Genomic DNA, 57,671 nt, shown 5'->3' with positions numbered 1-57,671 from the left:
CATACTTTACTCCATCCTATGATAATAGTAAAGTATTTTAAAGAGGACAATATTTTGAAGATTAAATTAGAACAAAAAAATTATAAAGAAGTAGCGGAAATACCCGCTTACAAGAATAAAACTCCAAGAAAACAGCGTGCGATCTGGCGCAAACTCATGAAGGTTTTGTCGGCAAAAGACCTTAAGGACTGCCGGTTCACCTATGAGTTTAAGGACATGGAAAAGCTCAGCCCTGATGAGCCCTGTCTTTTTCTCATGAATCACTCGTCATTTACGGATCTTGAGATCTTTTCCACGCTCTTTTCAGACAGGCAGTATCACATCGTGATGACTCTTGACGGTTTCGTCGGCAAGGAGTGGCTCATGCGTAGCCTCGGCTGCATCCCCGCAAGGAAATTCATCACAGACATGCCTCTGGTAAAAGATATTGTGCATTGCCTTAAGGACCTCGGCAGCTCGGTGCTCATGTACCCGGAAGCAAGCTACAGCTTCGACGGAACGGCAACTAGCCTTCCTTCAAGTGTAGGCAAATGCTTAAAGCTCTTCAATGTGCCCGTCGTGATGATCACAACCGAGGGCGCTTTCCACAGAGATCCGCTCTACAACGGCCTTAGAAAGCGTGATGTCGCTGTGAAGGCTACGGTCAAGTATCTTTTGTCAGCCGAGGATATCAAGTCTAAAAGCGTAAAAGAGCTTAATGAGATCCTTAAACAGGAATTCTCTTTTGACCACTGGAGATGGCAGCGCGAAAACGGAATCAAAGTCACAGAGCCGTTTAGAGCCGAAGGGCTTGAGCGCGTTTTATACAAATGTCCTGTCTGCGGAAAAGAAAGAACTATGCATTCCACAGACTCTGCTCTCACCTGCAAAAGCTGCGGTGCCACCTGGGAACTCACCGAAGACGGCGCTATGGTGCGTAAGGACGCGGTTGCAGACGGCGACGGCGCTATGGTTCGGAAGGATGCGGCTGCAGGCGGCGACGGCGTCGCGGTTTCTAATGCCGACACCGCTGATGGCGAGATTGCGGCTTCCAAAGCAGGCGCCGCCGGGAACGCGGCGCGTTCCTACGACTTCAGCTATGTCTCTGACTGGTATCGCTGGGAGCGCGACATGGTGAAGAAGGAAATCGCCGAAGGAAAGTACTATCTCGATATCCCCGTCGATATCGTGGTTGTAAAGGATACCAAAGCCGCTTATCAGGTCGGCGAAGGCCGCCTTGTTCACTCTTTAAACGGCTTCGAACTTACGGGATGCGGCGGCGAGCTTGAATATCACCAGTCCGCCAAGAATTCCTATTCGCTCTACGCCGATTATTTCTGGTACGAGATCGGTGACATGGTAAGCATCGGTACAATTGATGTCCAGTACTACTGCTTCCCTAAAGACAAGAGCGTGAATGTCGCAAAGGTAAGACTCGCGACAGAAGAAATGTACAAGCTTAGTATCCCTGAAAGACTCAGAGCTTCTGAAGAGGCGATGTGATATTAGATATAAAAGAGTGGTAATCATTTCAAGGCGCCCCGCCTGCGGCGGTGCTTCACAGCCTTGACATTATTACCACTCTTTTATTATTGGTGATCAACCGTATGTAAGCCGGCTAGCGCCGTTTACATACGGCGATCATAAAACCGCTTCCACTTTCTTTTTTATAGCTTCGAGATTGAGCGGACTTTCTGCGCTTTCTGCAGATAATAACAATGTGTCCCCAAGTATGAGGCCACTCTTTTCATAATCAATAAGCTTCTTTATGTTCTTGATTGCATATTCGGGATTATCAACAAGGCCAAGATGTTCCCAATAGACTGTCTTGTCTTTCCTTACGCTATACAAAGCAAAGTCAGGGTATACCACTCTTCCGTCATGCAGCATAAAGCTTGATTCATAAGCATAGGGAATCTTGAGATTATAGAAGTAATCAGCAAGTATCTTCTCTGATTTTGATCTGACCATTTCGCCTTTGTTGGTCTTATACAAAGGTGCAGCGCTGATTGTGTTCTTCTGCCCCTGATGTTCATCCAGCCATTTATTCACTCTCATCTCCTGTGTTGGCTTAACCGGCGTCACCAGCTCTTTTCTGCCGGCGCACATATTTTCGTATATGCTGTCGATTCTGGCGATGTCATGGTTCTTAAGGAATCTTTCCAGTCTTTTTTCTTGCTTATATAGCTCTTTAATAAGCTTTTCATCATATTCTCGCTGAAGCATGAGCCTTACTTGTTCTTTGTTTTGTGAGGAGATGTACTCTTCCTTATTCGACCCAAGGTTTCTTAAGTAATATTGTTTTACGCCACGACACGATGTAACGCGAATACTACCCTTGGGAAGCTTATTGTATTCTTGCTTTCTCTTCTCAACTCTTTTTATCAAATCTCGTAAATCATTCAATTGAGCTGACAACTCTTTCATATAATCTATCATTATTATTCTCCTTAATTCTGTAGTATAACCGGCATACGCACCGCCGCAGCGAAAGTTTTCTTCTGCAAGCGGTACGGACGCTTTGTTTTGCACCGCTGCTGCGCTTGTTTTTCTCTGTAGGCGGTGCGAGCACTTGTTTTGGCACCGCTGCTGCGCTTGTTTTTCTCTGCAAGCGGTACGGACGCTTTGTTTTGCACCGCTGCTGCGCTTGTTTTTCTCTGTAGGCGGTGCGAGCACTTGTTTTGGCACCGCTGCTGCGCTTGTTTTTCTCTGCAAGCGGTACGGACGCTTTGTTTTGCACCGCTGCTGCGCTTGTTTTTCTCTGTAGGCGGTGCGAGCACTTGTTTTGGCACCGCCCACGCGCAACTTACCCTCCACAAGCGGTGTGGGCGCATAATAATCCCCATTCAATCAATAAATCCATTACAAAAATAATCAAAACAGCGAAATAGTCGGCGAATTGCCAACAGATAAATAGAATTCACATAGCCACAGAAGGGCTTTGTGATATGAATAGTCATGATTTTAACCATGCCTAATTCATGATATAAAAAAAATCAGCTCAACTGAGCTGATTTTCGTGCGGAAGATGGGACTTGAACCCACACGACATAAACAGTCACAAGATCCTTAGTCTTGCTCGTCTGCCAATTCCGACACTTCCGCAAACCGTCGTCATCTCTCTCGTGGCGACTTGTTTATAATAGCAAAGTCTATGCCTTTCGTCAACAACAATTTTCAATTTTTTTAAAAAAAAATAAAGGCCTGCGGAATCGTCATTCCACAGGCCTTTATTCGGTAATAATATTTCAAAAAGGAAGATTATAGCGGTCTACTTTTTTGGATTACTCCTTAACACCACCGAGTGTAAGTCCGCTTACGAAGTACTGCTGTAAGAAAGGATAAATACATACGATAGGAAGCATTGTAACGATAGTTGCTGCCGCACGCATTGAAACGGGTGTGATGGAGCTTGTTGAGTTCTTCATTGACTGAGCTGATGTACTCTGGCTGGTAACCGAAGCAAGGAGTTTCATAAGCTCGTACTGAAGAGTTGTAAGTTTGCTGCTCATTCTGTTGTAGAGCATAACGTCGAACCAAGAGTTCCACTGATATACTGCTACGAAAAGAGCTATTGTAGCGTAAACAGGCTTACAAAGAGGTGAAATGATCTTAAGGAAGATCGTCGTATAGCCTGCGCCGTCAAGCTGTGCCGACTCTTCGAAACTGTCGGGGATACCGTTCATATATGTTCTGATAACGAGCATATTGAAAGCGGATACCATTCCGGGGATAACGTATACCCAGAATGTATTGGTAAGGTGAAGTCCCTTGTACAAAAGGAAGATCGGGATCATACCACCGTTAACGTACATTGTGATAACCCAGAACAGTGAAAGGTGTCTTGCAAAAAGGAAGTTCTTACGGCTTACGATAAATGCAAGAATAGCGCAGGTAACAAGTGAAAGAAGTGTTCCCACTATCGTTCTTGCTACAGAGATGTAAGCACCTACAAGAAGGTCATCCTTCTTCAAAACAGTTACGTAACTCTTGATACTGAACTTTCTCGGAATGAGGTAGATTCCACCTCTTAACGCATCAAGACCGTCGTTAAATGAAATTGCAAGTGTATTCAAAACGGGATAAAGCGTTACGATAACGAATACCGTCATGAATATCGTATTAAATGTGTAGAAAGCGATATCCGCAGTGGATAGCTTCATTTTCTTTCTTGTAGTTATTTCTGATTTACTCATTGCGGACCTCCCTTAGAACAATCTTTCTTCGCCATGACGCTTAGCGACTTCATTACAGATCAATATCAAAACGATACTAACTGCGCTCTTAAAGATACCCGCAGCCGTTCCAAGTGAATAGTCCATCTGGCTGATACCCCATTTAAGAACGTAGATATCAATTGTCTGGGATACTCGCTGTACAAGTCCGTTACCAAGGAGGTACTGAATCTCAAATCCGGCGTTAAGTACGTTACCAACATTCATGATAAGAAGAATAATGATGGTTGACTTGATTCCGGGAATTGTAACGTATTTGATCTTCTGCCATCTTCCGGCACCGTCAATTGCTGCCGCCTCATACAAAGAGGGATCGATAGCTGTGATTGCTGCCAAATATATAATTGCATTCCAACCGGTTTCCTTCCAAACATTGGCAAAGGCAACGATCGGCCAGAAATATTCTTCGTGTGCAAAAAAGTTAATGGCTTGAGGAACGATATGAAATTTAAGTAAAAGCTCATTAACTATACCTGATCCCGAAAGAGCATCATGAAGGATACCCGTAACGATGATCCATGATAAAAAGTGAGGAAGGTATGAAATAGTCTGAACAACCTTCTTTTTCTTAACTCCTACAATCTCGTTCAAAAGAATGGCAAAAAGGATTGCCATGATAGTTGTTGCTATAAGATTGATAACACCCATAGCAAGTGTGTTTCTGATTACTCCGAGATAAGTTGCATCGGAAAAAAGTGACTTGAACTTCGCAAGTCCGATCCATTTGGAATGTAAAATTCCGTCCTTAGGCTTATACTGCTGGAAGCCCATAAGCCATCCTACAAGCGGTGCATAGTAAAACAGAAGTCCGTATGCGACAAAGAAAATTGACCATACGATAAGAACCCACTGTCTTTTTAACTGTTTAACCAGTTCTGCCTTCGGTATGTTGGAAAGCTTTTCTTTTTTCTGCTGAGCCATAAAACTTACTCCTTTAAATATTATTACGCTTAAATTTCAAAAAAATAGCGGGCATTCTTTAGAATACCAAGAAGGCCCGCTATATATTATTTTAATTAGTTCTCGTACTTAGCTGCTTCTGCAACTCTTCTGTCGAGCTCTGTCTGCATCTCTGAAAGGAAATCTTCAGGTTTGCATGCATTGTATGCATCCATATATTCCTTCCATCCTGCCTCAAAGTCGTCAGCCATAACAACCTTAGGAAGATACTGGTGCTTGCAATCTTCCATGCTTCTCCAAGCTGTACCACCGGGTGTAGCTGTTGTCATAGTCTGTGAGAATGTGTACATAGGATACCAAGGTCCAGGAGCAGGTGTTGTTCCGAGCATCTCAACGTATGTCTTAACACCGTATGCATTGAAGCACTCCTTGAGGTCATCAGAAAGTCCATCATAGAACTCTGTTTCCTGCTGCTCAGGCTTCATAGCATTCTTGCCGTCTCTGCTTGTTCCTTCCCACTGAGGGAAATATGCATACTCACACTTGTGAGAAGCCTTGTATGCTGTATCAGCGTCGTTGTCTCTCATTTCCTGAGTCTTGGAATACATTCCGTCTTCGCCAACCTGATAGTCAACATCCTTAACGCCCCAGAATCTGAGATCCATGATCTCCTGGCTAAGAAGGTCATCTACGAACTTAAGAGCGCCTTCAACGTCCTTACAGCTTGTTGTAATAGCAAGACCTGAACTTGTATGAACGATTCCGCCTGAATTGTGCCACTGGTTCTTCATTCCCTTATCGATTGTGATCGGAAGAGGAACATACTGGCAACCCTTCTTATCAAGGCCTGCTGCCTTAAGAGCATCACCTGCTGTGTATGCGAAATCCCACCACTGATCGATCATACCAAGTACGCAACCTGTTGAAAGCTTAGCGATGTACTCGTCATATGTCTGTGTGAATGACTCTTTATCAACGATACCCTTCTTGTACTCCTCGTTGAGCTTCTTGAAGTACTTAACAGCTGTTTCTGTTGTATTGTAGTCAACGATCTTCATTGTATTTGTATCAACGATTACAGAACCATCATTCGGATATCCGTCAAGGAACTGAGGTGCGTTCTCAAGACAGAAATATCTCCAGTCCTCACAAAGGATTGTGTAAGGAATGATAGGAGTTCCGTCTTCCATTGTAGGATGCTTCTCATAATAATCTTCGATAAGAGCGAAGTACTCATCCATTGTTTCTACCTTAGGATAGCCTGCTTCTTTAAGAACTCTTGTCTGGATCCAGAAAGCCTCGTCATTGTGTGCGCAGACTCTCTCTTCACCATAGATGTTAGAGAACTGAGGAATCCAATAAATCTTTCCGTCGCTCTGACGAAGTGAATCCCACTCCTGATCTGTAAAGAATTCTTTGATGTTAGGATAATTGCCTGAATCGAGGTAATCATCAAGAGCTACAAGTGCTCCTGCCTCATACATCTGTACGGATCCGTCTCCTGCATCTACGAAATCAGGATACTCACCGCCGGCGATAAGTGTACCAACTGCCTCTTCTGCAGTCTGACCTGTAAGCCAAGTCTCTTTTACCTTAGCTCCTGTCTTCTCGGCAATGATCTGCTGAATCTCATTGTCGTCATTGATCTCAGCGTGAGGAACTGAAAAGAATGCTGTGAACTCTTTTACTTTTCCGTCACCTGCTGATCCGCCATCTTCGGATGCAGTAGCGCCCCCACCGGCATTACCTTTGCTGCATCCAGCAAGCGCTCCACCAACCATGAGCGTTGCAAGCAACATGCTAATCACTCTCTTTTTCATAAAAAAGAATCCTCCTTGTTTTGATATGACCATTGTATTAAAAATCGTCAATCAAAACATGGGAGGAAATATATAAAAAAGTAGGTCAAATTATAGAATCCTGAAAAAGTATAGTTTATAAATTTTTCGGGGTTATGATTCCTGTTTTCTGTACTTGGCGGGAGTGCAGCCCTTAGCCTCAATGAACTTGTTTACAAAGTAGTCAACGTCCTTGTAGCCTACCTTTTCGGCTATAATATATATCTTTTCATCGGTCTTTCTAAGGAGCATCGCAGCCTCATCAAGTCTGTGTCTGTTGAGGTAATCTTTAAATGTGCATCCGTGTCTTTTTCTGAAAAGCTGTCCGAGGTAAGCGCTGTTTACATAGTACTTTTCGCTGAGCTCTTTGAGAGTTATGTTGCTTGCGTAGTTGTTTTTTACCTCTTCTTCAACCTTGGCAAGAACGCCCTTGGACTCCTTCTTGCGAAGCTGCGCAAGATACTCGCCGTACTCACAAGCCATTCTGTAAAGGTGCGTCTTGGAGCCTCTCTTAATGCCCTGCTCATAGGCATTTTCGGAAATAAGTCGCAGGATTTCTTCCTGGTTAACTTCACTGTCCTGCTCAGTCGCGATATGAATAAGCTGGAACAAAAGATAATTGATATTGAGATTCATAGTCTTTCCGGTAATTCCGGTTTTTTTCATCTCGTTGTGGAACTCATCGACCTTCTGTTTGATCTTGACCTGCTCATTGAGCTCAATTGCCGAGATCAGCTCGTCGAGCTTGTTCTTACATAAAAGAATTCCCTTATCGGTGATCTGGTATTCTTCTTCATAGAAATAAATATCTTTTTTCTCTCTGAATCCGTGAAGCGAATGAAGCATGCTCACGCTGGTAAAAGACTTTGAGATAGCCTCTACGCCGTTTACGGTCCTTCCGACAAGCATAACTATTGGAAGTCCGCTTACTCTTTTTATATGAGCAATCATATCTTTAAGATATTCTTCGTCACTCTTTTGCTGCTCTTTGGCAAGGAAGTTAAGATACAAAAAACCTATGTCATAAACGTTCTCATCGCCGAATCCGTCTCTTACAAGAAGGTAAGAATAATCATCAAGATACTCCGATGCAATATCATAGAGCTTGGTAATGTAGTTGTTCTTTTCATCGCCGAAATAATCGCCGTCGTCCTCGCTAAAATCAAGCTCGATTCCGACATAGCGCATCTGTCCGTTATCCGGGAGCTTGTCTGTGAGATATTCGATGTGATCTTCGCTGTGCTTTCCTCTGAAAGCCGCGCGTAAGTTCTGTTCAAAAAAGGCTTTGACAAGCTTATTGTTTCTGCTAGCCTCGATCTCTTTATCCTTATTTTTTTCTATAACTTTTTTAAGCACGCCCTCAAGACTTTCTTTTTCAACAGGCTTAAGAATGTAGGCGTTGCAATGATATCTGAGCGCTTCCTGCGCATAAGAAAACTCGGCATATCCGCTTAAGATAACGTAAAAGACATCGTTTCCGCTCTCACGTACTTTCTTAAGAAGCTCAATTCCGTTCATCCCGGGCATCTTGATGTCCGCGATCACAAGATCTATTTTTTCCTTCTCAAGTACTTCAAGCGCGCTAACGCCATCTAGTGCGGTATAAACTTCGAAGCCTTCCTCTTCCCAATTCAGAAGGACCTTAAGTCCCTGCAAAATAAAAGGCTCATCATCAACAAGTAAAACTTTCAGCATTATTTATACAATTCCTTTCAAACTCTCGATCGGTATTTTGATCGTAACGATCGTTCCGATGCCTTCTTCCGAATCAATGTCGAAAACAGTCCTATTGCCTGTCACCATCTTAAGTCTGAGTGATGCGTTGATAACACCGACTCTTCCCTTTTGCTGGAGCATATCTATACTTGCATTTCTCATTGAATCCAAAAGCTTCGTAGCTTCTTCCTCGGGCATTCCGTTTCCTGTGTCCTCAACTTCGATATTCAGCATATCCTCTTTTTTATATATCCTAAGGAAGATCCAGCCGTTCGTGATCTTACTTTCTATTCCGTGAACGCAGGCATTCTCGACAAACGTAACGAGTGTCAATTTGGGAACATTGTATTCCAAGCACTCTTCGTCTGCTTCTATATTATACGAAAGTCTGTCACCGAATCTGTACTTCTGAAGCTCCAGATAATTCTCTACAAACTCAAGTTCCTGCTTGATAGCAACATTGTCGTGATCCCACTCTGTGTACTGGCGCTGGAGTTTCGCAAGCTTCTCGACCATGTAAGCGGTCTCAGACTCTTTTTTTATAATGCTATGCATTCTTATACTCTCAAGCGCATTAAAAAGAAAATGCGGATTGATCTGACTGTGAAGCGCATGAAGCTCAGCGTGCTGTCTTGTAAGCACCATCTCCTGCTCTCTTAACTTGTAACTGTAAGCGATCCTGTTGATCCTGAGCATGAGCGCTGCGGGAAGGATTACATTTATAAGTCCCAAAACAATCAACTGCCAGCCCCAATTCTTGAGCCAGCCCGCTCTGTTAAGCCCATTGTTTATGACATGAATCTTGAGCTGCTGATTATATATCTGCATATCCGCAGTATATCCGATGTTAGCAAGCTCCGTCACTCTCCTGAACGGCTGCGCTACATTCGAATCTTTTTTATTGGAAAAAAGAATTCTGTCATTATCGCACACATATGCGGCCATGTCATAGTTCATGTTCGAAAGAAGCGTATTGCACTTGGTGTAATCAAGGCTGATCAAAAGAATACTGTTGGAATTGTGATCAAAATAGTCCAGCTTTTTTATAAAGTAAACTCTTCTGGCACTCTCCGTTGTTCCTGCGCTGTTCCTACCGTAGAAAAAGTAAAGGCCCATATCCAAGCCGGTATTTTGAGTATATATATACCAAGGTTGCCTCTTACATCTATCGATCCTCTGGAACTGAGATCCGTTAACGATCGTATCGTTGTCCGTGTAGATAACGTATTCAACGTTACTCTGTCCTGCGACAACATTAATAAGAGTATCGTCAAAAAAATCTCTGTACGCATCGTAGTACTCAAGAGGTGACGAATACTCTCTGTTCATGTAGTTGTATATGTACCTACTGGTATAGATGCTTCTTGCAAGTCTGGCAGCTGTCTCAACCTCTTCCTGACAGGTGTATTTGACAGCGTCGGCTACACTTTCCATTTCATGCATGGTCTTGGTGTTTTCGGTACGCAAAATACCGCCGAGCACGACCGCATCCATTATTACCAGTGGAATTATTGCAAAAAACATGTATAGTATAATTAGTTTCTTTTTCATAGAGACTATTTTATCACATGAAATTTACAGCGTATATTCAAGGAGGTGAATGATTTGGAAAAAAGATTCAGAGACTACATAAGACACTTTGAAAAGCTTGATTTTGACGTTCTATCCGAGGAAGAAGTTGACCAGGAAAAAGAAGAAATCGGCCTTCATGTAGATATACTCCAGCATGAGATGCTCAGAAAGATCATTGTGACCATGGGAATCTTTGTATGTGCATGCGTTATTTTCGCAGCGGGAATCATCGCAAATGTGCTTTTCGTCGACATAATCGGAATCGCTATTTTTATCGGTGGAATCGTTATGGCGTTCAGCTACAAAGAAAGCAAGGATGTTATGGGTAAACTGTGCGTCTTTGTTGATAAGTTGACGATGCTGTAAACAGCATGGTATTCGGGACGATAACGGAATTTGCTTCGCAAGATCGTCCCTCACCCTTGAATCACTTTCTCACGACATGCGCAGCGTAGTGCGCATGTCTGATCAGACGCTTTCAAACCTCTTGACAGCGCCCGAAAAAGTGGGTATCATTAACTACGTTGCTTGCAGGAGTGGCGGAATGGCAGACGCGCATGGTTCAGGTCCATGTGTTGGCAACAACATGAGGGTTCAAGTCCCTTCTCCTGCACTGGAGCTTTCCGGTGCAATGGTGAAGTTCATAAGCCCTTTCGGGGCGCATATATGCGGAAGTGTCGGAATTGGCAGACGAGCAAGACTAAGGATCTTGTGACTGTTTATGTCGTGTGGGTTCAAGTCCCATCTTCCGCACTAAACAAAAGGAATCGGTTCATTGAACCGGTTCCTTTTTGGTTTAGTGCGGAAGGGGACTCTCTCCCAGCAGCTTCGCTGCGTGGGTTCTGGGATTCACACTAAACTCGCATAAAAGCTCGTTAAGTGTTCACCCATGGCTCGCACTAGGCTCTCACTTCGCCTGCGGCTCGTGCTCGCCAAGTGCTCTGCTCAAAGTCCCATTACTTACTGTTTTTTATAAGCGTTCATTACTTCACAATAACTACTTCATATTACAAATTGAAGGCATTTTGGATGGTGGTCATAACACATTGGTATTTGGACTTTTTATTCTTAAACTAGACAAGCCATTTCCCCAACGATCGATTTGCTCTATCAGCCAAAATCCCTGTTGCACATTTTGTACTTAGAATGTATGATACTTTACATAATCTAAAAGAAAGCGAGGTGTTCAATTATGACAAACAAGAGAATCATTACAAAATCTGAATATCTATTGAAGACCTCGGTTATGTCGTAAATAAAGTTCTTAGTTGCCGCGGTTTATTGACCGCGGCATTTTTATGTTATTAGGATATTTCTTTATAATTTTTATATCATAAAAAGCGTTCCGTTGTGGATGCGCCTCATTTCCCATTCCCGATTCTTCATAGATGTTCATACAAGGCTATTTCTTACACAGTAAACACATTTATGGAGGATTTTATGATTAATCTAAGAAAAATAACTGAAGAAAACTTTATTGATGCATTTAATCTTAAGCTTGGCGAAGGTCAGGATAAGTTCGTTTCGCATCCTATCCGGAGTCTTGCTCAGGCTTATGTGTATCGGGAGCAGTGCCAGCCTTTCGGTATATACACCGATGATAAAATGGTTGGTTATGTTATGGTGATCTATGACTATGATATTCCGGAATATGATATCTGGCACATGATGATAGATACTGACGATCAAGGGAAAGGTTATGGAAGAGCTGCCCTAAGGAAGGTAATTGACTATATCAGATCCAAACCGTTTGGGGATTCCGACAGGGTTGCGCTTACCTGTAATAAGGATAATACTGCTGCTTTGAAGCTATATCACGCTGCAAACTTTAAAGAAACCGGCGTCGAAGATGAAGAAGAGCTGGAACTATCGATGTCATTAACCTAAGCCGAGTTTTTGTTAACACTTTGTTGCAGCGATTTGCATTAATATGTGCTTATTTAGTATAATGGTGTGGGGATTATATATTATCGGAAGGAGAATTGATTAACGCTTAAGTAATAAATGGAGGGAAAGAGATGTTTAATTACTATAAGTACAAGAGGTATGCAAAATACCTCGTTCAGTACCTTGGGGAAAGAATAAGAGGTATTGATTTTACCATGCGTGACTTATCACTCATAGAGGAATCCGGGGGTGTTCTTCACGGTTATTCCAAGACTGATGATAAGCATGCGGAAGAGATTTTGGATTGTTTGGACGTTGATTGCAGCAAGAAATTGCTCGATATCGGATGCGGAAAAGGCGCATTTCTAAGAGATGCAAGTTACTTCCCGTTTGGAGAGATCGCAGGACTTGAGTATTCATCGGATCTTGCCAAGATTGCCGAGAAGAACATGAAAAAGCTCAATCTCCAACGAAGAGTCAAAGTCATCAGGGGCGATGCCTGCAGATACAACGGATACGAGAATTTCAATGTATTTTACTTCTTTAACCCTTTCAACAAAGAGGTAATGAACAGGGTTCTCAGAAGGATACTGTACAGAAGGTCCGATCCTTTCTGGATCATTCTTCACAACCCGGTATGCGCCGACGAAGTCCTTGAACACGGACTCGTAGAAAAAGAAAGACTTTTTGATGATGTAAAACAGTATGAGACTGTTATTTATAAATGGGAACATGCGTAATATACAAGCGGCAGGCTGAACAAATCACAGCCTGCCGCTTTTTTAATTAAGAATTTCAAGCACTTTTTGATTAAACTCATCATTCCCGGCTATCGCCGCTCCGACGTCGATACCTTCCTGATCGGGGGCGCATTCTCCGCAGATATCGATTCCGATAAGCTTTCTTTCGGGATCTGAAGCCAGCTCACGGATACTTCCAAGTAGATCATCAGCGTTCATCTCGCCCTGATCCCAGTTGGTTATGAGTTCTTCTCTTTTTACTACATCTTTATCTACAGAGAGATAAACAGGATACTCGGTCTTTGGAAGTCCTGTTTTTATATCATCGAGAGTATAAAAAGAAACTCTGGCTCTATCTTCCTTAGGAAGATCTGAAATAAGCTTTTTATCGGCGCCTATAATATGTACGTCTCTCACATTGGGATTATCCTGCAAGACCTTAAGCACCCATCCTCCGCAAGATAAGATATCGCCGAACTTAGGCGGCTGCATATCGGGGTGATGGTCAAAGACAACCAGAGAAAAAGGCTCTTTTACCATAGATAAAATAATGTAAGACATATAGTGATAGTTACCTGAATCTATGAAATGTATGCCATGCAAGAAATCTCGAAGTGCCGCGGAATCAGTCTCTTTTTCCACGTTCAATCCTTCATTATTGGCGCAGCAATTCACAGCAATCCTCTCTTTTATCTCAGCAACTGCAATATCGTCGCACATGCAATTGGTACCGGGGATATCCTTCATATCAAGAAGGAGCGCCTCTTTGCCGCCGCCACAAAAACAAGAGCTTTTATCGCCTTGATAAAAGCTCTCTTCTTCATAAACACTTGAAAAATTAAATACAGTAATCTTGCCGTTCATCATGTCATTATCTTGTAAGGTCTGCCAAGTGCACGATCGCATCACTATCTATGATCTTCTCGCCCTGTTCCTCAATAAACATTGCTTCGGGAGCATTTACAAGAAGGATCTCAGAGTACTCAACTCCCGCTCTTCTCATGTCATAGATAATCTCTTCCCTGGCGGACATAAGTCCTGCCATAAGGTAATACATTCCGCCGTACTTGTACAGAACAGAGTCAACAATCGGAAGTTTCTGAACAACCTTGGAGAATCTCTCTGCATCCTCAAGATTGTCAAATTCCATCATATATTTAGCATATTCGGAAAGAGGCTGATAGCTTGCCTCAGGTTCCGCATTCTCTTCAAGAGCATTCTCCTGATCACGACCGTATATCTTGCTGATCGTATCCGAAACCTTGGTAATTACCTCATTAAAAGCAACGCCCTTATCTCTGCCCGTCTTAGCCAAAATATCCTCAATCTTCTCTTTGGTCAGAGTATTAAGAACCGTAAGTGCCGCTCCGCGAATCCTCTCGGAAGCTTTCTTAATATCCTCGTTGGTCATCTTAACGGCGAAAATGCGCACACTTCCATCCATCATGATATTCTTGCTCATCATCATAACTTCCGTCTCGGGATTGTAGTCGAGCTGCTGTCCGACCTCTTTTCCAAGCTGAGCAAAGAAAGATGTTGTGTTCTCCGCACCATTGATAACCGCCTCGGGTGTAAGACCTATCTCATGAAGTTCTGATGCGGCAATGCTGCATTCAACTGTTGTGTCATTCATTTTTACTATAATCACTACGCATCATCTCCTTTCATGATTCTTTCTGTACTGTAATTATAGTTTAAAACATTAGCACTGTCCACATAAGAGTGCTAACTATTCTATAAAAAAACAATAAAGGATTTTATATATAAATATATCGGCTTTTATGAGACCTCCGATAACTCAGATAATCCCGAAAAAGCCGATTTAATAAGTTCTTTATTTTTTCCTTATATGTTTACTCTTTTCAGCCGCATCAAGCACATCGGGAACAGTTCCCGTCTCCGATGTCTTCCCCGTCGATTCGCAGCGCACCGTAACACGGTTCGCACCGCCTATCGTACATGTAAAAAGAGTCAGATCCCATTCTCCCGCTTCCATCTCTTCAATATCATAAGATCCAAGCGTTTCAAGATTGGTAACTTCAAAATAAAAGCTCTTTCCGTTCATATCGGTCACTATTATCTCATCACCCGTCGCAAGGTTTTTAAGATTGCCGAAATGCTCAACATAGTTATGCCCCGCAATTATAAGATTATTCTCATAAACAGAGCCCTTATATCTGCACACTGATACTTTGGCATTTTCATTTGCCCATTCACTCTGGATCGGAAGCAAAAGCCCAAGGCTCGGTACCTCAACCGTTCCGATAAAGCTCCTGCCGTCCACATCAACAACAGGCATATCGCCCGATTCATCATTATCAACAACCATTCCGGGCATCTGCTCAACAACTCCCTCAAGAAATTCATCCGAAGCATCTCCCGCCTCGGCACTCTCATTAAAGTTGTGCCTTACCAAAAAAGCTGCCGCACATATAAAGATTACTCCTATAACTATGTAAATGTATCCGGAATATTTCTTCATAAATTTTTCCTCTGTATATTTTAGTATACCCCATGAGCCTTGATACTCATGGGGTAAAAAATCAAGCTTTTTTATGATTTTTCCTTATTCCTTTGACTATGAAAAAGATACCCACGATCAAAAGAATCGGAAGCGGCCACCAGAGCTGTCCTGTCTGAGGAAGTCTCCTTGCACCCAAAACCGCGGGGAGTTCTCTTATCGCTCCGAGAACGTCAGGGAACTGCGGTGGTCCGGGAGGAGTATTCGGAGGTCCTCCGGGAGGAGTTCCGGGTGGTCCCGGTGGTGGCGGAGTCGTATTGGTATACGTATTGGTCATGGTATAAACAACCATAAGTCCGTCATCATCTTCATTCTTGTTTACAGAAACCGTATAAGGGTTGTTACCCTCTATAGTTTCTTCAAAATCCCAAATATATCCGGGCTTATCCTTCCATGAATAAGACCAACCGTTACCACTGTTCAGAGTTACTCTCTTATATTCTTCGCCGTTTCTTTTTATAAGTACCGAAATGGATGTAGGTCTTACATTCTCATTACCGGAATCATTCCATCTCTTGTGAAGTTCAAACTCCACTTCTCGATTTATATCAAATTTTTCACATTTAGCTGTAGCTTCCGCAATATACTGAGCACCATCATAAATCCATTCATCATCATCCCCAAGCTGCGGAACAGTTATCAAAAACGATGAAAAGACATATCTACAATCATCCTTAATAACATCCTCGGTCTCTATCAAATACAAGCCCAACTGAACGCCTGCAAACACAGCCTTTCCGTTCTGTGAAACCGCAGTGTATGAAGGCTGATGATTTAAAACAGCCGTCGGTCTTACATCATCAAGAACCTGTTTCCACTGTCCCTGGTCCTTAATGGAATTGATAGAAATAGATGTTAATCCGGCATAATCAGGATCCAATGCAAACTCACCGATCTCTGTTACGCTTCCTATCTTGTAAATATGAGATTGTACGCCATCAAACAGCATGTCGTCGCCGAATTTGTAAGTTACGGAAAGCGAACCTTTTTTGGTAAGGTCCACAGCATTTCTGGCGTACGACTTAACGGAAAACAACCCCAATGAAGCCGTAAGCACCATAACCGCGATCAATATTCGGCTAAAGATACTCTTTACCTTATTCATATAAACAATCCCTCTGAGAGCATTTATCAAACTTTTGCTCCCTTTGCCTTCTTAGGCCTTCTTGTCCTAATTAAAAAGACTATAAATGCAACTAACAATATCGGTGCACCTATAAACGGTGCAACAACCATATTACTGTATCTGGTAGCGTCCGCAGGTACTATAAGCCTGCTCTCTTCGTTATAATCAACACGTCTTGCCCTTACAAGCAGCCTATGAGTATTGATACCATAAGGTGTGCAAGTTACAAGCGTGACGTATTCCTCTCCATCGACAATTGCCAGGTCATTGGTCTCCTCTGGGAGAACAATGTTGATCTTATCAACCTGATATGCAAAAGTCTGATCCAATATGTGTAAAAGAAATGTATCACCAACGATCATCTGATCGAGGTCTGAAAAAAGCTTCGAGGACGGAAGCCCTCTGTGTCCCGAAAGTACAGCATGTGTACTCTTGGTTCCCGTCGGAAAAGATGTTCCTTCCAAGTGTCCTATTCCGACCTGCAATACTGATTCTTCCGTACTGTGATATATAGGAAGATTAACCCCAATATTCTCAATCTCTATATATCCCATAATACCCGATCCGGTGACATTCAAAACGCTGTTGTATTTATCCAGATCTTCACCTTCAAGGTTAAAATTCAGAGGCTTTTTGGCAAGTTCTTCATTATATGCATATGCCTCTTGCCACATCTTTGTATAATCCTCTTTGGGGATATTGTGAACAATATCCTCGTAGTTGGATATCGCGCGGCTCTGGTTTTTTGAATTGATATAGTTACTGACAGACGGATAAAGAAAAATCACGATTCCTACGACAAATATCAGTCCAAATATTAAGTTGGGTAAGATTCTTTTTAGTCCTTTCTTCATCTGACAGTTCTAACTTCTTCACCTTATTGTATTTTCGAATCTTATATATTCTTCGGGGGAACCCCATTCCCCCGAAGAATAATGTTATTCAACAAGATTCAAATTATATTATTATTTTTTTCATACCGATTATAAGAATTATTCAGCGTCAGCCTTTCTGCGAACGATGAAATATGCAATACCTGCAACGATGAGGATACCGCCAACAATGTAGAAGATTGTTGTTCCGATTCCACCTGTTGAAGGAAGTGTAAGGCCTGTTCCATCCTCAACCTTCTCAACCTGAACAGCTTCAACTGTAGAGCTCTTGTTTACTACTACTTCCTGAGCGTGCTCATAAGTTGTTCCGCCAACAGTAACCTTGCCTTCAAGAAGATTGTATCCCTTAGGAGCCTGTGTCTCTACGAGAACATACTTCTCAGGTGCAAGACCTGTGATAAGAATGTTATCAGCCTCAACAGTTGTGAACTCTGTTACTGATCCGTTAGGATCAACCTTGTACTCGGTATCTGAAACCTTTGCAAGTTTAACCTGTGAGTTATCAAACTCTCTGAAAATCTGGAACTTAGCATCCTTAAGAAGCTTCTCTTCAGGATCGCCCTTTGCAGTCTTTCTGATTGCTACAGGATATGTGAAATCGTGTGTTTCAATAACTGTTCCTTTTCTACCATATGTAAGGAAAGCTTCGTTGATGTTAGGTGAAGGATTGATAACAGCGTCCTCATTTAAAACTGCTGTATAAGTAACTGTTACAACAGTATCCTTATTGGGCTCGCCGTCAAATTTAATCTCAAAGCCCTTTCTTCCGTTATCGGGATTTTCATATGAATTATCAATTGTCCATGTAAGTCCTGCATCATCGGGAGCAAATGAAATATTTGTATCTGTGATCTCGTTAAGAGTAAGTCCTTCAGTTACATCATCATAGATAGCGTATCCCTTACCGCCAACCTTAAGCTCAGCAGTAATTGTATACTCAATAGTATCACCGATCTGGTGATCACCACCTGTAAGGTCTGTAAATACAAGTGCATCGTTTGTTGCACCGGTCTCTTCCTTGTTAAGATTAGGAATCTTGTTCTTTTCCTGAACCTCAACGTTAGGAGTTGTTGTGTCAACCGCTACAGCAGTACCAAGTGAAGAATTGATTACATAGTAACCAAACTCGGGAACACTGATTGTTGCATCACCGTCTGCAGTTGCAGTTGTTGATCCGTCAGCTGAAATACCGTTTGCAAGCGCATAAGCAACAGCTGCTCTACCAAAAATAGCTGCATCGGCATCTGCCTTAAGTCCGATAGGATCAATGATATCATTGTCACCGATCTTAAAGAAATCAGCCATATTTGCGGTCTGTGCATTATTGTTTTCATCCGTGTAATTAAATACATATGTCTCGAATCCGGCAAATGCAGGATTAAGCTTGTAGACACCACCCGCATCGGCGTTACTCTCATCTGCGGGCACATAGTCAAATACGCGATATGCATCGTATTCCTGTTTTTCCTTAGCCCCTTTTACTGTAATAGTTCCGGCAGCTGCAAAAGCAGTAACCCCCATTCCAAGTACCATAATCGATACGAGGAGGCCCATTATGAGTTTTCTTAGTGTTTTCATATTCCTCTCCTTCTTTTGAACCTTGTAAATGTGTAATGTTGATAGTGTATCCGGTGCAAATGAGCACCTGTTTTAAAGCTTCCCTGCTTTAAATCCTTTCCTTCGAAGATGAATCTTACTCTTCATCCTCCTTCTTGCGTCTCTTTCCGAGGAGGCACGCACCTGCTCCCACAAGAGACATCACTGTTGCTCCCGCTCCCGCAACCACATACGGAAGTTCTCCGATTCCTCCTGATTTAGGAAGAACATTGCCGCTTCTTTCGTTGGATACTTCAAGCATTGTATTGATACCTTCTGCATAGACATTTTCCCAGTTGGTATCCATAGCAGTCTGCTGATCCTTGAAGAATGCGTAGTATGTAATCTTAGGTGCATTTCTGTATTCGTTCTGACCTGTGGAATCACACTCTACGATGTGATACTTCACTCTGTCAGGTACGGCTACTTCTGCGGTCCATTCATTTCCGGGACTAAGTGCTATAGGTCCCTTAAAGAACTCAAGTGAACCGTCATCATATGACTTGTACAGGTTTACAAATACCGTTCCGAATTCCGTTGTTTCTGCCGGAGGTATAGGATTTCCATCAAGTGTCCATACCTTTTTGAGCTTAATGTAAGGTGTATTTGTAAGTGTGATCGTTGTGCTTCCGTCAGCTCCGATATCCGTTCTGTTCTCGCTATTCTTATAACCGTTAACGATTCCTACGGAATCTTCGCTTGCAGAAGATTCGTTTATCACATTTCCTGACGCATCATATACGACATATTTAAGAGGATTGAGCTGTACAAGCTCGCTTCCGTTGTCGTAATACTCATCGGCTGCATATTCATATGCATTGCCGTTTTCATCAAAGGCTTCGAGATCTTCGAAGTTGTATGCCTTGGATGTTGCCATTCCGCCACTCATGTAGTAGTCGGAAGCAGGTATCACAAATCTCTCAACTTCTTCGAATTCACCGCCTGAAACTCTTCTCTTAAGTACTACAGTGATATCCCAGATATCGTCTGTACTGTTCTGATTCCAGTTCTTGATTACTGAAATCTTGGTAGGTGTCTTGTTATAGAAACCTGCGTTTACAGGATCTATATAATTGGCATCGGTGCAATAATCAACAACGCTTGCGTTATTTGCAATGATAGTATCAATAGCATCCTGATCGGCAATCCTGTAATATGTACGAACCACATTGGTCTGATCGACATAGTAGTCGACTTTGACTGCCATTATCGCCTTATCGATAGTTGTCTGAACACGGTTGCCATTATCGGCATTGCCTTCCACAAACATGAAGTAGTAGGTCTTTCCAACTTCCATGTTCCAAGCATTGGCCCTTGTATCTACCGTATACTTGATACTGCTGCCTACGTTTGTGATATAGTTAGGCACCTTACCCGCGCCTGTACCGAATATTCTTCTGTCTGTACCGATAACATTTCTGTTCCCATCGACCATCCTGATCCAGAAATTGAACTTAAGAGTGTTATCGCTAAGAAGACTTCCGTTCAGGTACTTGAACATCTCGATATCAAAAGGCTTACGTGACTTGTTGTAGAATCCTACAAGTTCTCTGATTCTGTGAGCGTCATTGTAGTAGCCCTTACTGAAGCTCGATAATATGCTCTGAACTTCCTGTTCATTTATTCTGTAATAACATATCTCATTTATAGCTTGTCCGTTCTTGCCGGGATAATACTTAACCTTAGCAAGAAGTCCGCTCTTATCCTTAAGATAATCGCCTGTTGTATCATTCTCGGTCATCATGAAGTAATAGGTATTCTCACCGCCATACTCCATGCCGTAATCCGCAGGATTATTAAAGCTGTATTTGATCTGCCACTCGTTATTGGTTATGTTATTATCGATAACCTTCCATGAGCCCTGCTTCTCATCAAACATGCGAAGAGTAAATTTAAACTTACCGCTCTCTGTAGGTCCTGCATAATACTGATCTACGTATTTTTCAAACTCAAGATCAAAAGGAACAACCGTATCGTCTACGTTACAAACTGTGGTTGAAGCAGAATCTTTAAGATATTTTCTTAAAACAATCTTATGAATCTCACAATCTTTTACAACCTTTTGGGCAATAACGGTACCACTGTATGAACTTGACAGCATAACATTTGCAGCCGGTGCAACTAGTGCTCCGGACATACAATCCACATGGAGCGTTCCTGTATACGGTTCAAACTCACCGTTACCGCCTTTCCTCTGCACAGGATTTATAATAATTCTGTTGGCAAGATCACTCCAATCGCCGGTTCCTTTTCCCTCAATAGTAATTTTGTCTATTAAATAATCACTTCTTCCTGTCAGATCAATATTGAGAAGAAGGAATTTTCCGCCGATATCAATTCCTCTACCGTTTACCGCAGCATTATCCTGATTACTCTTCATATAACGTTTAGTCAGATCGTTTACAAGAGAAGGATCGCCGTTATTCTGGCTATTTTCAGCTCCCGGTACCAAATTGATAACTTCAATTCCATTACGTTTACAAGCTTCTTTATTGGCGTAGGCCAGTTTATTAGAAGCAGCTGCCGCAATATCAAGCATTGTCTGAACACTTATCGGGAACGGTTCATTATATTTTTCTTTATGGTATTCTTTTCCATTATGTCCCGGCGTACTAGCATATGCATGATCATAAGTCACGCTCTCATAGGTATTATCACCCGTCTTATAATAAATAGTTGCGCCGTCAACCTTCTGAAGCACCTGTTCACCGGTATATTCACCCATGTCCTCAACATAGCTGTCTGTAAATAAGCTGATGCTGTCATGAATTCCCTTTATACCGTTTTGCTCATATTGAACAGTATATTTTCCATTCTTTCCTCCGTTAGGTATAGGTCGATCATTGGCATCAAGTTCAAATACATAGAACTTGGAATAAACTCTATTGCTTTGAAGCTCCGCAAAATCAAACGTAAATGATCCCACTCCTGTTGCATCTGTAGTAATGTAGAATCTATGACAAGGAATCTCAACCTTTCCTTCCGGATCTGAGAAAAGAGCAAACTTAAATGTTCCCCTCTTATTAGGTCCCTTTACAACCTTCTTAATTGTAATATTGTAATTATTGACATATTGGTAAACCAGCTCAGAATTTCCTATAGTATAATCCTGAATTTTTGAAATCTTACCAACTGCAATATTGGCTTCACTATGCTGGCCTTGTCCGTAATGCTCTCCGCCGCCTTCATATTCCTTTGCAACCGCACCGAAATATGTTGCATCGCCAAGAAGTCCAACAGCATCTTCAGGTGTAAAGGACAATCCTCCATCCCATGTATATCCATCCTTGGAATATGTTATCGCACTGTATACTGAGAAGGATGATGTCGTAAAGCTGATGACATCGGCATCTTCACCAAGGCTTACTTCGCTCTCGGTAAGGATATCTACATTGATATCGTCTGCGGAAATGCCTGTTGCATCACTTGTTGATGCATAGCCTTCCTTAACCGCATCCTTAATAGGAAGATGAAGAACAGCTACGTCTTCCTCTTTCTCTGTTTCCATTTCGGAAGAGAGCTGGCTGTCATCGAATGAAACAGATACGGAAACCGTTCCTTCCTTAGGCTCATACTCGATTTCATCAAGTACGAATGCTATATCAAAGAGTATTGTGTTACTCTCATCATATTCAATTGCTTCTTCTTTGCCGGCTGCCTCTGCAATTGCCTGTGCATTTGCATTAAGGGCATCCATATATGCATCGTAGTTGTATCCGCTTGTGAACTTATCAAGAGGAGTAACGTTGAGCTCGATTCCCTTAGGGAATTCTTCGGGCTTGGACAAAATAACCGTTACAGTCATTCCGTCTACAGAAACAACAAACTTCTCCTGAGTGTTGACTTCGTCGTATACAAGCTTAAGATCTGTATCCTCGGTAATCTCGATCTCTTCGCCTTCTTCAGTCACTGCTTCATAATATACATACTTAAGAACTTCATCCTCAACCTCTGCAAGTGAAGCTGCACTGTCTTCGTTCTCTTCTTTTTCTACGGATACTTCCTTAGTCTTCTTATTTATAGAAACAATCTCTGTTTCTTCATCACCAAGAAGTGCCTTCTTATATATATAACCGTCAAATTTCTTTGCATCTTCTTTTATGTCAAAAGAATCTTCTATAGAAAGTTCTTTTGCCTCAGAGAACTCTGTTCCCTCGGCATCAACATAATAGACTGTGATAACAACATCCTTAAGCTCTTCGAGTTCCTTTTCATCCAAAGAAACTTCGCTGGAAGCCTCAAGTGATATCTCGCTTGATTCAAGGCTTGATGCATCATCTGCAGCTGCAGTTGTAGCCTCGCTTGAAGCATCAGATGCGGATTCGGAAGAATCTTCGCTTGAAGCTTCATCGCTTACTCCTTCACCGAGCGTAGCCTTTTTAGCTGCCTCATCATCTTCTTCAGAAGAAGCAGGATCATCATCTCCTGACTCATTTTCTTTATTCATATCATCGGGATTGCTTTCATTAGCGTCGTCGCTGTTGTCATCCCCATTTTCATCGTCACTTTCATCGTCACTTTCATCATCGCTTTCATCGTCCGGATTGCCTGACTCTACGTCCCCATTGTCATTGCCTCCGGCCACTTCATCCCCATCATCGCCGTTTTCGTCATCGTCATTATTGTACATTTCTTCGATGAGTCTCTGCTCATCCTCATCACTTGCGGTATCAATAATTCCCATTGACCCAAACGCATCCTCGGTCATGGCCGTAGCCGGCTTATTAAGGCCATACAAAGTTACCGTTCCGGTAAGCATTGCAATGCACAGTGCAAAAGCTAACCATTTCCTGTAGTTGCGATGTCTCTTGATGTAGTTTTCTGCGCGATTTTCAACACTCTTGCGCATATTCTGGTCCTCTTACCTGTAAAAAACGTTTCGCGGTTACATTATGACTGACTAAAGCTGTTATAGACCTCCCGATACATCGAACGGGAAGACTCTGAAGATCACTTTGCCGATGAGCTGTTCTTTTGTAACACAGCCAACGACACTGCTCCTTGAATCTATAGAAGCACTCCTGTGATCACCTAAAACAAAGTATCTGTTTTCAGGTACCTGGTATGGAAATTTAATATCTGTTGGATCAAAACTTTTTTCAGCGTACGGCTCTTCAAGCTGTTCCCCATTTACCGAGACGTTGCCGTCGGCGTCGATATTTATCCAATCACCGGGCGATCCTACAACTCTTTTTACCAAAACCTTATTATTATAGTAAAAAGCAATAAGTTCTCCGGGTTCAAACGTTGAACTGTTCTGCGCTACCACGATCTGTCCGGTTTCAAGAGTCGGCGTCATGCTGTCTCCCGTAACCCTAAGTACCGTGATGTAAAAGCTTGATATCAGGACAGCCAGTGCTGCCACGATAACTACCACAAACAATGTTCTTTTGAGTACGTTCTTATATTCTCTTTTGCTGTTCTCCCTCTTAAGCTCTTTCTTAAGATCTCCGATCGAGGGTTTTAATACTTTCTCTTCACTCATCTACTTTGTCACTTTTTTTCTTTCTGCCTTGTACGGACGATTTTTTGTTAGTATTCTTGGATTCGCACGCTTTGAGAATCTCCTGCTCTTTCTCAAGCATATGTTTCTTGGCTAGTGCGAGTTCTTTCATAAATTCCTCGTACTCTGCTTCAGCTCTCTTCTGAAGAGTCTCAACATATAAATCTGCCGATTTCTGAGCGGCTTCCATAATTCCGCCGAGCTGGATTGAAGCTTCTGCAAGAGACTGTGAATTCTCAATCTTAAACATTGCATCGTCAACTTGCTTCTGAAGTTCTTCTTTCTCTCTTGTGAGTCTGGCCTTAAGTCCGTTTATGTCTTTTTCAAACTTAGCCTGCATCTCAGCCTTCTGCTCGTTGAACTTGGTTCTCATCTGATGCTTCTCTTCATCAAAGCTCTTGAGCATTGCGGCTCTTTCTTCAGCCATTTCCTTGAGCAATTGTTGCTTCTCTTTTTCGAGCTCTTCCTTAAGTTCTTCTTCGTGTTTCTTAGCTTCCTCGGCCTCCTCCGAAAATGTGATCATCATCTCCAGAAGTTCCGATCTGCTAAGTTTTTTTAGATTTACCTCAGCCATAGTCCGTCCTTGTCAGTAGTAATAAAAAAAGTACATGCATTTGGCCTTTCGGCTTTGCATGTACCTTAAGTAAATCTTGTTGTCAGCGACATCGCAAAGTTTCTGTGGCCAGTTGCTCTGTGGAATTACTATCCATGTACTTCCGGTTTCCCGGTTGTTCATCCATGAACTTATTTCGTACCGTAATTGTAAAAAATAAGACCGTCTGCTAGTACAGTCCGGTCACCTTCATGGTGCCAACGAACTAGCACCAGCAACTGGCTGTCTTTCACGTATGTGATTAAGACCCTTTAGCTTTGCGTCACCATCTTTCAATGGCTTTGCCCTTTAAACGCTTAGTTTTCCCGTGGAACAATTAGTGTAAAAAAAGTTTATGTGTGTTGTGATTATCAATATAAACCATTGGACACAAAAAAACAACCACTTTTTCACAAAAAGTTCACAGTTTCCATCCACGTATTTCTCAAGTCCAGTAAATATCAGCGATTCAAAGTTTCGCTTTTACGAAAAAAATATTTCAGTTTCCGTTATTTTTCATCAACATTACAATTTTAAGCTGTCTAAAAAGGTGAGTCATTATGTAGTTGTGCAGTTATTATACAGCATGCGAATACAAAAAAACACTGGGATAGCACTAAAAAACAGCCATTTCGGAAACTTAGTTTCAAAATGGCTGTCATGATTTTAAATTAATATTTCTAAGTGTTTATCTCTTTAATCCGTGCAAGATCTGAAGCATTTCATCGGATGTTGTGATCACGCGGCTGTTAGCCTGGAAACCTCTCTGTGTTGTGATCATGTCCGTGAACTCTTTTGCCAAGTCGACATTACTTGATTCCAAAACTCCCGCAGTCATGTATCCGCCGTCATAGGTGATATCCATGATCATTGCTTCTCCGGAGTTAAGTGACTGAGCATAGAGGTTATCTCCTATCATCTCAAGTCCCATCGCATTATTGAACTCAGCTACCGCGATCTGTGCGATCTTTACAGTCTGACCGTTTGAATACTTGGCAAATATCGAGCCGTTGTCGGTTACCGAAAGACCTGTCATAGTGCCGTTTGCATAACCCTGATTAAGTCCCTGCGTATCGCCTCTGTATCCGTAGAACGAAGAAGAATGCTTGCCGTTGATGCTTGCATAGTTCGATGTATTGGAAAAATCAATGTCAATCGGTCCTATCATGGAAGCCTGTCCGCCAAACTCCATATGAACCATTCCGTTAGTCGCACCGTTTGCACTTACAAGTCTTCCGTTGTTCTTGCTGTAAACAAGGTCAACATTTGCATTTGTCGTATTTGTTATAAGATCTCCATTGGAGTTCTGAATTGACTTAAGTGAAAGCTTAAATGTGTTGTCAGCCTCATCTTGTCCGTCTGTAAGACCATACTTAAGAGTATAGATTTCGCCGTCTCTTCCGAAAACTTCGATTCTCAATGTCTTTCCGTCTTCGGTTTCAAGATCCTTATCGAGACTGTCTATATTGCCGCTAAAGTATGAAGCCGATGTAGCTGTTCCGCCGATGGTCTTAGTCGCATCGGATATAAGTCTGAGATTGGTAAGATTAACGTTTCCGCCTCTGGGAATGTTTCCGTCACCCATGATACCGAATACATAGAATCCGTTGTTCTGAGTAACGAGATTTCCGTCCGCATCAATTGTGAAAGCACCGTCTCTTGTGAAATTGCGCATCGCAGGATTTGTGCTCGCATCAGAAGAAACCACGAAGAATGAATCTCCCGTGATCATAAGGTCGAATGCATTTCCTGTTGTCTGCATTGAGCCTGACTTGGAAATGTTCGTATATATGGATGCAACCTTGGTTCCGAGTCCGACCTGTGAAACATTGGTTGTAGCGGTTGTATCGCCCGAACCTGTTCCGTTTTTCACAGTCTGATAAAGAACATCCGCAAATCCGGTTGCCTGTGATTTATAAGCAGTTGTATTGACGTTAGCGATATTGTTACCGATAACATCCATTTCAAGTTGGTGAGTTGTAAGACCGGCCACACCTGACCAAAGTGATCTCATCATAACGTATTTACCTCCGAAGAGAAAAAAGGAAATAGCTACACTACTTGCTATTTCCTTTATCGGACAATTTATTATTTTTCTTTAGCCCTTTTCGCAAAAAAATTTCAGAATTTTTTTCAGTTATTTTTCATGCTGACTCTGCTTGCAGCGGGAACCGAAGAAGTGATGAACGCATTAGCTCCGATAACCGATCCCTTACCGATAACAGTCTCTCCTCCGAGAATGGAAGCTCCCGAATAGATGGTAACATCGTCTTCGATGGTAGGATGTCTCTTGCTGCCCTTGAGCGCCTGTCCTCCTCTTGTGGAAAGGCCACCGATGGTAACGCCCTGATATATCTTAACGTGCTCTCCGATAATAGACGTCTCACCTATAACAATACCTGTTCCGTGATCTATCATAAGATACTTGCCCATTGTTGCACCGGGATGAATATCGATTCCCGTCTTGGAATGAGCATACTCAGTCATTATTCTCGGAATAAGCGGCACCTTAAGAAGATACAACTCATGCGCGATCCTGTTTACGGTTGTCGCAAAAAGACCGGGATATGAAAGAATTATCTCCTCTTTACTGTAAGCAGCGGGATCTCCGTCATAGCAAGCCTGCACGTCGGTATCCACATATTCTCTGATCTTGGGAATCTGCTTAAAGAACTCATGTGTAATGCGTCTTGCTCCGCAATCAAGCGTCTCTTCCGAAGTCTCCTCATAATCCTCGCTGTGTCTGAACGCAATGGCAATCTGCTTCTGGAGATTGTAGATAACATCCTCAATGACAATTGCGATCCTGTTGCTGTCATTGTAGCTCTTATACACCTTATCCCTGTAATAGCCGGGATAGATGATACGGATAAGCTTGATAACAATATCTTTTACCGCGTCCCTGTCAGGCTGGTTAAATATATCCATCTTGTCGATATCTCTGCCATGCCCGTAATCAGCGAGTATGAGATCGACGATATCTTTTATCTCGTTCTTCAATGAATTTTTCTCATCATTGTACTTGTAATCCATACCACATTCCTCATATTGTTTTGACATCTAACACATATAATACCATAATAACCGTGAATGAAAACAAGTAATAAGGAGAAATTCGCCTGATGGCTTCAACAAAATTTTACTTTGCCCCAATGGAGGGCATTACACAATATACGCTCAGAAACACTCACCGTGCGATGTTCGGCGGCGAAATAGCCAAGTATTACACGCCTTTTTTGTCGGCTCCGAAGACTCATAAATTCAAGAAAAGAGAAAAGAATGACATTCTCCCCGCAAACAACGATGTTTTCCCGGATTATACAGATATTGTCATTCCACAGATCCTTGCAAACAGCGCAGAGAACTTCCTCTGGGCGGCAAAAGAGATCGCGACTCTCGGATACAAAGAGATAAACTTAAACCTTGGTTGTCCTGTCGCGACCGTAGTAACCAAGCACAAGGGCTCAGGTCTTCTTGCCGATATTTCTTACCTTGATAACATGTTAAAAGAGATCACTTCCGATGAGCTTTTTTCGGGAAAAGAAAATGCTATAGAGTCAGCTTCTCCCAAATTCTCCGTAAAAACAAGACTCGGCGTAACCGATGAATCAGAAGCCGATAAGCTTATGGAAGTGTTTGCAAAATATCCAATAAGCGAGCTTACGATCCACGCAAGAGTTCAGAAGGATTTCTATCAGGGAAAGCCAAAGACGGACGCATTCAAAAGAGCCGTCGAAATATACAGAGAATGCGGCGGATGCGCAGATATCTGCTACAACGGTGACATAAATAACATAGACGACTACAACAGGCTGATCGACGATATGAAGAGCCTTGGCGCGAGAGCCGGCAACAGCGATAATCCGGGCGGCATAAGCTCTGTTATGATAGGCCGCGGAATGCTCAGAAACCCTGCGCTCGCAAGAGACCTTGCGGCCGGTTCAACAACACTTACAAAGGATGAACTGAAACAATATCTCGAAAAACTATACCTAGGTTATGAAACTTTCATTCATGAGGACAGAAACGTCATCTTCAAGATGCTCGAGCACTGGGCATTTATAAACAGTCATTTTGAAGACAGCGACAAGTGTTTGAAGGCAATAAGAAAGGCCAGAAGCAAAGGTGAGTATCTGGCCGCAGTTAGAAACATATTTTCAACTTGTAATTTTATTGCGTAATTTTTATACAAACGGGTTAAAGAAGCGATTCCCGTCCATGTAAGTAACGATCATGGTAAGCACAAAGAATCCGACAGAAAAGGCTATAACCGCCTTATCTGCAGCTTTCAAAGGTCTTTGTGAGTACCATGTTCTTTTTTTCTTTTTACCGAAACCTCTAAGCTCCATGGCATTGCTGACAACCTCTATTCTCTCCATAGTCGAGAACAAAAGCGGAAAGATAATGGCCGCGGTGTTCTTGATCCTATCAAGAAGTCTTCCCTTAGAGCTCATCTCTATTCCTCTCGCTTCCTGCGCGTTTTTGATCTTGTGGAACTCATCCTGAATGTCAGGGATATATCTGAGTGTGATCTCCATCGCATACGAGATCGTATATGGCACACCGATTCCGTTCATCGATGAAGCAAGTTCGCTCGGATCGGTCGTCACAAGGAAAATGAATATCGAGGGAATTACGGTAAAGTATTTGATAAATACATTAAACTCATAAAAGAGCTGTTGATACGTCAAAGTATAATTCCCAAAAAGATGAACAATATCGGTTCTGCTGTTATAAATCTTACAGCCCTCATAAGGCGAAAAGAAAAAGATGCAGACAAGATTGATCACCATAAAAAACATAACGGCCAGAAAAACGCCGCTTACCTGTTTCCACTTAACATCAGCGATCTTATAGATCGCAGCTCCTATCACGATCATCACCAAAAGCATTCTGGTATCAAAAGTAAGGGCACTTGTAAGGCACCACAAAATAAAAAACAAAAGCTTGGTAAAACCGCTAAGCTTATGGATAGGCGTATTCTTTTTTTCATACGAAATCATCTTACTCATTATTTCCGCCTTCTCTCATCTTCGATAAATCTTGCCGCAAACTCACTTGCGTCATCTATTCCGCACTTAACAGAGAGATCATAAAGTGAAGTTCTCTTAAGATATGCTCTGTCACAAACATCGTTATCGGTCAGGACTTCTGCGGGAGAAGCGTTCATAAGGAGCTTTCCGTCAGTAAGTACAAGCGCCCTGTCGGTATATTCAAGCATCAGATGCATATCGTGCGTGATCATCATGATCGTGATCGGCATCTTCTTTCTGATCTCATGAATAAACTCCATGATCTCCGTATAATGCCTGTAATCCTGGCCCGCCGTAGGCTCATCGAGAATAAGAAGCTCGGGTTCCATAACAAGGATCGACGCTATTGACACTCTCTTTTTTTGCCCAAAAGAAAGAGCTGAAACAGGCCAGTTTCTGAAAGGATAAAGCCCGCATATCTTTAGGATCTCGTTAACCTTCTCCTTGATCTCATCCTCAGGTACGCCTCTGGAAGCAAGTCCCAGACTGACCTCATCAAAGATCATCGGTTTACTTATCATCTGATTGGGGCTCTGCATGACATAACCGATCTTTTCGCCGCGCTGCTTGATAGACAGATCCGCTATGTCTTCTCCGCTTAGCTTGATAACTCCGCCATCAGGCTTGTTAAAGCCGCAGATAAGCGAAGCAAGTGTTGATTTGCCCGCGCCGTTTTTACCTACAAGAGATATCATCTCTCCTTTTTTTATTTCAAAAGAGACATCGTCAATAACCTGTCTCGACTCGTCATAGCTGTATTTAAGATGCGAAACTTCAAGAAGTGTCTCGCTGTTCTTCTCGGAAGCGGGGAACTTCGCCTCATGATACCATTTTTTTACCGCATCTTTATAAGGAGCAATATCCATAGCCTCTATATGCTGAGGGTGGGTATCCGGAGAAAGCTTTGCTCCGGCCGCCTTAAGCGCCGATATATATAGAGGTTCTCTGATACCGTTCTCTGTCAAAACATCCGAACAAAGCAGCTCGTCGGGATGCATATCGGCTATAATCCTGCCGCCGTCCATCAGTATTACCCTGTCCACATCCTTGTAAAGAACGTCCTCCAAGCGATGCTCGATGATCACTACCGTCATATCCTCGTTATGCATAATGTCATCGATAAGGGATATTGTTTTCTTTCCCGTAGCAGGGTCCAGATTGGCAAGCGGTTCATCAAAAAGAAGTATCTTAACGTCACATGCCATGACTCCGCCAAGCGACACTCTCTGCTTCTGTCCACCCGAAAGAGCTCCCGGCGCATTACCGAGAAACGGCTTAAGCTCAAGTTTTTCGGACACTTCATCAACCTTTTGGAACATCTCCTCCTGCGGAACATTGTCATTTTCAAGTGCAAACGCAAGATCCTCCGCAACAGTAAGAGCAATGAACTGACCGTCCGTGTCCTGAAGAACCGTTCCGACTATCTGTGACATGCCAAAAACTCCGAGTTTGTTTGGTTCTTCGCCGCAAACTCGGAGTGTTCCGCTCATATCCCCCGCATATGAACAGGGGATAAGAGCATTAAGGCAATGTGCCAATGTTGACTTACCGGATCCCGACTGACCTGCGATCAGTATCTTTTCACCGGGATAGATTTTTAAATTAATGTTTTTCAGCGTTGGTTCCTGCTGAGCGCGATACTTAAAGGAAACGTCTGAAAATTCTATAATTGGCGCATTTTCAACCAATGAATTATTCCTCCGCCTTTAAATTCGATGATTTACCGGAAATACTTGAATATGCAACCATAAGAAGTGTTCCGAGTATTCCGATGATGAGAATGTTGCCGAAGAAAGCAAACATACCCTGAACAAATACCTTATTTACAGGCTCTTTATAGATCAGGATATCCAAAACAGGTGCTGCGAGAATCCATGCAACCGCATTGGACACTATATTTACAAGGATAAAGAGAATGATGTTCTTACCCTTTGTAAAGCCGCCCTCCTGCACTGCAAACTTCTTGGCAAAGAAGCCGATGGCCGCGCCAACGATAGCCTCAGGGAAAACCCAGCTCCACCAAACAGAGCCGTAGAATATCGCATCACCGAGCGCATGTCCGATAAGGCCGATTCCTGCACCTACGAAAGGACCAAACACCGCCGAAAAGAATGCAAGAATAGCCATTCTTACCTGAAGTGCGGTATTGGGTACGATCACAAGCGGAATCTGAGCGTTGGTGAGAACAACAAAAAGAGCTGTTCCGATTCCTAAAGCAACTACTTCCTTAATTCCAAACTTACCCTTCATAACAATTCCTCCATAAAAGTGAATTTTGCAAAAACAATTATAACCAAAATAGTCTTTGAATCAACTATCAGACTCCGTCCTTGTATTTCTCTTCAAAATCCTTAACGGGCATAGGCATATCAAAGTAATATCCCTGGAACAGCTTACAGCCCATCTCTTCAAGGAAAGCAAGCTGATCTTTGGTCTCTACGCCTTCCGTAATAACACCCATTCCAAGCTCATGAGCCATGTCTATGGTATAGTTCAGTATTACCCTGGCTCTCTTATGATCCTCCGTCTTTTTAAGAAAGCCCATATCGATCTTGAGAACATCGGCGTTGATATCTTTTAGCATATTAAGTGATGAATAGCCGCTGCCGAAGTCGTCGATCTCAACGAGGAAACCGCTCTTTCTAAGGTCCATGATAAGCTTGGCGCACTTGTTGACGTCGGTTGTAACTGCGGTCTCCGTAATCTCAATATTGAGTCTTGCGGGGTTGATATCATATTTTTTCACAAGGTCATCAAACTCTTTTTTGATATCAAGGTAATAGATGTCCTTGGGCGATACGTTGACCGAAATAGAGAGTTTCTCCCACTTGGTGCCCTTCCACTTTGCAAGCTGCGCAGCGGCAAGCTCCCATATATATTTATCAAGCTTGTATATAAGATCTGCTCTTTCAAGAACGCTTATAAACACCTCGGGCTCGATAACTCCGTTCTCCGGGTGAAGCCATCTCGCCAGTGCCTCCGCTCCGAAGATTCTGCTGTCGGAATAGTGCTGTGGCTGCAGATATATGCCAAACTGTTTATTGATGATGGCAAAGTCAAAGCTCGACAGGATTTCTTTTTCCAAGAGAGCATTGATGAGCATGTCGTCATTGTACCAGGCAACCTCGCACACATTGTCTCTCTTGATGGTCTTGCAGGCCATATAGGCTCTGTCGCACATAAAAGACACGTCCATGCGTCTGTCATATATCTCGTACACACCTAGCTGAACGTGAATGGAATAGGTCCTGCTGGTAAGCCTGCTGGCGCGTTCTTTGACAGAAGCAATGATCTTCTTTTCATCGAAACGATCCTTGGGCATGCACAGAGCGAACTGGTCTCCGTTGATCCTTCCGTACACATCCTCCTCTTTTACCATCTGTGAAAGCATATCCGCGACGTTTATGAGGATGTCATTGCCTTTATTAAGTCCGAAAAGCTGGTTGATCAGCTTAAAATCTTTGATGTTGGAATAAACTATGATGTAGTCACGATCGGGCTCGGCTTCTTCAAGGAGTTTCCTTACCGCAGCGAAAAAGCCCTCTTTGTTATACAGCCTCGTAAGCTCGTCATGAGTAAGTCTGTACTGCTCCCCGAGGTCGTTGTCCATTGACTCGGAAACGTTCTGGATCACATACATGCTTCCGAGGATCTTGCCGTTATCATTAAGAACTTTGTATCTTACGTGATACAGTCTCTCTTTGTTGGAAGTCTTATAAACCTCGCACCAAGATGTCGTTCCTTCCTCAACGCCGAGGCTCCTCCTCCACGCATCGAAGGTATCGTAAAGAATTGTAAGATTATCTATAACACGGAACATGGTAAACGCGCGCTTGTTGGCGTAAATACAACGTCCGTTCTCATTCAGAAAAATAATGCCTTTTTCATCCTGCTGAATACCGCACGAAATGAGCTGTACGAGTTCCTCGCAGGAACTGTTTTTATCATAATATGCTGTTGTACCAAATAAGTTTTCAGGTTTCATTTCAGTCATTATAATTATTCTGCTTTTCTATTATGTTTTTAATGTACACAACTATTGTAAGTATACCATTTTGCGCGGGTTTCTAATAGTTTTTTTGTTGCTGTTTTTATGGGGATTTTTTTAGATGAGACATGCCGACAGAAACGCGGCATTCGCCGTATCCGGCATAAAAATGAGACATGCCGACAGACTCGCAGCATAGCTGCTCGTTGCCGCGGCATTCGCCGTATGTGTAAAATAAAACGGACAGCTGTTCCTGAGTAAACTCAGACAGCTGTCCGTTTTATTTTACACGCATGTCTCATTTTAACGCGCAAAAAAACCGCTCAAACTGAGCGGTTTTAAATAGTCGGAGTGACGTGATTCGAACACGCGGCCCCTACCTCCCTAAGATAGTGCTCTACCAACTGAGCCACACCCCGACGACGTTCTCCATTATATATCGTGCCAAATAGAAAAGCAATAACTTTTTCGAGAATTTTTTCTTTTTTTACAAAAATCGCTATAACGTGCATGGTTATGCCGTTTTAGCGCACTCAGTCAGCTCTTTTTTCACGGATTTATCTCTGTTCCTTGAGCTTTTGTCTTCTGGCGCCGGTAACATAGTGCCAGAGCACCAGGAGTATTATGACGATACCTCCGAAGACAAACTGTGGTTTTACTCCGAATGTAGCGGTCTCAGTGACCGGGACGTCGGGATATGTATCCCTATATAGGAGCATACTCGTACCCACCGTATCTGTATTTACCGAGAGCGTGTCGGCCTCGGTATCATAGTCCTCATACAGCGTACATGCACCGAGCGAATCCGTCATAAGATAGTATTCTCTGTTTTCCCTGATAAGATAGAGCGGGATCTCAATCTGGAGCTCAACATTTCCCGCAAGATTATCGATGGTAAGCTCCTCTCCCGCATCGACTCTTTTTACAGCGTTTGCCTCCAGGGCAATTCCTTCACTAAGCTCACCGAAGTTTTTCGAAGCCCTTGAAACAGCGGATGAAAGCGTATCGTATTCGGCTATTTCCTTAGGCTCATCTGACATAACAAAAGAAAAGGTGAGATTTGCATGTTCACCCTCAAGGATCTCTTCGAGCTCTTTTTTTGTAAAACAGGATTCGAGCAACTGCTCATAGTCTCCAAATCTGATGGTCGGAGCCGGAATATCGCTCCTACTCTCAGAAATAAGCTCTACGCTCACGATGCCGTCTCCATAGGTAATCTGTGTCGTATCGCGCATATTACCTCCGTGTGGAAAAGAATCGCCAACGCTGTCAAAAGTATCTGTATCAAAAGTATTATTAGGTGTATTTATATTTTACTATATAGACAATTTTCGGATTCTTAAAAGACTATAAAAATGAACCTTACCCATGATCAGTGAGCAAGGTTCTCCAGTATAGTCTGTGCATTGTCCGCAGTTACGGCCACGTAATCACATGGAATGTAATGCGGGTTATTCTCATTCTTAAGGTAAGCTGTCACGGCATCCGCAGTCGAGTGCGCCTGCTGAACGTAGTTGTTAAACACCGTTCCGGCCATCTGTCCTTCAAGTACCGCGATAAGTACATCGGTAAGAGCATCGACGCCGACGATCTTAATCTCTTTTCCCGCTCGTATTCCTGCTTTCTCTACAGCGGAAAGAGCTCCGAGCGCCATTGCATCGTTGTTGCAGAAAATTACTTCCGCATCGGGGTATTTCTGCAAAGCATCGGTTACCACATTCTCTGCTTCGGTCCTGTCCCAATCTGCAAAGGCTTTGAACACGCAATCACTCTCGATGCCTGCATCATTGAGCGCCTTAATACAATACTCCGTCCTAAACTGCGTATCGGCATTATCGGGATCGCCTTCAACCATAATGTACTGCGCAACTCCGTCGCCGTTCCTGTCTATGTTTTCTATTCCCAGATCTGCAATGATCTTGCCCTGAATGGTTCCGGACTGTCTGGCGTCACAGCCTACATAAGTGACGTTCCATTTGCCCTCTTCCCACCTGACTTCTTCATCTGCATCGGGTTCTCTGTTAATGTATACAAGCGGTATATCTGCCTCGACCGCCATATTGGTGATACTCTTTACATCTGACGGATCTACCGGATTGATGATCAGCGCATCGACACCCTCTTCAACAAACGATCTCACATGCCTGTCCTGAACAATCTCGCTGTCCGCAGAATCCAATATCACGATATTCTCTTTTGCAAATCCCTGATCCAATAAGTACGACTCCAGCTCTCGTCTGAAAAGAGTCATATAGTTATCCGAAAAGCGGTATATACAAACGCCGATCTTAACCTGTGAAAGATCAGACGCTATTACATCCTCTGTATCGTTTTTATCTTCCGTGAATTTGTGCTTTTCCTTATCCCCCATATGACAGCCTGTAACTACAAAAGCTATCAGCAGAGACATCACCCCTAAAGCCAATAACATCTTTTTCATTATCAAACTCTCCAAAAAAAGCTCCAAATATTTGAAACTAAATTTCACAACCAATTTAGTTTATCATCAAACATTATTCACCGCAAATAAAAAGCCCAACCCCAGGAGCAGCCTGAGTTTGGGCTCTATCTCGATAAAAATTGTCATCACTCTACTATCTTTCTGCCATCCGAATAAGTCAGTACCCAGTATCCCTTACCCGTTCCGCAATCTTCGTAGTAGGTTCTGTCTATTATGACCGGCTCGTCCTCGAAATCATCTTCCGAATCCACGCCTTCTTTTGCGCTGTCTTTTTTATCCAAATTGTCAAAGTATTCGTTCGCAGCTTTCATGGAAGTATCTTCATCCTTGAAAGAATCGGCGCCGTCTGTTATGTATCTGACTTCGTTGTTTTCTTTTACGATAGTCACTCCTTCGCTCACTTCGACAACGGGAATGTTCGAGTCGTTCTTAGCAGCGGAAGATATCATATCCTTATAAGCAGGCATGATTGCGCACAATAATATATTAAATAAAAGAACGCATACCAGAGCGCCTAAGAATACGACTGATATTCCAAATATCCTCCTCATAAAAAAGCTCCTTCCGAAATCTCAAAAACTGACAGTGATCGCTGCTGCCTTCTCAAGCGGCTTGGCGGGATAACTCTGATAGGTCTGCTTGTAATAGCCGTCTCCCTTGGCATCCTGCATCTCAGCATCAAACACATACCAGTTTTCGTTTATCTTAACCTCTGTCCATGCATGAGGTGTCTTTCCTCCAAGCGATGACAATACGGTTCCCGTACATACCTTGGAATCATACCCAAGTCCCTTGGCCATGTAAGCAAAAGCCGCTGAGTAATTGTAGCAGTTACCCTTGCTTTCCATAAGCATGTCCTTTGCATACTCTCCGGTCCAATCTCCCACCGGAACTTCGTTGTTTCTTTCATATGATGAAAAATCAACCAGATATTTAAAGCACCTCTCAAGCTGTGCATTCTGCGTCATCGTTTCATCCGTTGCAAATTCAAGCACCGAAGCGATGAGCTTTTTAAGCTCAGTGTCAGGCTCAGAATAGCTTCCGTCTGCCTCTCTCCACTTAACGCCATACTTGGTATGGATGAAATGCTCTCCGGGAACATCTTCCAATTTGAGGTTCTGCTCCGCCTGGCTCTTAACGACCGCTCTGATGTCATCCTTGAGCTTTCCTCCGACGCCCGTTAGCGCATATTCTCCGATCTTCGTCACAGAAGAAGGAATCATAGCCCCGTCAAGCTGAGGCGGGAAGCACAAAAGCTCGGTCATATCCTTGTTATACAAGCAGTCACTGTAAGAAGCATAAAAAGGATTGTTCTCGCTCACCGTTATCGAACGAAGCTTCATAAGCCCCTTGAACGCGCCCGGTGTTATCTCGGTAACGTCACTTCCGATATGAACGGTGGTTATGTCAACATTCCTTCTAAACGTCGACTGATCGATCTTGGATGCCCCCGAGACACTTCCGACAGTTGCTCCCGTAGCGCTTCCTGCGCCTGCTCCCGAAACATTTCCGGCTGCGTTTACCTTAACACTGCACATCCCTGTCAAAAGAGCTATCGAAAGAAGAGCCGCTACTGCCTTAAGCCCGATCGTTATTCTTTTTTTATTGTCAAAAAAACTTGTTGTCATTTCGGTCCTCTATAGCTGTTTAATCTTAATCTATCAAAAAAAGAATTATCACTTCGTCGCCTTCGGCTTTTGCGTAGCAACTTCAAATTTATATCTTATCTTTGCGTATGAAACGGCATCCTTGGCATTACCGCCTTCATTGGGATGCTTACCGTATCCGGCTGCCGCGATCATCGGATCTCCGTAGCCTTCTTTTCCGTCCACGATCACCTGGCACCACTGATCTTCCCACTGATTGATGTTCTTATGAACCCAGTTTATTCCAAGATAATCAAGAATAAGTCCCAGCGCTCTGGTTGAACCTGCGCATGAATACTGGCCCCCGATGAACACTCCGTAAGCCGTTCTATACATCTTTCCTTCCGTCGTGTATGTTCCGAGGTCGCAATAAGCTTTTACAACGCCCGCTGCGTATGCTACCTTCTCAACCTCTTTTATCTCCTTGGTCTTAGACTTGGATTTGGAAGACTTTGACGAAGAAGAACTGCTGCTCTTTGAAGTATCCGAAGCCTCGGCTGCATTATTGATCGCCGCAGCTATCTGCTTGGCAATGCTTCTTGCCTGAATTTCCTGATCGTAGGTCATTCCACCGTTGTCATGCTTGGTCTTTGGAATAACCACAACGCCTTCATCTCCGGTCGGAACCACGAACTCAGTGCTGTCACCGATAAGTCTGTTCGCAACTCTCTTCTCTTTTTTTCCGAAAAGAACCCAGTGCTCGATAAGCTTATTGGCATCCGTTCCGAAGGCCTGCCTTAAATCGGCATAATTAAGATAATAAAAAAGCGGATTATACTCAGATTTATAGTCCACACCGTTATAGACGGTAGTGGCCTTTGAAAAAGCTGTATAAGGATCGTCCGCGGCATGAATCTCCAAAGAACACACCTCGGAAAACATAATGAATAAAGTGAGCGCAAATGCCGATAATACGGCGAATGCTGATCTGATAATTTTCTTCATAAGCACAGACTTACCCCTCTTTAGAATTTCTATATAAAATTTATCGACATTATTTACAAAAAGTTTAGTTTTTGTGTTATTATATTCGAGTATGTTCGATTTAATGTTTTTTTGAATATTTGGGGAGCACTTTAATGATTAAGAGAAAGAACAGATCCGCGGCGCTATTATTGGCTTTTTTTCTCATATTTGGTTTTACGGCATTACAGTTATCGCCGATTATAGCCTACGCTGAGACACCGGGGTCCGATACGACCACCGAAGAAAATGATACAAATGATATAAAAGAGGACGATTCGTCCGCATCAAACAGCTCATCTACTTCAGATCCTTCAGTCACAGATCCCATCCCGGAAGAAAAAAAGGATACAGATAACGATAAAGAAGAAATTGTCCCTACGGAAACCAAAAACAAAAATATAGTTTCCGATAAAGAAGCCACACCCGAAATCTCGAAAATTCCCGCTGAAACTCCCACTGAAACTCCTGAAAAAACAACACCCGTGGATGCTCCTATAGTTACAGATATACCGGTAGAAACTCCGAAGATCGAAGAGCCTACCGCCGATACAAGAAAACTCCCCACTGTCACATACAGTACGGCAAACTTCTATATTCTCAATGAGATAAACGCAGATATCCCGGAAGAGCCGGCTAATCATTCAAGTGATAACTACAGCAGTGCAATCACGATAGATGAAGCTATCCCCAACGATTACAGATACTATTCCCCCATCGTTGACGGAAGTGGTTCGGAAGACAGCCTTAAGGATGATAACATCACGGCTGCCAACGCGGTATCCGGTTATCTTCACAACATTCCAACCGCTGAAGACATCAAGAATGTCATCCCCACTTTTGATCCCGAGAATCAATTCGTTATATGGTACGTCAAAAAAGTTCAGAAATCAGGCGTTCATGTTGACGGTGTTATAAGAAATAAAGCTTCTTCGCAGGAAATAATACCCGAAGATTATCCCAATGTTTCCATAGAGATCTATACGACCTGCGAGGAAACAGATATCGAATATGACGGAAAAGAGCACATCATAGGCGGTTTCAATATCGTTGTAAAAGACCTTGATAACAAGAGGCCTTCTCTCAGGAATATATTCAATGCACTCGGAGAACTTCTGACTGTTGAAGCCTATGCCGGAACAAACGGCTCCGGAACGTATTTCTCCAACAACGGCATCAATTACTGGGTTAACATCGATGCAGCTTATGTAGTGGCATCTGAGATCAAGACTTATACAATACCTTTCCTGTTTAACGGAAAAGAGATTTCTCCCGAGGAGATCTCGGTAAGCTACGAGAAAGACGGCGAGTGGTTCAAACTCCCTGCCAGCGTCATCACTCAGCAAAAGCCCACCACAGCCAAGGTTAACGTTAAGCAGAGAAACCTCACGCTTGAAGCCGGAACTACCGTTAAGAACTACGACGGTTCTACAATAACCAATGATAAAGTAAGCATCACATCAGGCTCTCTTCTTGAAGGCCACAAGCTTAAGAACGTTGTTATCAACGGAAGCCAAAGTGTTATCGGCTCATCCAAGAACGAGATCGCATCATTTATAATTGTTGATGAGAACGGAAAAGACGTAACATCACTCTACAATGTAAAATGTGTTGCCGGAAAGCTTGAATTTGTCGATGACGGAACCTATACATCCTATACCGAAGACGGCCAGGACAGTGATCCCAATAATATCGCAGCAAATGCCATTAAGAAAACTGTGATCACTAAAGCATTAGAAGAAAATGACACCGATGTAAAAATACTCGGCGCCACTAAGAAATTACCAAGAATGGGCCAGACAGGCGATGAAACAAACATCGCGGGAAGAATCATCGCGATCATCTCTTCCACCGCTGCCATAGTCATTCTGATTAAGAAAAAGAAATCAAGTATTTAATTAAATATAGTTCATAGCATCAACTACAGAAGCCACTCCTATTATATTTATATCGGGGTGGCTTTTCTTTATTTTTGCGCAAAGAGCCTTGGGAACGATACAAGTCTTAAAGCCAAGCTTTTTGGCTTCCGAAACTCTCTGCTCAGCCATATTTACGGCTCTTACCTCTCCCGAAAGTCCAACCTCACCGAATGCTATCATATCATCGCTTATCGGCTTATTCTTAAAGCTTGAGATAATAGCCATGCAGATTCCCAGATCAAGCGAAGGTTCCGCTATCTTCATTCCGCCCGCAAGATTGATATATGCGTCATAATCTCCGAGCTGAAGTCCTATTCTCTTTTCAAGAACAGCCATTAACAAGTTGACTCTGTTATAATCCGTTCCGTTTGCCTGGCGCCTCGGAAAGCCGAAATTACTTCTGCACACAAGTGCCTGAAGCTCGATAAGAATGGGCCTTGTTCCTTCTACAGAGCATGTAACTATAGAGCCGCTGGAATTCTCCGGTCTTCCCTCAAGCATAAACTCAGAAGGATTCTTAACTTCAATAAGGCCTCTCTCCGCCATCTCGAATACACCGATCTCATTGGTCGAGCCGAAACGATTCTTTACCGCCCTGAGTATCCTATATGAAGCATGTCTGTCACCCTCAAAGTACAGAACGGTATCAACCATGTGCTCAAGGACTCTCGGTCCCGCAACCTGTCCTTCTTTGGTTACATGTCCGACTATAAACACGGTTATATTAAGGCTCTTGGCAATTCTAAGAAGCACCGCCGTTGACTCTCTCACCTGAGAAACACTTCCCGGTGCCGACGATATCGCCTCATTAAACATTGTCTGGATTGAGTCTATGATGATGATCTCAGGCTTTACGGATGTGATCGTATCTTCTATCACGGAAAGATTGGTCTCGCACATAAATTTCAATGTGTCCGAAAACTCTCCTATCCTGTTTGCACGAAGCTTGATCTGCTTAAGTGATTCCTCTCCCGAGATATACAGAATATTCTTCTTATCTCCCGAAAGATTGCCCGCAACCTGCAAAAGAAGTGTAGACTTACCGATTCCGGGATCTCCTCCGACAAGGATCATGGAGCCCCTTACAAGGCCTCCTCCCAAGACTCTGTTGAGCTCTCCGATATGCGTATCCGCTCTCTCTTCGTCATTTATCTCTATCTCTGAAAGAGATTTTGGAGCCTCCAAGGCTCCTGAGATCATGCGGGCACTTGATGAAACCGCGCCCTTGGTCTTAGCCGCGGGCTTAACCGTCTCCTCTACAAATGTATTCCATTCTTTACACCCCGGACACTGTCCCATCCACTTGGATGATTCATATCCGCAGCTCTGGCAATAAAATATAGTCTTTATCTTAGTTGCCATATATCCTCCCATAAACGTCGAGGGCTTTTCAGGTATCCCGAAAAGCCCTCGGCCATTTATTTAATTTTTATTTTTCAATCTTAACTTTGGCAGAACTTCCATCTGACAATTCAACACTAAAATTAAGCTTACCGCCTATATTAGTGCTCATCTTGCCGATAGCGGATCCGTTTACAAACACGCTGTACTCTGTGCTTTCCAAAAGTCCTAATGTGATCTGTGCATCATTGACACCTTCTACGGTGAATTCTACACCTCCGTCAGACTCCTTAAAGCCTGTGACCGCTGTGCCGGGAACCGATTCATAAACAAAGTTCTCGTTGCACTCGAGCTTAGTAATGTCCTTGAAAGTCTTAACCTTGAGAATATCTCCGTTGTGCTCGAAGTTCTCAAGTTTCTTCTTCTCGGGAAGCTCATAGTTACCAAAGCTGATACTTCCGTCGCTCTCAGCGCGAATCAACTGCTCTACGACAGCCATATTAACCCTCCTGAAATAAAACATGTATTTAGTTAATTACATTATAATTCAAGTCTACCTAATGATAAACTGAAATTTTTATTACTTTTTTACTTTTTCTTCGATCTTGAACTCGAAGTTTTTTTGGCTGCCCTCGCAGGTTTCTTTGTAGTTACCGCACTTTTGGTCTTGGAAGCCTTCTTCGGCTTGGTCGTCTTAACGTTTACCTTCTTTACGGAAGTCTTTTTACCGTCCGCAGCTGTAAACACAATCTTTTTATCCTTAAGACCGACCGTAACATCATCTCCTGCCTTGATATTGCCCTTTAAGAGCTCTTCAGCCATTGCATCTTCAATTGTTGATTGAATGGCTCTCTTAAGAGGTCTTGCACCCATTTTGGCGTCGGAATGCTTCTCAACGAGGTACTTCTTAACCGCAGGCGAAATGGTAAGCTTAATATCCATCTGTGCCTTGCATCTCTTGGCGAGATTACTTGAAAGAAGTGTGACAATCTCCATCATTTCTTTCTCGGTAAGAGTATGGAATACCATGATCTCATCGATACGGTTTATAAACTCAGGCTTAAAGAGCTTCTTAACTTCCTCCATAACGCCCGACTTCATATCCTCGTAGTCTTTCTTGGCATCATCTCCCGCGCCGAATCCGAGCTTTTTGGGATCAACGATCTTCTGAGCTCCGACGTTTGAAGTCATAATAAGAATTGTATTCTTAAAGCTTACTTTTCTGCCCTTGGCATCCGTGATATGTCCGTCATCAAGTACCTGTAACAGTACGTTGAAAATATCGGGATGTGCCTTCTCAATCTCATCGAAAAGAATAACCGAATAAGGATGTCTTCTTACTTTCTCACTGAGCTGACCGCCCTCGTCATATCCGACGTATCCCGGAGGTGAACCGATCATCTTGGATACGGAGTGACCTTCCATATACTCAGACATATCAACTCTGATAAGCGCATTCTCATCCCCGAACATTGCTTCGGCTAGAGCCTTGGAAAGCTCTGTCTTTCCCACACCTGTAGGTCCGAGGAAAAGGAACGATCCGATAGGTCTGTTGGGATCCTGAAGTCCCACTCTTCCTCTTCTGATAGCCTTGGATACAGCCTTAACCGCATCCTCCTGGCCTATAACCCTCTTATGAAGTACCGATTCAAGCTTAAGGAGCTTCTCGGATTCTTTCTCCGCGATCTTCTTAACGGGGATTCTTGTCCATTCGGCAACAACCTCCGCTATATCATTCTCATTAACGATAAATCCGGATGAAAGCTCTTTTCTTCTCTCAGCCGCCTTAACTCTTGAAAGCTTGGTGATAAGAGACTTCTGTCTCTTATTAAGCTCGCCCGCAAGAACAAAATCTGAGTTCTTAAGAGCGGCCTCTATCTCTAGATCAAGGTTCTTGATCTGATCGTCAATATCTTTAACCTTGGAAGAAACTCCCATTGTACGAAGTCTTACTGCGGATGCAGCTTCATCAATAAGGTCGATTGCTTTGTCGGGAAGGTTTCTGTCGTTGATATATCTCTCGGAAAGCTCAACAGCAGCCTTTATCGCCTCAGGTGTGATCGTAACCTTGTGGTGTTCTTCATACTTGCTGACAATTCCCTTAAGTATTTCTGTTGCCTCTGCCTTGTCGGGCTCATCAACGTTAACAGGCTGGAAACGTCTCTCAAGAGCCGCATCCTTCTCGACATATTTGCGGTACTCGGTGATGGTGGTCGCACCGATCATCTGAATCTCGCCTCTTGCAAGAGAAGGCTTAAGGATATTGGAAGCATCGATAGCACCCTCGGCACCGCCGGCACCGATAAGCGTATGCATCTCGTCGACAAAAAGAATGATATTGCCGTCTTCCGCAACCTCTTTTATAACCTTCTTAATTCTTTCCTCGAACTCACCTCTGTACTTGGAGCCCGCGATCATACCCGAAAGATCGAGTGTCATAAGTCTCTTGTTCTGAACGGTAAGAGGTACGTTTCCTGCGGCAATTCGCTGTGCAAGTCCTTCAACAACAGCCGTCTTACCTACACCGGGTTCACCGATAAGGCAGGGATTATTCTTGGTCCTACGGCTGAGAATCTGGATAACACGCTTGATCTCGCGCTCACGTCCTATAACGGGATCAAGTTTATCCTCCATCGCAAGCGCCGTCATATCACGGCTGTACTGCGCAAGTATAGATGCTTTCTTGCCTGCCTTGGGATTGTTCTTTCTTCCGAGGTCCTCTTTTACAATATTGGGGTCCTCTCCCATTGCAGCCAAAGTCTCCGCGTAGATCTTCTGCGCGGGAACGTTTAGAGTACTGATAAGCCTTACGGCTACGTTCTCTCCTTCTTTTATAAGAGCCAAAAGAATATGCTCTGTACCTGTCTTGTCCGCATGAAAACGCTCAGCCATTCTGTGAGCTTCTTCAAGAACTTTCTCCGCTCTCGGTGAAAAGCCGTCCTTATCCAAAGTACGAACATTACTGTCGGGAACAATCAGATCTCTGATCATTTCCATCATACGATTCTCATCTATGCCGTTATCTATGAGGATTCTCGAAGCAACGCTTCCATCCTCCAAGATGAGGCCCATAAGGATATGTTCTGTTCCGACATAATTAAGTTTCAAGGATCTGGCTGTTTTCTTGGCTAGCTTGAGAGCATCCAAAGCCATTACGGTGAATTTAGAATCCATATCTCATCATCCTTTCATGTTATCTGCTGTTAAATTCATAATTGTCATACAGTTCATCAACAAGAGCATGAATGTCTTCTCTTCCTATTCCCTTACAGATTGCCCTTGCAAGAACTACCGCAAGTTCATCGCGGGCTTCGTTAAGAGCCTTAAGCTTGTTGATATCGATGGCGATTATGGCTCCTCGCCTTCTGTCTATTTTGACAAATCCGTCCTGCTGCAATATGGAATACGCCTTATTTACCGTATGCATATTGATGCCGATAGTCTCAGCCAGCTGTCTGACACTGGGGAGCTGCTCACCCTCACGAAATTGAGACGTTGCAATGCCCAGTATGATCTGATTGCAAAGCTGCAAATATATAGCTTCATCACTATTAAAATCAATCTCTATGATCATATCCGCCTCCATGAGTTTTCTTTGTGATATGTTTAGTATAACACACATAACAAAAATAATCGAGCAAGAGAAAAGACTGAGTCCGGTGATTACTTAAAAAGAACCGGACAGATCACTCTGTCCGGTTCCCATAGTTCATATTATTATTTATTTCTCATCATCAAGATCAAGGAACTCAAACTCGAAATCGTCATCGTCTCCGATAAAGTTCTTTGCTCTTCTTCTGGGAGCTTCACGCTCCTCATCTTTGTAAGAATCTCTTGAAGGTCTTGCAGAACGCTCGTCATATCCCTGCTCAGAAGCTCTTCTTGAAGGACGATCGTACTCTTCCTCGCCTCTTCTCGGACGAGCCGGTCTGTCTTCGGGATTTCTTGAAGGTCTGGCAGATCTGTCATCCTCTGAAGGACGAACAACTCTCTCATCGTCAGCCTTTCTTGAAGATTCGGGTCTTACAGGTCTTCTTGAAGAACGGTCCTCATCACGTGAAGGACGCTCTCTTCTTGCGGAATAACGATCTTCTTCGTCATCCTCTGAATCATCTCTTGCTCTTCTTCTCCTGCTTTCTGAGAAGCGGTCGTACTCTTCCTCTTCCTCATCGTCTTCATAATACATAGACTCTCTGAGCTTAATTGCAAGGATTATAACAGCTATAAGAAGGAGTCCCGCAAGTGCACCAAGTCCGATCGCGATAAGCTTGAAGTCCTTGGCTTTCTTATCAAGTGCAGGAGCTGAATTTGCAACATCTATAAGCTCTTTTACCTTTACTCTGAGCCCTGTGCTGTAATCATTTAAGTACCATGTTTCATTCTCATAAGCAAGTGCATATGTTCCGTCGCCTACAACAGCGGGCTCTGCCTGCTCTTCCTCATCTTCGGATTCCTCGGAATCTTCCTCGGACTCTTCATCCTCTGACTCTGACTCTGCATCTTCCGATTCGCTGTCTTCTGACTCGCTCTCCTCGGGAGCCGCAGCAGGAGCTTCGTTACTCTCTGCGGGAGCGGGAGCTGCCGCCTGAGTGTTTCCGCTTGTATCAAGAAGGTCGCCTCTTATGAAGCCCTCTTTTCCGTCGCCGAAAGAAATTCTGTACCATGTCTTTCCGTCGGTTCCTTTAGCTTCTCCTGTGATAGTAACAGAATCGCCCTTTGTTCCTTTTGCAACGGAATCATAATCCTTACCTGCGCCTTTTCTGATAACAACGTTATCATATCCGACAGCTGCGGATTTATTCTCAACATCCGTAACCTTGGTCTCCGCAGGCGGAGTGGATGCCTTTTCTTCCTTTTTGGGAGCTTCCGAATTTGTATTTGATGAGCTTGAAGAACCGCCTGCCTTATTTACAAGGTCGCTTCTTACATATCCCTGCTCATTCTTATTGACTCTTATCTTGTACCAGATATATCCGGAGGAATCTGTCTCCTCTCCGATAATATCTATGGTATCTCCTTTTTTAAGGCTTGCTACCTGTGATGCGGTCGTACTTGCCGACTCTCTTACTTTAACATTGTCGTTAGAAACCGTTCCTGTAGTTTCTGTATATGCAAATGCCTGGATCATTGCTGACAAAAACATAGTAACGATCATTGCTATAGCGATAGCAAATGCAAATACTCTCTTTCCTGTCGTTTTTTTCATAATTAGCTTTCCTCCTTCCTTACTTAGCGTCGTCAATTGCTTTTCCTATATCATGACGCATATATTTATTATCAAAGCTAACCCATTCTGTCGCTTCATAAGCTTTAGCACGCGCTTCCTTAAGGGTATCCCCTTTGGCGGTTATACCGAGAACACGTCCGCCGTTTGTAACTATTCCCTCAGGAGTAGCCTTGGTTCCTGCATGGAAACAATAATATCCGTCTTTGCCCTTGAAGTTTTCAAGACCTGTTATAAGCTTGCCCTTCTCGTAGCTTACGGGATATCCGTCACTTGCAAGGACAACACAAACTGCAGCTTTATCTTCAAATTCAAGATCTATATCCGCAAGTGTACCGTCTATGCAGGCATTAAATACATCAATGATGTCTGTCTTTAATCTGGGAAGAACAACCTGTGCCTCAGGATCACCGAATCTTGCGTTGTACTCAAGAACCTTGGGACCGTCCTGTGTAAGCATAAGTCCAAAGAAGATAACTCCCTTAAACTCTCTGCCCTCGGCAGCCATCGCTTCAACAGTTCTGCCGTAGATATTCTCTTTGCAGAACTTATCAACTTCTTCGGTATAGAAAGGGCTGGGTGAAAAGTTACCCATCCCGCCCGTATTAAGACCTGTATCACCGTCTCCCGCTCTCTTGTGATCCTGCGCGGATGACATTATCTTTACTGTCTTTCCGTCTACAAAAGAAAGAACGGAAACCTCGCGACCTGTCATGAACTCCTCGATGACCATGTGATTGCCGGCATCGCCGAACTTCTTATCCTCCATGATCTCTTTTACTCCGGCCTTTGCTTCTTCCAAAGTGTTGCAGATAAGAACTCCCTTTCCGAGTGCAAGTCCGTCAGCCTTAAGAACAATCGGAAGCTTAGCCGTCTCAAGGTACTTAAGAGCAGCTTCTGCATTATCAAATGTCTCATACGCCGCTGTGGGAATGTTGTATTTCTTCATAAGGTCTTTTGAAAAAGCCTTACTTCCTTCAAGGATGGCCGCGTTCTTTCTGGGTCCGAATACCCTAAGTCCCGCCTCCTCAAACTTATCTACAACTCCGCCTACAAGAGGATCGTCCATACCGATAACGGTAAGATCGATCTCTTTTTCTTTTGCAAAAGAAACGAGTTTATCAAACTCCATGGGAGTTATCGGAACACACTCGGCAAGCTCTGCGATACCGCCGTTACCGGGTGCGCAATAAATCTTATCAACCTTGCTGCTTCTTGATATAGCCTCGCAGATGGCGTGTTCTCTTCCGCCTCCGCCTACAACCAAAACTTTCATCAGAAAACCTTCTCCTCTTCGTAACCTTCGATTATGACCTTGCGGTCAACAACTTTAACTTTGCCGTTGGCGATAAGATCGATCGCCATGGGCATTATCTTCCACTCCGCCTGCTCCATGATACGTCTCTGGAGAACTTCGGGAGTATCGTCCTGCCTGATCATAACGGGCTTCTGTAAAATGATGGGACCTGTATCTGTTCCCTCATCAACAAAATGAACCGTTGCGCCCGATACTCTGACGCCCCTCTCAAGGACCTTCTCATGTACCTTAAGTCCGTAATATCCCGTTCCGCAAAATGAAGGAATAAGTGACGGATGAATGTTGATGATCTTGTTGGGGAATGCCTTAACAACGCACTCCGGAATAACAACAAGACATCCCGCAAGTACTATAAGATCGGGGTTTGCGTCCTGTAATATCTTAAGCAGTGCCTCATTAAAATCCGCTCTGCTGTCAAACTCCTTGGGGCTCTTTGCAACATACGGTATGCCTGCCTTCTTTGCTCTCTCAAGAGCATATGCATCCGGATTGTTACTGTAAACCAGCGATATCTTGGTATTGGTAATAACACCGCTGTCAATTCCGTCTATAATTGCCTGTAAATTGGTACCGCCTCCGGATACCATTACCGCTATATTCATACGAGTTCTACACCCTTCTCGCCGTTCTCGGCACTTCCTACTATCCAAGCCTTGTCGCCTGATGCCTCGATAGCTTTCATCGTAGCATCAACGTCTGCGGGATCAACCGCAAGGACCATGCCAAGACCCATGTTGTAGGTGTTGTACATCATCTCTTCTTCGATTCCGCCCTTCTTAGCCATAAGACTGAAGATCGGAGGAATGTCATAGCTGTTCTTCTTGATAACTGCCTTGATGCCGTCGGGAAGCATTCTCGGGATATTCTCATAGAAACCGCCGCCTGTGATGTGGCTGCAGCCCTTAACCTTAACGCCCGCATTCTTGATGGACTTCATCATCTTAACGTAGATCCTTGTGGGAGTTAAAAGAGTCTCTCCGAGAGTAGCACCGAGCTCATCATAATATGTCTCAAGGCTCTCTTTTGTCATATCAAAAACTTTACGAACAAGTGAAAAACCGTTGCTGTGTACACCGCTTGAAGCAACACCGATAAGTACATCGCCTGCCTTGATGGAGCTTCCGTCGATCATATCCTTGCGATCAACTACACCAACCGCAAAGCCTGCAACGTCGTACTCATCCTCAGGCATAAGTCCGGGATGCTCTGCTGTCTCGCCGCCGATAAGTGCTGCGTCAGACTGCTTACAACCCTCGGCAACTCCCTTAACGATAGCAGCTATCTTCTCAGGGATGTTCTTGCCGCATGCAATGTAATCAAGGAAGAACAAAGGCTCGCCGCCTGCACATGCAACGTCGTTAACGCACATTGCAACAGCGTCGATACCGATAGTGTCGTGTTTATCAAGAAGGAATGCAAGTTTGATCTTGGTTCCTACTCCGTCTGTTCCGGACAAAAGAACCGGATCTTCCATATCCTTTATCTTGCTAAGTGAAAATGCTCCGGAGAATCCTCCGAGTCCGCCAAGTACCTCGGGTCTGTTGGTCTCTTTAACATAACCCTTGATAAGTTCTACAGATTTGTAACCGGCTTCAATGTCAACTCCGGCCTTCTTGTAATCCAGTGCCATAATATTTACTCCTCATTTCTATAAAAAGATCTTTTGGTGCCGATCGAAAATCGATGCACCGGTATCAATAGTTCTTGTAGCCTACTTCCTGAAGCTTCTTGTCCTTGGCTACCACCGCATCCTTAAGTGAAGCTGTGTAGTCCTTGAGTTTCTTAAGAATCTCATCATCGCTTGTTGCCAAGATCTTGGCTGCAAGAATTCCGGCATTGGCGCCACCGTTTATCGCTACTGTGGCAACAGGAATTCCTGAAGGCATCTGTACGATACTGTATAAAGAATCACGGCCTCCCAGAGAAGTTGTATGCATGGGTATTCCGATTACCGGCATCGGGAAGATCGCTGCGCACATTCCGGGAAGATGTGCTGCCATTCCTGCTCCCGCGATGATAACCTTAAATCCTTTTTCTTCGGCAGTCTTGGCATACTCGAAAAATTCATCGGGCTCCCTATGCGCCGATATGATGCGCATCTCATAAGAAATACCGAGCTGATCGAGAATATCAGCCGCTTTTGACATAACAGGCATGTCTGAGTCACTACCCATTACAATTCCAACTTTTGCCATGTTTTCCTCCATTTGCATTGCAATATTTAGTCCCTTGTATCATAGCACAATACAATATATTGTGCCAGTCTTTACTCATCTAAAGCTTTGTTTAGTTCCTCCGTACCCGGAAGCACGAAACGTCCTTCCTTCATGATGGTTACTCCGCTTCCGTCCTCTCTCACCGCGGTTATCTCACCGAGTTCGTCGTACGGAATGGTTATATCGGTATGGCAGTTAAAATAAGCCTTATCGGGATCTGTTTTTCTTTCCGCGGAAACTTCATTTTCTTTTGCGATATGTCTTTTTCCGTCGGGATTAAATGTATCGTTATCCTCATCAAAAGAATAACAGGTATCGCCCACAGCGAAGTGAGGTCCTGTCTTCTCTGCAATGAGAATATCAAGCTTGTCGGCTACATTAAACTTTCTTGCAAATGTATAAGCCGTCGTATTGGTACCTATGGCAAACTCTCCGATGGGAAGAGCCTTGTGATTGTATAAAATATTGTCGTTAATGTATTTGCGATTTTCCTCTTCGGAATCAAAATTGGAACAGCTGTATTCCTCTACTCGGCCGTCTTTAAATTTGATCTCAAGATCCTTGAAATAAAGACCCATGAGATAAACTCCGGTAACGTGAAGAGTTCCTTCCGTTCCCTTAAGAACGGGTGATGTAAACACCTCTCCGACGGGGATGTTGACGTCCGCTACGCAGTTCTCAAAGTTGGTTTCCTTACTCTTATCTTTGATCTCATGGAGCATAACCTTCATATCGGTGCGGTTATTTCCCATACCCTTAACGACAACGTATTTCGCCTCATCAAGCGCATCGATAAGCTTTTGCTGAATCGTCTGATACAACTTGTAATCGAGCGTGTTGATCTTAACAACTTCATCGAATATCTCGGGGAATCTGTCTCCGATCTCCGGAACGGGGAAAGAGATGATGGTAAAGCTTCTCTCTTTTTGTATGATATATTCGTTCTGGATGAGTCCTGCCTGAATCTTGTATTCACCGAGCATTTTCTTTTGCTTGTCATCAAGATGGATTGCTTCCTTCTTGGGCTTGGGTGAAAAAGGCTTTTCTCCGAATCCCTCAAGTACCGCGGGCCCTCCGTAGAGCTTAGCTTCTTTCTTGAACTTCTCTCCGGCAGCTCTGACAGCTTCAAGCTTTCTTTTCATAAGAGCGGCATCAAAGAAAAGTCCGAAGTCATCCTTGTGATCGTAATCAAACTGCTTGTTGGGAACAGCACCGCAGTACGCTGTTCTTCTGGCACTTCCTTCAACGAAGAACGTGCTTGTCAGCGATCTGTAAACACTTGATTTCATTCCTATCTTTTCCAGATTGGAGATTGCTTTTTGAACGATTCTCTCAAAGCCGAGAACATAGATAACAGAAGCAGTGCTTTTTATCGAAATATCTTTTCCGGTGGCTGCAAATCCGATCCTGTAGCCCTCCGTAAAGGTATCGGCGAGTTTATTTATTTCTTCTTCGGGGAGACTATTAAGGTGACGCGCTATCTCTATTTCGTTATCGGTGATGTACTCACCAAACTTATAGAGATACTTAACATCGGAGAGGTCGCTTTCCATGATGATCTCTCTTGCGAAATCTTTCACGGGATTTACGATCTGTGCAAATCTTGCCATCCTCTCTTCTTCGGCATAATCGCTGTAGAACCAGTACATTATCTGCCTTACGCTCTCATAAGACGGAAGCTTATCTTCCGCATCCGCGTAGGCAAAAGAGCCGTAGATCTCAAGAAACAGTTCCATACGAATGACCATATCAAACTTTACAAGCTCAAAAGCAGATACGATCAGATATCTCATTTCATAGTAAAGTGCGGATAAGAGCTTGCCGTAATCATCACCAAGCTTAGCGCAGGCAAAAGCAGGATTACCGTAGCTCTTGTCGTAGTTTTCGGGAAGGATATCCTCATAGAGATCATGATTTCTTTTCTTAAGTTCCTCAAAAGAATCCTTCTCAGGCCCTTTATTAAGCGCCCAATCGTAGGTTTCCGTCATCATCTGAAGGAAATCTCTTACAGTGTGAAAGTACAGATCAAATTCTTTATTCTTAAGATGTTCTTCGGACATCTCTTTTATTCTGCGGGATGCGAGTTCATATCTTTCGTCTATGACTTCATTTCCCGATTCAAATTCAAAAATAAGTTCGTTGTCATTCATAAATCAGATTACCCCAATCCTAAAACAAGTAAAAATACTACAAACGAAAAAGACAAAAGATTAAGGATTATTCCGATGTTCGGGAAAAGTTTAAAGATGTCCTTTTCGAATCTGGACATGATACCCAGAACTAACCCTATACATGAAAATATCGCCGCAACAAAAGCCGCTGCGGCGTATTGAACAAGAGCCTGTCCTCCGTTTTTGTATGAAAAAAGTACAGCCAGTGATAGTGTGATCACTGACAGTACACCAAGCACAGCAGACATTATGCCCTTTTCGGGGTGTCTGTTGTCCGTAAACATATATCTTTCCCTAATAGGATCAAGCTTTTTTATATTTTTTTTGATAAACTTCTTATAATTAAATCCTGTAATCTTCATATCAGATAATAATCTTTTTGCGGCTTCCAAGAAGCTTGGCTCCGCTTATAATCAAAAGAACTCCCGCAGCAATCCCCGCAACAATGGAAATAACCCCAAATGCAATATTCAAAGCTCCTGTGGTTCCGAGTACTTTATATGTATGCTCATCCATTGAAATTACCTCCTCATCAATAAGAATCTTATATCAATCCTTCTTGGCGCCGTACTCTGCATAGTACTCGTCGATAGACTTCTTGATATCCTTGGTAAGGATAACTTCGCCCTCGATAGGCTTGTTGTAAAGATATGAAACAACGTCTTCCATAGTCACGATAGAATGTGCACTGAAGCCGTATCTTTCTTTGATCTCATCAAGAGCGCTCATATCTGAATCCTGGCCCTTCTCCTGTCTGTTGAGAGAAACCATAAGTCCCACGATATCGCAATCAGCCTGCTCCTGAATGATCGGCACTGTCTCTTCGATGGACTTACCTGATGTTGTAACGTCCTCGATGATCAGAACTCTGTCGCCGTCACGAAGCTTGGTTCCAAGGAGGATTCCCTTGTCGCCGTGATCCTTGATCTCTTTTCTGTTGGAACAATATCTGATCTCTCTTCCGTATAATTCACTTATTGCCATGCTGGTAGCAACCGCAAGGGGAATTCCCTTGTAGGCAGGTCCGAAAAGGACATCGAATTCAAGACCGAATGTATCATGAATCGCTCTCGCATAATAATTACCGAGTTTCTTAAGCTGAGCACCGGTAACATAAGCTCCGGCATTCATAAAAAAGGGAGATTTACGTCCGCTCTTAAGAGTGAACTCTCCAAACTTAAGGACATTACTGTCCACCATAAATTCAATAAATTCTTCCTTGTATCTTTCCATCTCCCTCAGCTCCTTTTTTCTTTAATGTTATAAAAAATAACCCGCGCATATTATAGCACCTTGAAAGTATATACACAATTATCTTGCCAAAAGTGCTCCCTCGATATCTTCTTTCATTACTTTAACCGCAGCTCTTGCAGCAGCACCCACATTGCCGTCATACTGCACATATTCTTCGCTCTTCCATGCAGCGATTATGCCTCTTGAAGAATTAACGATCGCACCAAGTCCGTCTTTATTAAAGAAATTAACAAGATCTTTTCCTTTTCCGCCCTGTGCTCCGTATCCGGGAACAAGGATGTATGCGTGAGGCATGATGTCTCTTAAGATCTTACCCATCTCGGGATATGTAGCTCCGACAACGGCGCCGACATTACTGTAGGAACCATCCATAGACTCAAGGCCCCACTTCTCTACCTGCTCACCCACAAGCTCATAGAGAGGTCTTCCGTCGATAAGTCTGTCCTGGAATTCTCCGCTTGAAGGATTGGATGTCTTTACAAGAACAAAGATACCCTTATCTTCCTTGTTGCACACATTGATAAAAGGCTTAACTCCGTCGGAACCAAGATAGGGATTAACCGTAGCAAAATCTTCATCAAAGCTCTTGAAGGTATTACCCTCGATTGTCACGCTTCCGAGATGTCCTACGGCGTATGACTCAGAAGTTGAACCGATGTCACCTCTCTTGATATCTCCGATAACGATAAGTCCTTTTTCCTTACAATATTCAACTGTCTTTTTAAATGTGATAAGTCCGGGAATGCCGAGTTCCTCATACATTGCGATCTGAGGTTTTACGGCAGGTACAACATCGTAGATATTATCAATGATCTCCTTATTGAACTGCCAAAAGGCTTCTGCCGCTCCTTCCAAGTTCTCGCCCTTTTCCGCGAAGCACTTTTTCTTAAGATCGTCGGGAATAAAACCGAGCTTGGGATCGAGTCCCACAACGATAGGTGCTCCCGTACTTTCTATTCTGTCAATAAGCTTAGAGATCATTAAATTGTACCTTCCTTAATTTGAGTTTTTATTCTGTGCTGCCCTCAAAAAATTCATCTATTGCCGTGATGAGTTTTTCTTTTGGCATTGATTTTAAAAGATATTTATCCGGCTTGAATTTAAGGACCTTCATAACACTTTCCTTGTCATCCTTGGCCGTCAGAAATATAATCGGAATCTCACTCAAAATTTCATCGTCGCGTATCTTCTGCATTACAGCGGGTCCGTCAAGTACCGGCATCTCATAATCGAGCAAGATCAGATCAACGGTATTCTCCGCAAGAAAAGAAAGAGCCATCTGACCGGAACTTGCCATATATACACGATATTTAACGGAAAGCCATGTCTTCATCATGCGAAGCATCGTTCCGTCATCGTCCACTATAAGAATCTTCTTTTTGAGCCTGTCATCGACTTCGCTGTAATCAACGATCATATCGAGATCACTTGCAAGAAGCTTAACATCGAGCGGTCTTATGTATATTTCACGAACCTTGGATTCCTCTATGAATTCCAATGCAAGCTCAACTTCTTCCTGCTTCCCTATAAGATACAGCATAAAGTTCTCATTATCAATAGCCTCATTAAGATATTCATAAAGATCCACATGTCCCCGCGTAAGTTCGCCCATATACAAAATATAAAACTCCGGCCTGTGCTGTACCTCAACTACCCCCTGCACGCTCGGCCTGACACGTGTAACCTCGTAACCTTCTTTTTCGAGACCCTTCTGTATAGCGTTTACCATAAAGCTTTTATCAAGCCCGATCAAAAGTACGCTTTTTTCCATCCTATTCCCTTCTCCTCTGCATCGGTTTTACAATAATTTCAGCAATCCGTCCTTATCAACTGCGGCCAAAAGTCTCTTTACTTCATCGTATTTTTCTTTTTTATCATCCGGAATACTGTATTCCTCAAGCATGCTCATAATGTCATCCGCACTGTCAAAATAAGATCCCGATACAAATTCTCTTATTGATAAAAATGCCCCCTCGAGCTCTTCCTCGTCTATAAGCGGTTTATTCGAAGCTTTCTCATCATCGTCTTCCCCAAACGAAAGCTTGGAATAATAACTTCTGTACTCTTCGACAAGCTCACCGTACTTGTCGTTTATCTTTTCAACATCTTGTTCCAATCCGCATTTTTCCAAAAACTCTGCCTTCTCGGAAAGTGAAAAAGCTCCGATCGCCTTGGCCGAACTCTTGAGTCCGTGCACGTATACAGTGAAGTTCTTTATATCTCCTTCCTTAGCACTCTTTTCGATCAAATCGGCCCTCTCTTTTATAGTGAGCCTGAAATCCTTCATAACGTCGCAGGCAACCGTAGGAGAACCACAGCGAGCTATAGCAGCATTTATATCGACACCTCTTGCCTTCAAAAGCTCCGCCATAGCTTCTTTTTCCGCTTTATCCGGCTTTTCCGATTCAGTATCAAATCCCTCATCCCCCGGCTTGGTCACTTTGTACTCCGGCAAATAACTAAGGATCATTTCCTCAAGCTTAGCCGGGTTTACAGGCTTCGAAAGATAATTCACAAAACCTTCTTTAAGATACATCTCTCTCGATCCGGAGATGGCATTTGCGGTAAGCGCGATGACCGGCACTCCCTTATTCAGATTGTCCACCATCTTCTCCATCTCATGAAGCGCCTGAATTCCGTCTATATCAGGCATTCTGTGATCAAGGAAAATCACATCGTATTTATTCATAGTCACAAGTTCAAACGCTTTCCTTGCACTGAGAGCAGTGTCAATCTTCATCATTGTCTTCTTTAAAAGACCTTCCATAACCGTCAGATTGGTCTTCATATCATCCACCACAAGAATACTTGCTCCGGGTGCATGGAAGCTTTCCTGATAACTCAGGGCGCTTATAGCGGAATCTTTATAGACTTGTGTAAACTGTCCAATAGGCTCTCTGTCTACAACAACCTGTTTTAAGTCAAACCAAAATTCAGAGCCCACACCGTATGTGCTCTTTGCTTCAAGCTTGGTTCCCATCAGATCAAGAAGACTACATACTATGTTTATTCCAAGACCGGTACCTTCGATCGTTCGAT

Annotated in this window: 48 protein-coding genes, 4 tRNA genes and 1 riboswitch (1 of these 53 cut by a window edge); of the genes, 8 read left to right on the top strand and 44 right to left on the bottom strand. The window is 43.2% G+C overall.

Annotation, left to right across the window (positions count from 1 at the left end; translation table 11 throughout):
- Window positions 1-54: 54 nt before the first annotated feature.
- Window positions 55-1,482, top strand: coding sequence for a lysophospholipid acyltransferase family protein (locus tag D6856_RS07980; protein ID WP_158588870.1), 1,428 nt, complete (start codon window positions 55-57; stop codon window positions 1,480-1,482).
- 138 nt (window positions 1,483-1,620) lie between these two features.
- Here the strand turns inward: D6856_RS07980 and D6856_RS07975 are convergent, their stop codons facing one another.
- From D6856_RS07975 to D6856_RS07940, 7 genes are all read right to left on the bottom strand, one after another.
- The gene (locus D6856_RS07975) at window positions 1,621-2,778 is read right to left on the bottom strand and encodes a hypothetical protein (protein WP_147367817.1); all 1,158 of its coding nucleotides are present in this window, start codon (window positions 2,776-2,778) and stop codon (window positions 1,621-1,623) included.
- 221 nt (window positions 2,779-2,999) lie between these two features.
- Window positions 3,000-3,084, bottom strand: a tRNA-Leu gene (locus tag D6856_RS07965).
- 179 nt (window positions 3,085-3,263) lie between these two features.
- Complete coding sequence (locus D6856_RS07960; protein ID WP_243114056.1) at window positions 3,264-4,142, bottom strand: carbohydrate ABC transporter permease; 879 nt, start codon at window positions 4,140-4,142, stop codon at window positions 3,264-3,266.
- A 45-nt stretch (window positions 4,143-4,187) separates the two neighbouring features.
- On the bottom strand, window positions 4,188-5,135 hold the full coding sequence (locus tag D6856_RS07955) for an ABC transporter permease (RefSeq protein WP_092244624.1): 948 nt from the start codon (window positions 5,133-5,135) through the stop codon (window positions 4,188-4,190).
- Between the two features lie 95 nt (window positions 5,136-5,230).
- On the bottom strand, window positions 5,231-6,934 hold the full coding sequence (locus D6856_RS07950) for an extracellular solute-binding protein (protein ID WP_120686454.1): 1,704 nt from the start codon (window positions 6,932-6,934) through the stop codon (window positions 5,231-5,233).
- A gap of 132 nt (window positions 6,935-7,066) precedes the next feature.
- A complete protein-coding gene (locus tag D6856_RS07945) occupies window positions 7,067-8,647 on the bottom strand; it encodes a response regulator transcription factor (protein ID WP_120686453.1) in 1,581 nt (526 codons plus the stop codon).
- A 3-nt stretch (window positions 8,648-8,650) separates the two neighbouring features.
- Window positions 8,651-10,219 (bottom strand): sensor histidine kinase, encoded by a 1,569-nt coding sequence (locus D6856_RS07940; RefSeq protein WP_120686452.1) that lies wholly within the window; start codon window positions 10,217-10,219, stop codon window positions 8,651-8,653.
- 54 nt (window positions 10,220-10,273) lie between these two features.
- On the opposite strand from D6856_RS07940, the gene D6856_RS07935 reads away from it, so the two are divergent.
- From D6856_RS07935 to D6856_RS07915, 5 genes are all read left to right on the top strand, one after another.
- Entirely contained in the window at window positions 10,274-10,606 is a 333-nt protein-coding gene (locus tag D6856_RS07935; RefSeq protein WP_092244611.1) for a hypothetical protein, read from the top strand.
- 164 nt (window positions 10,607-10,770) lie between these two features.
- Window positions 10,771-10,853 (top strand) — tRNA-Leu (locus tag D6856_RS07930).
- A 55-nt stretch (window positions 10,854-10,908) separates the two neighbouring features.
- A tRNA-Leu gene (locus D6856_RS07925) sits at window positions 10,909-10,993 on the top strand.
- Between the two features lie 687 nt (window positions 10,994-11,680).
- Entirely contained in the window at window positions 11,681-12,127 is a 447-nt protein-coding gene (locus tag D6856_RS07920) for a GNAT family N-acetyltransferase (RefSeq protein ID WP_120686451.1), read from the top strand.
- 131 nt (window positions 12,128-12,258) lie between these two features.
- Complete coding sequence (locus tag D6856_RS07915; RefSeq protein WP_120686450.1) at window positions 12,259-12,867, top strand: class I SAM-dependent methyltransferase; 609 nt, start codon at window positions 12,259-12,261, stop codon at window positions 12,865-12,867.
- Between the two features lie 42 nt (window positions 12,868-12,909).
- Here D6856_RS07915 and D6856_RS07910 read toward each other — a convergent pair whose 3' ends face one another.
- From D6856_RS07910 to epsC, 11 genes are all read right to left on the bottom strand, one after another.
- Window positions 12,910-13,776: a hypothetical protein gene (locus D6856_RS07910; RefSeq protein WP_147367816.1), complete on the bottom strand. Its 867-nt coding sequence runs from the start codon at window positions 13,774-13,776 to the stop codon at window positions 12,910-12,912.
- Window positions 13,739-14,515, bottom strand: a complete 777-nt coding sequence (locus tag D6856_RS07905) for an adaptor protein MecA (protein WP_143104460.1) — start codon at window positions 14,513-14,515, stop codon at window positions 13,739-13,741. The genes D6856_RS07910 and D6856_RS07905 overlap by 38 nt, the downstream gene beginning before the upstream one ends.
- 186 nt (window positions 14,516-14,701) lie before the next feature.
- Window positions 14,702-15,349 (bottom strand): sortase, encoded by a 648-nt coding sequence (locus D6856_RS07900; RefSeq protein ID WP_120686448.1) that lies wholly within the window; start codon window positions 15,347-15,349, stop codon window positions 14,702-14,704.
- 61 nt (window positions 15,350-15,410) lie between these two features.
- A complete protein-coding gene (locus tag D6856_RS07895) occupies window positions 15,411-16,493 on the bottom strand; it encodes a Cna B-type domain-containing protein (protein ID WP_120686447.1) in 1,083 nt (360 codons plus the stop codon).
- A 26-nt stretch (window positions 16,494-16,519) separates the two neighbouring features.
- Window positions 16,520-17,368: a class C sortase gene (locus tag D6856_RS07890; protein ID WP_120686446.1), complete on the bottom strand. Its 849-nt coding sequence runs from the start codon at window positions 17,366-17,368 to the stop codon at window positions 16,520-16,522.
- 138 nt (window positions 17,369-17,506) lie between these two features.
- Window positions 17,507-18,985, bottom strand: coding sequence for an isopeptide-forming domain-containing fimbrial protein (locus D6856_RS07885; RefSeq protein WP_120686445.1), 1,479 nt, complete (start codon window positions 18,983-18,985; stop codon window positions 17,507-17,509).
- 115 nt (window positions 18,986-19,100) lie between these two features.
- A complete protein-coding gene (locus D6856_RS07880) occupies window positions 19,101-23,852 on the bottom strand; it encodes an LPXTG cell wall anchor domain-containing protein (protein WP_120686444.1) in 4,752 nt (1,583 codons plus the stop codon).
- A gap of 60 nt (window positions 23,853-23,912) precedes the next feature.
- Window positions 23,913-24,488 carry a signal peptidase I gene (lepB, locus tag D6856_RS07875; RefSeq protein ID WP_092244577.1) on the bottom strand — a complete coding sequence of 192 codons (576 nt, stop codon included), beginning with the start codon at window positions 24,486-24,488 and terminating at the stop codon, window positions 23,913-23,915.
- Entirely contained in the window at window positions 24,481-25,080 is a 600-nt protein-coding gene (locus D6856_RS07870; RefSeq protein ID WP_120686443.1) for a hypothetical protein, read from the bottom strand. Before D6856_RS07870 ends, lepB begins: the two co-directional genes overlap by 8 nt.
- A gap of 249 nt (window positions 25,081-25,329) precedes the next feature.
- A riboswitch (cyclic di-GMP riboswitch) is annotated at window positions 25,330-25,415 on the bottom strand.
- A gap of 371 nt (window positions 25,416-25,786) precedes the next feature.
- A complete protein-coding gene (locus tag D6856_RS07865) occupies window positions 25,787-27,115 on the bottom strand; it encodes a flagellar hook protein FlgE (protein WP_120686442.1) in 1,329 nt (442 codons plus the stop codon).
- 116 nt (window positions 27,116-27,231) lie between these two features.
- Window positions 27,232-28,131, bottom strand: a complete 900-nt coding sequence (gene epsC / locus D6856_RS07860) for a serine O-acetyltransferase EpsC (protein ID WP_120686441.1) — start codon at window positions 28,129-28,131, stop codon at window positions 27,232-27,234.
- Window positions 28,132-28,220: 89 nt separating this feature from the next.
- Here epsC and D6856_RS07855 point away from each other — a divergent pair, with 89 nt between their 5' ends.
- Window positions 28,221-29,279 (top strand): tRNA dihydrouridine synthase, encoded by a 1,059-nt coding sequence (locus D6856_RS07855; RefSeq protein ID WP_120686440.1) that lies wholly within the window; start codon window positions 28,221-28,223, stop codon window positions 29,277-29,279.
- Between the two features lie 3 nt (window positions 29,280-29,282).
- On the opposite strand, the gene D6856_RS07850 is transcribed toward D6856_RS07855, so the two are convergent.
- From D6856_RS07850 to D6856_RS07805, 10 genes are all read right to left on the bottom strand, one after another.
- Complete coding sequence (locus D6856_RS07850) at window positions 29,283-30,110, bottom strand: energy-coupling factor transporter transmembrane component T family protein (protein ID WP_120686439.1); 828 nt, start codon at window positions 30,108-30,110, stop codon at window positions 29,283-29,285.
- Complete coding sequence (locus D6856_RS07845) at window positions 30,110-31,819, bottom strand: ABC transporter ATP-binding protein (protein WP_120686438.1); 1,710 nt, start codon at window positions 31,817-31,819, stop codon at window positions 30,110-30,112. Before D6856_RS07845 ends, D6856_RS07850 begins: the two co-directional genes overlap by 1 nt.
- Before the next feature lie 4 nt (window positions 31,820-31,823).
- Window positions 31,824-32,381, bottom strand: a complete 558-nt coding sequence (locus tag D6856_RS07840; RefSeq protein WP_120686437.1) for an ECF-type riboflavin transporter substrate-binding protein — start codon at window positions 32,379-32,381, stop codon at window positions 31,824-31,826.
- Window positions 32,382-32,448: 67 nt separating this feature from the next.
- Entirely contained in the window at window positions 32,449-34,125 is a 1,677-nt protein-coding gene (locus D6856_RS07835; RefSeq protein ID WP_120686436.1) for a GGDEF domain-containing phosphodiesterase, read from the bottom strand.
- Window positions 34,126-34,465: 340 nt separating this feature from the next.
- A tRNA-Pro gene (locus D6856_RS07830) sits at window positions 34,466-34,538 on the bottom strand.
- Window positions 34,539-34,676: 138 nt separating this feature from the next.
- A complete protein-coding gene (locus tag D6856_RS07825) occupies window positions 34,677-35,354 on the bottom strand; it encodes a hypothetical protein (protein ID WP_120686435.1) in 678 nt (225 codons plus the stop codon).
- A gap of 137 nt (window positions 35,355-35,491) precedes the next feature.
- The gene (locus D6856_RS07820) at window positions 35,492-36,559 is read right to left on the bottom strand and encodes a substrate-binding domain-containing protein (protein ID WP_120686434.1); all 1,068 of its coding nucleotides are present in this window, start codon (window positions 36,557-36,559) and stop codon (window positions 35,492-35,494) included.
- Between the two features lie 146 nt (window positions 36,560-36,705).
- The gene (locus D6856_RS07815; protein ID WP_120686433.1) at window positions 36,706-37,131 is read right to left on the bottom strand and encodes a hypothetical protein; all 426 of its coding nucleotides are present in this window, start codon (window positions 37,129-37,131) and stop codon (window positions 36,706-36,708) included.
- A 21-nt stretch (window positions 37,132-37,152) separates the two neighbouring features.
- Window positions 37,153-38,208 (bottom strand): transglutaminase domain-containing protein, encoded by a 1,056-nt coding sequence (locus D6856_RS07810; protein WP_120686432.1) that lies wholly within the window; start codon window positions 38,206-38,208, stop codon window positions 37,153-37,155.
- 48 nt (window positions 38,209-38,256) lie between these two features.
- Window positions 38,257-39,171 (bottom strand): hypothetical protein, encoded by a 915-nt coding sequence (locus tag D6856_RS07805; RefSeq protein WP_158588868.1) that lies wholly within the window; start codon window positions 39,169-39,171, stop codon window positions 38,257-38,259.
- A 134-nt stretch (window positions 39,172-39,305) separates the two neighbouring features.
- Between D6856_RS07805 and D6856_RS07800 the strand changes: the two genes are divergently transcribed.
- A complete protein-coding gene (locus tag D6856_RS07800; protein ID WP_120686431.1) occupies window positions 39,306-41,087 on the top strand; it encodes an LPXTG cell wall anchor domain-containing protein in 1,782 nt (593 codons plus the stop codon).
- Here the strand turns inward: D6856_RS07800 and radA are convergent, their stop codons facing one another.
- The 16 genes from radA to D6856_RS07725 form a co-directional block, all read right to left on the bottom strand.
- Window positions 41,088-42,470 carry a DNA repair protein RadA gene (gene radA / locus D6856_RS07795; protein ID WP_120686430.1) on the bottom strand — a complete coding sequence of 461 codons (1,383 nt, stop codon included), beginning with the start codon at window positions 42,468-42,470 and terminating at the stop codon, window positions 41,088-41,090.
- 67 nt (window positions 42,471-42,537) lie between these two features.
- Complete coding sequence (locus tag D6856_RS07790; RefSeq protein WP_120686429.1) at window positions 42,538-42,948, bottom strand: endosialidase; 411 nt, start codon at window positions 42,946-42,948, stop codon at window positions 42,538-42,540.
- 89 nt (window positions 42,949-43,037) lie between these two features.
- Window positions 43,038-45,623, bottom strand: a complete 2,586-nt coding sequence (locus D6856_RS07785) for an ATP-dependent Clp protease ATP-binding subunit (RefSeq protein ID WP_120686428.1) — start codon at window positions 45,621-45,623, stop codon at window positions 43,038-43,040.
- Between the two features lie 19 nt (window positions 45,624-45,642).
- Window positions 45,643-46,023, bottom strand: a complete 381-nt coding sequence (locus D6856_RS07780; RefSeq protein WP_092242348.1) for a GntR family transcriptional regulator — start codon at window positions 46,021-46,023, stop codon at window positions 45,643-45,645.
- Window positions 46,024-46,170: 147 nt separating this feature from the next.
- Window positions 46,171-47,655 (bottom strand): SH3 domain-containing protein, encoded by a 1,485-nt coding sequence (locus tag D6856_RS07775; RefSeq protein ID WP_120686427.1) that lies wholly within the window; start codon window positions 47,653-47,655, stop codon window positions 46,171-46,173.
- Window positions 47,656-47,674: 19 nt separating this feature from the next.
- Window positions 47,675-48,949, bottom strand: a complete 1,275-nt coding sequence (gene purD / locus D6856_RS07770) for a phosphoribosylamine--glycine ligase (protein WP_120686426.1) — start codon at window positions 48,947-48,949, stop codon at window positions 47,675-47,677.
- Window positions 48,949-49,593, bottom strand: a complete 645-nt coding sequence (gene purN / locus D6856_RS07765) for a phosphoribosylglycinamide formyltransferase (protein WP_092242339.1) — start codon at window positions 49,591-49,593, stop codon at window positions 48,949-48,951. The genes purD and purN overlap by 1 nt, the downstream gene beginning before the upstream one ends.
- The gene (purM, locus tag D6856_RS07760) at window positions 49,590-50,615 is read right to left on the bottom strand and encodes a phosphoribosylformylglycinamidine cyclo-ligase (RefSeq protein WP_120686474.1); all 1,026 of its coding nucleotides are present in this window, start codon (window positions 50,613-50,615) and stop codon (window positions 49,590-49,592) included. The genes purN and purM overlap by 4 nt, the downstream gene beginning before the upstream one ends.
- 70 nt (window positions 50,616-50,685) lie before the next feature.
- Window positions 50,686-51,186: a 5-(carboxyamino)imidazole ribonucleotide mutase gene (gene purE, locus D6856_RS07755; RefSeq protein ID WP_120657214.1), complete on the bottom strand. Its 501-nt coding sequence runs from the start codon at window positions 51,184-51,186 to the stop codon at window positions 50,686-50,688.
- Window positions 51,187-51,257: 71 nt separating this feature from the next.
- Window positions 51,258-53,357: an aminopeptidase gene (locus D6856_RS07750; protein WP_120686425.1), complete on the bottom strand. Its 2,100-nt coding sequence runs from the start codon at window positions 53,355-53,357 to the stop codon at window positions 51,258-51,260.
- Window positions 53,358-53,365: 8 nt separating this feature from the next.
- Window positions 53,366-53,740, bottom strand: coding sequence for a DUF6142 family protein (locus D6856_RS07745; protein WP_092242332.1), 375 nt, complete (start codon window positions 53,738-53,740; stop codon window positions 53,366-53,368).
- A gap of 1 nt (window position 53,741) precedes the next feature.
- Window positions 53,742-53,894, bottom strand: a complete 153-nt coding sequence (locus tag D6856_RS15265) for a hypothetical protein (RefSeq protein WP_177223755.1) — start codon at window positions 53,892-53,894, stop codon at window positions 53,742-53,744.
- Window positions 53,895-53,927: 33 nt separating this feature from the next.
- On the bottom strand, window positions 53,928-54,611 hold the full coding sequence (gene pyrE / locus D6856_RS07740) for an orotate phosphoribosyltransferase (RefSeq protein ID WP_092242330.1): 684 nt from the start codon (window positions 54,609-54,611) through the stop codon (window positions 53,928-53,930).
- A gap of 78 nt (window positions 54,612-54,689) precedes the next feature.
- Window positions 54,690-55,613, bottom strand: a complete 924-nt coding sequence (pyrF, locus tag D6856_RS07735; protein WP_120686424.1) for an orotidine-5'-phosphate decarboxylase — start codon at window positions 55,611-55,613, stop codon at window positions 54,690-54,692.
- A gap of 28 nt (window positions 55,614-55,641) precedes the next feature.
- A complete protein-coding gene (locus D6856_RS07730; protein ID WP_120686423.1) occupies window positions 55,642-56,403 on the bottom strand; it encodes a response regulator in 762 nt (253 codons plus the stop codon).
- Between the two features lie 27 nt (window positions 56,404-56,430).
- Window positions 56,431-57,671, bottom strand: the end of a protein-coding gene (locus D6856_RS07725) for a HAMP domain-containing hybrid sensor histidine kinase/response regulator (protein ID WP_120686422.1). It continues 1,786 nt past the right edge of the window; only the last 1,241 of its 3,027 coding nucleotides appear in the window; the start codon falls outside the window, past its right edge; it ends in the stop codon at window positions 56,431-56,433.

Origin of the sequence: Butyrivibrio sp. XB500-5, from assembly GCF_003625505.1 — a bacterium.
Classification (GTDB): Bacteria; Bacillota; Clostridia; order Lachnospirales; family Lachnospiraceae; genus Butyrivibrio.
The sequence above is the reverse complement of the archived record's forward strand: the minus strand, read 5'-3'. Positions and strand labels throughout refer to the sequence as shown.

Coding starts and splice junctions, on each gene's coding strand:
- D6856_RS07960 (WP_243114056.1), bottom strand. CDS start 4,142: ATGAAGCTATCCACTGCGGATATCGCTTTCTACACATTTAATACGATA.
- D6856_RS07955 (WP_092244624.1), bottom strand. CDS start 5,135: ATGGCTCAGCAGAAAAAAGAAAAGCTTTCCAACATACCGAAGGCAGAA.
- D6856_RS07950 (WP_120686454.1), bottom strand. CDS start 6,934: ATGAAAAAGAGAGTGATTAGCATGTTGCTTGCAACGCTCATGGTTGGT.
- D6856_RS07945 (WP_120686453.1), bottom strand. CDS start 8,647: ATGCTGAAAGTTTTACTTGTTGATGATGAGCCTTTTATTTTGCAGGGA.
- D6856_RS07940 (WP_120686452.1), bottom strand. CDS start 10,219: ATGAAAAAGAAACTAATTATACTATACATGTTTTTTGCAATAATTCCA.
- D6856_RS07920 (WP_120686451.1), top strand. CDS start 11,681: ATGATTAATCTAAGAAAAATAACTGAAGAAAACTTTATTGATGCATTT.
- D6856_RS07915 (WP_120686450.1), top strand. CDS start 12,259: ATGTTTAATTACTATAAGTACAAGAGGTATGCAAAATACCTCGTTCAG.
- D6856_RS07900 (WP_120686448.1), bottom strand. CDS start 15,349: ATGAAGAAATATTCCGGATACATTTACATAGTTATAGGAGTAATCTTT.
- D6856_RS07895 (WP_120686447.1), bottom strand. CDS start 16,493: ATGAATAAGGTAAAGAGTATCTTTAGCCGAATATTGATCGCGGTTATG.
- D6856_RS07890 (WP_120686446.1), bottom strand. CDS start 17,368: ATGAAGAAAGGACTAAAAAGAATCTTACCCAACTTAATATTTGGACTG.
- D6856_RS07885 (WP_120686445.1), bottom strand. CDS start 18,985: ATGAAAACACTAAGAAAACTCATAATGGGCCTCCTCGTATCGATTATG.
- D6856_RS07880 (WP_120686444.1), bottom strand. CDS start 23,852: ATGCGCAAGAGTGTTGAAAATCGCGCAGAAAACTACATCAAGAGACAT.
- lepB (WP_092244577.1), bottom strand. CDS start 24,488: ATGAGTGAAGAGAAAGTATTAAAACCCTCGATCGGAGATCTTAAGAAA.
- D6856_RS07870 (WP_120686443.1), bottom strand. CDS start 25,080: ATGGCTGAGGTAAATCTAAAAAAACTTAGCAGATCGGAACTTCTGGAG.
- D6856_RS07865 (WP_120686442.1), bottom strand. CDS start 27,115: ATGATGAGATCACTTTGGTCAGGTGTGGCCGGTCTTACAACTCACCAA.
- epsC (WP_120686441.1), bottom strand. CDS start 28,131: ATGGATTACAAGTACAATGATGAGAAAAATTCATTGAAGAACGAGATA.
- D6856_RS07855 (WP_120686440.1), top strand. CDS start 28,221: ATGGCTTCAACAAAATTTTACTTTGCCCCAATGGAGGGCATTACACAA.
- D6856_RS07850 (WP_120686439.1), bottom strand. CDS start 30,110: ATGAGTAAGATGATTTCGTATGAAAAAAAGAATACGCCTATCCATAAG.
- D6856_RS07840 (WP_120686437.1), bottom strand. CDS start 32,381: ATGAAGGGTAAGTTTGGAATTAAGGAAGTAGTTGCTTTAGGAATCGGA.
- D6856_RS07835 (WP_120686436.1), bottom strand. CDS start 34,125: ATGACTGAAATGAAACCTGAAAACTTATTTGGTACAACAGCATATTAT.
- D6856_RS07825 (WP_120686435.1), bottom strand. CDS start 35,354: ATGCGCGATACGACACAGATTACCTATGGAGACGGCATCGTGAGCGTA.
- D6856_RS07820 (WP_120686434.1), bottom strand. CDS start 36,559: ATGAAAAAGATGTTATTGGCTTTAGGGGTGATGTCTCTGCTGATAGCT.
- D6856_RS07815 (WP_120686433.1), bottom strand. CDS start 37,131: ATGAGGAGGATATTTGGAATATCAGTCGTATTCTTAGGCGCTCTGGTA.
- D6856_RS07810 (WP_120686432.1), bottom strand. CDS start 38,208: ATGACAACAAGTTTTTTTGACAATAAAAAAAGAATAACGATCGGGCTT.
- D6856_RS07805 (WP_158588868.1), bottom strand. CDS start 39,171: ATGAAGAAAATTATCAGATCAGCATTCGCCGTATTATCGGCATTTGCG.
- D6856_RS07800 (WP_120686431.1), top strand. CDS start 39,306: ATGATTAAGAGAAAGAACAGATCCGCGGCGCTATTATTGGCTTTTTTT.
- radA (WP_120686430.1), bottom strand. CDS start 42,470: ATGGCAACTAAGATAAAGACTATATTTTATTGCCAGAGCTGCGGATAT.
- D6856_RS07790 (WP_120686429.1), bottom strand. CDS start 42,948: ATGGCTGTCGTAGAGCAGTTGATTCGCGCTGAGAGCGACGGAAGTATC.
- D6856_RS07785 (WP_120686428.1), bottom strand. CDS start 45,623: ATGGATTCTAAATTCACCGTAATGGCTTTGGATGCTCTCAAGCTAGCC.
- D6856_RS07780 (WP_092242348.1), bottom strand. CDS start 46,023: ATGATCATAGAGATTGATTTTAATAGTGATGAAGCTATATATTTGCAG.
- D6856_RS07775 (WP_120686427.1), bottom strand. CDS start 47,655: ATGAAAAAAACGACAGGAAAGAGAGTATTTGCATTTGCTATCGCTATA.
- purD (WP_120686426.1), bottom strand. CDS start 48,949: ATGAAAGTTTTGGTTGTAGGCGGAGGCGGAAGAGAACACGCCATCTGC.
- purN (WP_092242339.1), bottom strand. CDS start 49,593: ATGAATATAGCGGTAATGGTATCCGGAGGCGGTACCAATTTACAGGCA.
- purE (WP_120657214.1), bottom strand. CDS start 51,186: ATGGCAAAAGTTGGAATTGTAATGGGTAGTGACTCAGACATGCCTGTT.
- D6856_RS07750 (WP_120686425.1), bottom strand. CDS start 53,357: ATGAATGACAACGAACTTATTTTTGAATTTGAATCGGGAAATGAAGTC.
- D6856_RS07745 (WP_092242332.1), bottom strand. CDS start 53,740: ATGAAGATTACAGGATTTAATTATAAGAAGTTTATCAAAAAAAATATA.
- D6856_RS15265 (WP_177223755.1), bottom strand. CDS start 53,894: ATGGATGAGCATACATATAAAGTACTCGGAACCACAGGAGCTTTGAAT.
- pyrE (WP_092242330.1), bottom strand. CDS start 54,611: ATGGAAAGATACAAGGAAGAATTTATTGAATTTATGGTGGACAGTAAT.
- pyrF (WP_120686424.1), bottom strand. CDS start 55,613: ATGATCTCTAAGCTTATTGACAGAATAGAAAGTACGGGAGCACCTATC.
- D6856_RS07730 (WP_120686423.1), bottom strand. CDS start 56,403: ATGGAAAAAAGCGTACTTTTGATCGGGCTTGATAAAAGCTTTATGGTA.